We start from the raw sequence: 55873 nt of genomic DNA, 5'->3' as shown, positions 1-55873 counted from the left end.
CGCGTCCTGCACCGCGACACGATCTACCCGTTCTTTGCCGATGCCTTCACGGTCAATCTGCACGCCGGGCCGCACCAGGATTCGCTGGTCGCGCGGCGCGCGGCCTTCGAAGCCTTCGAGCCCCCGAGCAGCTGCGCGGAGCTGTGCCGGCTGGCGACGCCCACCCAGTTCGTCTTCCCCAACACCTTCCTGATCTGGCACCCGGACTACGTGAGCCTGATCGGCATGTTCTCGCCGGCCGTGGACCAGGTCCGCTGGGTGCACACCATGCTGATCCCGCCCGATCGCACCGGCGAGGACTGGACCCCGCACTGGGAGAAGACCTTCCGCCTGATCGAGCAGACGGTGTTCCAGCAGGAAGACATCGCCACGGCGGTGGCGATCCAGCGCGGCCTGTCCAGCGGCGCCAACGCCGGTCTGCACGCCGGCCGGCTCGAACACGAGCTGCTGCGCTTCCATCGCGGTATCGACGCGGCAGTTGAAGGCAGCTTGTCGCCGGCTGGGAACCCCACTCCTGCAAGGACCAAACGAACTTGTAAAGAAGGAAAAGCCATCGAGTCTCAAAAAAAGCTTTGACACCAGGCCAGGTCGCAGTACATTTAACACTGTTAATTTAACGGTGTTAATTTATGAGACCTGTTCTGACCGAAGACGAAGTGGCGGAGTTTCGTGCCGACATCTGCCGTGTTGCCGAGGTGTTGTTCGCCCGACATGGCGTCGATGGCGTGACCATGCGGCAGATTGCCGCAGAGCTCGGCTGCAGCTCCACCACCGCCTACCGCTATTTCAAAAGCCGGGAAGAAATCCTGGCCGCCGTTCGGGCCGCTGCGTTCAATCGCTTCTGCGAAGTGATCGAAAAATCGACGCGATCGAGCACAGACCCGCGCAAGAGCGCGCGCAACGTCGGTCAGGCCTACCTCGACTTCGCCTTGGACAACCCCGACGCCTATCGAATGATGTTCGATGTCAGTCAGGCCGACGTGACTGGCAACCCGGGCTTGACCGAGGCCTTGGCGCGGGCACGCCGCAGCATGGTGGCGTATGTGAAGCCACTGATCGACACCGGTGTCCTGCATGGCAACAAAGAGACCTTGGGACAGATGCTGTGGGCGTCCGCGCACGGCCTCGTGATGCTGCGGCTCTCCGGCATCGTGGTGGACGACACCGAACTGCGGCAACTCCACGAGAAAACGATGTCGGCCCTGGTGCGCGGTGCTCAGCAGCCGATGACCCCAAGCCAAGGCAAGACCGCGCTGAAGCGCACCGGCTCTGCCTCTGCCGGCAAAGGGAGGAAAGCACCATCCTGAACACGCCCGCCCTCTTCGCCATGCATCAACCCCTTGTCTTCCATTCACCAAAGACCATGTACACACCACCCAAAACCCATCGCACCGCCGCCGTCGCGGCAGCCCTCATCCTCAATGCCTCGGTCGCCCTGGCACAGGCGCCACAACCTCCTCCGCCCGAAGCGACGGATCCCGTGAAGCTGGAAATCATGAAAGGGTTTCCGCCTCCGCCCGACAAGATCGTGCGGCTCTCCTCCGTCCTCCGGTTCCCCAATGGCCGCTGGGCGTTTCATCACATGCGCGAACTCGGGCCGACGGCCCAGGTCTGGCGCGGAGACGAGAAGCCCTCCGTCCTGCGCGACATGCCGCAAGAGATGGACTCGCTCAAGTTCGAAGACGACAAAGGCGCCGGGATCTCCCTGGCCGACTGGCAGCGCACGACCTACACCGACGGTCTGCTGGTGCTGCACAAGGGTGCGGTCGTCCTGCAGAGGTACCACGCCGGCATGCGTGCCCAACAGCCGCACTCGCTGTGGTCCATGAGCAAATCGTTCACCGGCCTGCTCACGACCATGCTGATCAAGGACGGCCTCATCGACCCCAACGCCCTGGTCACCAAATACCTGCCCGAGCTCAAGGACAGCGCATGGGCGGACGCCACCGTGCAACAGACGCTCGACATGACCACCGGCGTTGCCTACGCGGAGAACTTCCGCGACCCCAGCTCCGGCATCTTCCAGTACCTGCACGCCGCCGGGCTGCTGCCTGCACCGCCCACCCACAGCGGCCCCCGGACCATCCCCGACCTGCTGGTGACCCTCAAGAAAGAGGGCGAACATGGCGCGGCATTCAAATACAAGTCGGTGGACACCGAGGTCCTGGGCTGGCTCCTGCAACGCGTCACCGGCAAGAGCTACTCGGCGTTGTTGTCTGAACGCCTCTGGGCACCGATGGGCGCACAGGACGACGCCTATGTGTGGGTCGATCCGATCGGCACGCAGATCAGCAGCGTGGGTTTCAGCGCGACCCTGCGAGACCTGGGCCGCCTGGGCGAGACGATGCGCATGGCGGGCCGATTCAACGGCCGCCAGATCATCGGAGAGAGCGTCATCGGGGAAATCCGCAAGGGCGCGGACATCGAGAAGTTCAAGTCCAGCGGCCAGACGATGCGCTATGGGTACTCGTATCACAACCAGTGGTGGATCCCGCACGACCGCGACGGCACCTTCGAAATGAAGGGCTTGAATGGACAACACATGCACATCAATCCGAAGGCCGAATTGGTGATCATCAAGCTCTCCTCCCATCCAGCGGGCGACACGAGCGTCACACACAACGTCGACCGCCGGGCGTTTGCCGCCATTGCAGCAGCGCTGAGCGCACGTTGAGGCGACCATCGTGGACAAGCTCAACACGTTTCAACCCGGCCTGCTGCGCAACAAGGCCGCGTTCATCACGGGTGGTGGCAGCGGCATCAACCGCCAGATCGCGCTCACGTACGCGCTGGCTGGCGCGGCGGTGACGATCGTCGGGCGCAGCCTGGAAAAGGCAAGCCATGCAGCGGCCGAGATCGAGGCGGCCGGTGGACACGCCATCGGACTGTCTGCCGATGTGCGCAACTACGAGGCGATGGGAAGTGCCGTCGAGCACGCCTACGCGGCGTTCGGCCCGATCGACATCGTGGTTGCGGGTGCCGCCGGCAACTTCGTCGCCCCGGCCACCGGGATGAGTTCCAACGGCTTTCGCGCCGTGATCGAAACCGACCTGGTCGGCACGTTCAACACGCTGCGCGCTGCGCACGACTTTCTGCGAAAGCCGTCCGCTCTCGTGCTGGCCATCTCGGCGGTCCAGTCCAGCATGCCCACCTACGCCCAGGCTCACGTGTGCGCTGCCAAAGCCGGCGTCGACATGTTGATTCGCTCGCTGGCGGTGGAATGGGCCGACGAGGGCATCCGGTGCGTGGGCATCGCACCGGGTCCGGTGACCGACACGGAGGGCATGGCCCGGCTCGCACCCGAAGGGCAAGAGAGCTGGGCCAGGTTGTTGCAGTCCATTCCGAGTGGCCGCGGCGCCTCCAGGCAGGAGATTGCAGACCTGGCGCTGTACCTGGCCAGCGATTCCGGGCGCTACATCAATGGCGTGGTGATCCCGATCGACGGCGGCTTCTCCGCGGTGGGCTCTCTGGAGTTCGGACGGATGTTGAAAGACTCCGTCACGCCGACCGCTCGCGCGGCCCGCTGAACCCTGTGCCAACGAGGAACCCACGATGAACAGCATCCCCGCCACCGCCTTGCCAACCATCGGCACCCCCGGCCCGGGGATGCATGTCGAAGAATGGATGCGCGCGACCCATGTGCTTGATGCCATCGAGCGCACGCAGGTTCGCTGCGGCAGCAAGACCGCCATCACCTTCCTGGGCACCGACCCACAAACCCCGCCACGCAAGCTCAGCTATGCCGAACTGGTGGAGGGAATCGCACGGACCGCCAACGCCTTGCGCTCGCTTGGCTTGAGGCGGGGCGACGTGGTGGCCTACATGCTGCCCTCGCTGGTCGAAACCCAGTTCGTGCTGTGGGGTGCGGCCACGGCCGCGGCGGCCCTGCCGCTCAATCCGCTGCTGAAGGCCGAGGACATTGCCAGCCTGTGCCGGGCGGCCGGTGCCAAGGCACTGGTGGCCCTGGGGCCCCTGCCCGGCACCGACATCTGGAACAAGGCGCAACAGGTCAAAGCACTGGTGCCCGGGATCGGCGTGTTGATCCAGGTCGGCGGCGAGAAAGCCGCAAAGGCAACTGACGTCCAACTGTTGTCTGAGCTGCTGCAGTCGAACCCGGCGCAACTGGCGTTTGCTGACCGCCCGGGTCTGGACGATGTGGCCGCGTACTTCCATACCGGTGGCACGACCGGTGCGCCCAAGCTGGTCATCCACACCCACCGCAACCAGCTGGCTGCGGCCTGTGGCGGGGCCTGGGCCGTGGGTGCCAGCCTCGACGACGTGATCGTCAACGGGCTGCCGATGTTCCACGTGGCATCGGCGATCTTCTGCAGTCTGGCCATGTTCGTGGCCGGCGCGGAAGTGGTGATCCTCTCGCCCGCTGGATTCCGGAATCCACAGATCGTCGCCCACTTCTGGTCCATCGTGGAGCGCACCGGAACCACCATCGTGGGCGGCGTGCCGACGGCGCTGTCGGCCGTGGCGAAGGTGGATGCCGAAGGCATCGATCTGAGCCGCGTGCGGATCAACATCTCCGGCGCGTCCCTGCTTCCTCGCAGTGTCGCCGAGCAGATCGAACACATCACGGGCAAACCCTTGCGAGAGGTCTATGGCATGACCGAATCCGGTGGCGTGATCTGCGTCGATCCGGTTTCACACGCGCGGGTCATGGGGTCCGCCGGATTGCCGATACCGTTCTGTCAGGTCGAGGCACGCGCGCTCGACGGAATCCGGGCATCGAGCCGCGCCTGCCCACCGGGCGAGCCGGGCGTGCTCGTGGTTCGCGGGCCCAACCTGACACCCGGCTACAAGGACCCCGTTCAATCCGCCACCCTGTTCACCGACGACGGATGGCTCGTCACCGGAGACGTAGGGTACGTCGATGTCTCCGGACGCGTGTTCATCACGGGACGGGCCAAGGACCTGATCATCCGCAGCGGCCACAACATCGACCCGGCCGTCATCGAAGAGTGCCTGATGCGGCACCCGACCGTGGCCGACGCGGGCGCCGTCGGCATGCCGGACGCTTACGCGGGCGAAGTGCCGGTGGCCTACGTCACGCTGCGGCCTGGCGCTCAAGCGACCGAGGAAGAATTGTTGGCTTTTGCCAAGCTCACCATTCACGAGCCCCCCGCGCTTCCCAGGCGGCTTTTCGTCCTCGATCAATTGCCCATGACCGCCGTGGGCAAGATCTTCAAGCCCGCCTTGCGGCAGGACTGCGCGCAGCGGCACTTGCGGGAGGTGCTGCTGGGTGAACCGATCGCGGCGCTGACCGTGCGCGAGGACCCCGGACGGGGCCAGGTGGTGTGCATCGAACTGGCATCTGCGGCAACGGAGGCCTCCCGCGCGACACGCCTGAGGATCGCCGCCAGCCTGGAGGGCTATCTGCTCACGCTCGACTGGGCAACACCCCGAGACGACCATGTCTGATCTCGGGCCGGTGAGCGCCTGGAACACCGCTTCGGCGGTCGGCCCGGTCGATCACGCTCCCATCCAGTTCTACTTCGACTTCATCTCACCCTTCGGCTATTTCGCCAGCCTTCGCATCGACGAGCTGGCCCGGCGCCATGGCCGCGAAGTGGAGTGGACCTCGATGCTGGTGGGCGTGAGTGTGCTCAAGGTGATGGGCATCCCACCCATCGTCGATCTCCCGCTGAAGGGGCCTTACGTCATCAACGATGCCCGGCGCTATGCCAGACAGCATGGGATTGCTTTCGAACGACTGGCGCCTTCTCCGAACTCACGACCTGTGGAGGCAGGACGTGCCTTCGCCTGGGCCAAGAGTGTCGACCCGGCTGCCGCCAAGCGCCTCGCCGGTCTGATCTTTTGCAGCTACTTTGTGCACTGCCTGGACATCGCGCAGGACGACGTGCTGAGCGCTTGCATGCGCGAGGCAGATCTGCCTTGGCACGCCTACGAGGTGGCTCGCGCGCAAGGCAAGCCGGCCTCTCGGTTGCGGCGCAACGTCGAGGAATCGATCCAGCGTGGCGTGTTCGGCTCGCCCTTCTTCATCGTGGACGGCGAACCCTTCTTCGGTGTGGAGAAGCTGCCGCTCGTCGAAGAGTGGCTGGCCACCGGGGGGTGGTAGCCATGGCTCCCGGCACAACACGGACCGAGCTGATGGCAACGGCCCTGGGCCTGAACCTCTCGTTGGCGGCCATGTTGACGGTGGTTGCATCCGCACTGGGGTGGCTGGGTCATCACACGATCTGGGGCTGCTGGCTGGCCCTCGCCGGCCTTCTGGCGATTCTCACCACGGGCCGCCTGTGCCGGGCCATGGCACCGTTGTTTTGGGTTTCCAGCGCGACGCTGTTCCGACGCCCTGTTTAAAGGGAAAACCATGAGTGGAGATGTGCACTTTAATTTGTATGATGACCATATAACCAGACACCTGAAGCCCGATACACCACCATGAGCGACGCCCTGCAAGCGCCCGAACGCCTCACCGACAAACTGGCCGGCCTGCTGCTGCAGCGCATCGAGTCCGGGGAGCTGGCACCCGACGAGCGCCTGCCCACGGAGCAGCGCCTGGCCGAGCAGTTCGGGGTGTCGCGCACCGTGGTGCGCGAAGCGGTCAGCCGGCTCAAGTCCATCGGCCTGCTCACCTCGCGCCAGGGCTCGGGGGTGTTCGTGGCGCCGCGCCACCAGGCGCGCGCCCTGGCCTTTGATCCCCTGGTGGTCACCTCCATGGAAAGCGTGCTGCAGGTGGTGGAGGTGCGCCGCGGGCTGGAGGCCGACGTGGCCGCCCTGGCCGCACAACGCATGACCCCCGAGAAGGCGCGCACGATCGCCCAGGCGCTGGAACACCTGGAAGCCTGCCCGCCCCAGGGCGCGGAAGGCGTGGAGGCCGACCTGGCCTTTCACCGCAGCATCGCCCGCGCCACCGAAAACCCGCACTACGAACGCCTGCTGGGCTTCCTCGAGCAGTACCAGCGCGAATCCATGTGCGTGACACGCACCAACGAAGCGTTGGACAGCGGCTACATGGTGGAAGTGCGCGAAGAACACCGTGCCATCGCCGAAGCAGTGATGCGCGGCGACGTGCTCGCGGCGCGGCAGGCCGCCATGCTGCACATGCACAACGCGGCGCGGCGTCTGAACAACGCCGCACCCCCCATCCGACGCGCCCTCGGCGCGATGCTGACCCCTTCCCCACCCGGTTTTTCCTCATGAGCAACGCTTCCTCACACACACTCGGCGTCATCGGCCTGGGCTCCATGGGCATGGGCGCCGCGCTCTCGGCGCTGCGCCAGGGCGTGCCCACCTGGGGCTGCGACCCGCGCGCCGAAGCCCGAGCAGCCTTCGAGCAGGCGGGCGGCCGCGCCACCGCCAGCGTCGCCGAACTCGCCAGCCACTGTGACGTGGTGTTGGTGCTGGTCGTCAACGCCGCGCAAACCGACGACGTGCTGTTCGGCGCGCAAGGCGTGGCGTCGTCATTGAAGCGCGGCGGTGTGGTGGTGTGCTCGGCCACGGTCGACCCCGCCCTGCCCCCGGTGTGGGAACAGCGCCTGCTTGAGACCGGCCACTGGTTGATCGATGGCCCGGTCTCGGGCGGTGCGAAGAAGGCCGCTGCGGGCCAGATGACGGTCATGGCCTCGGGCCAGCCCGAAGCCTTCGCCGCCGCCGGCAGCGTGCTCGAGGCCTTTGCCGGCAAGGTCTACCGCCTGGGCGACAAAGCGGGCGTCGGCTCCACCGTGAAGATGGTCAACCAACACCTGGCGGGCGTGCACATCGCCACCGCCTGCGAGGCCATGGCCCTGGGCATGCGCGCCGGTGCCGAGCCGCGCCAGCTCTATGAAGTGATCTGCAACTCCGCCGGCATGAGCTGGATGTTCGAGAACCGCGTGCCCCACATCCTGGACGGTGACTACACGCCGCTGTCGGCGGTGAACATCTTCGTGAAGGACCTGGGCATCGTGCTCGACGCGGCGCGCCAGCTCAAGTTTCCATTGCCGCTGGCGGCCGCCGCGCACCAGCTCTACCTCGCCACCGCGGCCATGGGCCTGGGCGGTGAAGACGACTCCGCGGTGGTGAAGTACTACGCACAGCTGGCCGGCATCGACCTGCCGCCAGCACAGAAGGCCGCCGCATGATTCTGGGCGTCATCGCGGACGACTTCACTGGCGCCACCGACGTGGCCAGCATGCTGGTGCGCGCCGGCATGCACACCGTGCAGGTGCTGGGCGTGCCCGGCGGTGAACTGCCCGCGGCCGACGCGGTGGTGATCGCGCTCAAGACCCGCACCATCGCGCCGGCCGACGCGGTCGCGCAAAGTCTAGCGGCGCTGGCCGCCTTGCGCGCCGCTGGCGCACGGCAGATCTATTTCAAGTACTGCTCCACCTTCGACTCCACGCCGCAGGGCAACATCGGCCCGGTCACCGACGCGCTCATGGCCGCACTGGGCGCGGACTTCACGATCGCCTGCCCCGCCTTCCCGGAAAACGGCCGCACCGTGTTCCGCGGCCACCTGTTTGTGGGCGATGCGCTGCTGAGCGATTCGGGCATGCGCCACCACCCGCTCACGCCCATGACGGATGCGAACCTCGTGCGCGTGCTGCAGGCGCAAACGGCCCAGACCGTGGGCCTGTTGCGCCACGACGTGATCGATGCCGGAGTGCCCACCGCTCAGGACCGCATCGCACAGCTTCGCGCTGAGGGCGTGAAGATCGCCGTGGCCGATGCGGTGAGCAATGCCCACCTGCTGACCCTGGCCGACGCCTGCGCCGAGCTGCCGCTGCTCACCGCCGGCTCGGGCGTGGCCCTGGGTTTGCCTCCCGCCTACGCCAGGCGCGGCTGGTTCGCACCCAACGCCAACGCCGCCGAATTGGAGCGCCTGCAAGGCCCCGCCGCCGTGGTCTCGGGTTCGTGTTCGGAAGCCACCAATGCACAGGTCGCACGGTGGATGGCCGCTGGTCGCGCCACGTTGAAGATCGACCCACTCGCGCTGCACGAAGGCCGACAGACCGCCGACGCCGTGCTGGCCCAGGCCACGCAAACGCTGGCACAGGGCCCAGTGCTGATCTATGCCACCGCCACACCCGAGAGCGTGCGCGCCGTGCAACAAGCGCTTGGCGTACAGGCTTCTGGTGACGCGGTCGAGCACGCGCTGGCCCACGTCGCACAAGGCCTGGTGCAAGCCGGCGTGCGCCGCCTGGTGGTGGCCGGCGGTGAAACGTCGGGCGCGGTGGTGCAGGCGCTGGGCGTGCGGCAACTGCGCATCGGCGCGGCCATCTGCCCGGGCGTGCCCTGGACACAATCGACGCTGCCGGGCAAGGGTGAGGCGGTGCAACTCGCGCTCAAGTCGGGCAACTTCGGCGGCGTCGATTTCTTCGCACAAGCCTTGCAGCAAGCGGGGGTGGCGCTGTGAGTCTGCTCTGGCCTGCCCCTCAGGACGCCGCGCGTGCCGACATCGCGCGCGTGGGTGCCAGCCTGTTTCAGCGCGGGCTGGTGCATTCCACCGCCGGCAACATCAGCGTGCGCCTCACCGCCGAGCAGGGTGGCGGTTTTCTCATCACGCCCACCGATGCCTGCCTGGGTTTCCTCGACCCCGTGCAACTGGCCTGGGTGGCCGAAGACGGCACCGCGCTGGCCGGTGCCCGCGCGAGCAAGACACTCATCCTGCACCGCCGGATCTACGCCGCGGCACCCGACGCGCATTGCGTGCTGCACACCCATTCCACGCACCTCGTGGCGCTCACGCTGCAAGGCGTCTGGCGCAACGACGACATCCTGCCGCCGCTGACGCCCTACCAGGTGATGAAGGTGGGTCATGTGCCACTGGTGCCCTACCGAGTTCCAGGCGATGCAGGCGTGGCCGACGACGTGGCTGCACTCATCGCCAAAGCCCGGCGGCCACTGCGTGCGGTGATGCTCGAACGCCTGGGCCCCACGGTGTGGCACGACAGCCCGGGCAGTGCCATGGCGCTGCTCGAAGAACTCGAAGAAACCGCGCGCCTGTGGCTGCTCACGGAACGCCGGCCCGAACCCCTGACCGACGTGCAGATCAGCGAACTTCAGACCCGATTCACCACCCTCTGGTAACCCGGAACCCCGAGCCCACCATGCCCCGCTTCGCCGCCAACCTGTCCATGATGTACCCCGAGGTGCCGTTCCTCGACCGCTTTGCCGCGGCCGCGCGCGACGGCTTCGATGCGGTGGAGTACCTGTTTCCCTACGAACACGCGCCGGCCGACATCGGCGCGCGCCTGAAGGACCACGGCCTCACGCAGGCCCTGTTCAACCTGCCCCCGGGTGACTGGGCCGCCGGTGAGCGTGGCATGGCCTGCCACCCCGGGCGCGAGGCCGAGTTCGCCGCCGCGTTGGAGCAGGCCCTGCCTTACATCGAAGCCACGGGTTGCCAGCGCGTGCACGCCATGGCGGGCCTGGTCCCCGCCGGCAGCGACGCCGCCGCGCGCCAAGCCACCTATGTGGCCAACCTGCGCCACGCCGCCGCGCGCCTGGCGCCCCTGGGTGTGACGCTGCTGATCGAACCCATCAACAGCCGCGACATGCCGGGCTACTTCCTCAGCCTGCAGCAGCAAGCGCACGACGTGCTGGCCGAAGCAGACGCGCCCAACCTGAAGGTGCAGATGGACCTCTACCACTGCCAGATCATGGAAGGCGACCTGAGCAAGCGCCTGCAAAAGCATTTCGCCGGCGTGGGCCACATCCAGATCGCCGGCGTACCCGACCGCCACGAACCCGACGGCGGTGAAGTGAACTTCCCTCACCTCTTCGACCTGCTCGACGCACTCTGCTTTGAGGGCTTCGTGGGTTGCGAATACCGCCCCCGGGCCGGCACGAGCGACGGCCTGGGCTGGCTGCGCCGGTACCAGTCCTCACAGAAAGCACTTGCATGAAGATCCTCATCACCGGCGGCGCCGGTTTCCTCGGCACGCGACTGGCCCACACCCTGCTGCAAGCCGGCACGCTGCGCGGTCAGGCCATCACGCAACTGATGTTGGCCGACCTGGTGGCCCCCCGCGATGCAACCCTGCTGGCCGACCCGCGCGTGCGGCACCACGCGGGCGACCTGCTGGCGAACATCCCCACCCTGATGGCCGAGCGCTGGGACGCGGTGTTCCACCTGGCCTCGGCCGTGTCGGGCGAATGCGAAGCCAACTTCGACCTGGGCCTGCACGCCAACCTGGACACCACACGCAGCCTGCTCGACGCCTGCCGCGCGCAAACCCTCGCCGCCCATGCGTCGCCGCCGGGCCGCCCCAAGGCGGCGCACGCCCCCTTGGGGGGCAGCGAACCTCGCGCAGCGGGGAGCGTGGGGGCTTTTGAACCGCCGTTGTTCTTCTTCTCCAGCTCGGTCGCGGTGTTCGGCAGCGACGCCGCCGTGCCCCTGCCCGCCGTGGTGCGCGACGACACCCTGCCCACGCCGCAGTCCAGCTACGGCATCCACAAGTTCGTGTGTGAACAACTGGTGGCCGACTACACCCGCAAGGGATTCATCGACGGCCGCGCGGCGCGCCTCATGACCGTGTCGGTGCGCCCGGGTCGGCCCAACGGCGCGGCCTCGGGTTTTCTCTCCGGCCTGTTCCGCGAACCGCTCGCGGGCCAGGCCAGTGCCTGCCCGGTGGATCTGGACACGCGCGTGGCGCTGTCCTCACCGGCCAACACGGTGGCCGGCATCGTGGCGGTGGCCGAAGCCAGCCGCGAAGCGTTTGGTGGGCGCACGGCCATCAACCTGCCGGCACTCACCGTGAGCGTGCGCGAGATGCTGAGCGCGCTCGAATCTCTGGCCGGGCCGGAGGTGATGGGCCTGATCACGCACACACCCGATGCGGCCGTGGCCGGCATTGTCTCGGCCTGGCCATCGCGCTTCGAGAGCGCACGCGCGCCGCGCCTGGGTCTGGTGGCCGACGCCAGCTTCACGGCCGTGCTCCAGCAGTACGTGCAGGACCACGCGCACGCCGTGAGCCACCCCGAGGCGCGCGCGCGGCTGGGCCTGCCGCCGCTGGCCTGATCGATTTTTTTGTTTGCGTTCCCCTGTTCCCTTCCCCAACCACAACGGAGACACCGTCCATGAAACAACTCATCAAACCCATCGCTCTCGCCGCCATCCTCGCTGCCTCTGGCGCCGTGCAGGCCCAGACCGTGTTGAAGATCGGATACGCCACCTCGGCCACCTCGCACTACGGCGTGGGCTCCACCGTGTTCTGCGAGGAGATGGAAAAGGGCACGCAAGGCCGCTACAAATGCCAGCAGTTCCCCGCGTCCGCGCTGGGCGGTGAACGCGAGCAGATCGAAGCCGTGCAACTGGGCACGCAGGACATCGTCAACACCTCCACGGGCCCGCTGGGCAACTTCGTGCCCGAGGTCAAGATCGTCGACATCCCCTTCCTGTTCCGCGACTACGACCACGCGCGCAAGGTGATGGACGGCCCCATCGGCCAGGACCTGCAGAAGAAGATGGAAGCCAAGGGCCTGATCAACCTGGCCTGGACCGAGAACGGCTTCCGCCACATGACCAACAGCAAGCGCGCCATCAACACGCCCGACGACGCCAAAGGTCTGAAGATGCGCACCATGGAGAACAAGGTGCACATGGACGGCTACAAGACCTTCGGCATCCTGCCCACGCCCATGGCCTTCCCGGAGCTGTTCGGCGCCCTGCAGCAAGGCACGGTCGATGGCCAGGAGAATCCGATCCCCGTGATCCTGGCGTCCAAGTTCTCGCAGGTGCAGAAGCACCTGTCGCTCACCGGTCACGTGTATTCGCCAGCCGCGCTGATCCTCTCCCCCGCGGTGTGGAACAAGCTGTCGGCCGCCGACAAAGCCGTGTTCACCGAAGCCGCCAAAAAGGGCGCCACCGCACAGCGCAAGAAGGTCAACGACGACGAGAACAGCGGCATTGCGCAACTGGAAAAAGAAGGCATGTCGGTGGTCAAGCAGGTCAACAGCGATGCCTTCCGCAAGGCCGTGGCACCGGCCTACGCCAACTTCGCCAAGGAATTCGGCGCCGACAAGATCGCCGCGATCCAGGCCATCAAATAAAACAACGCACAGACCGTTGGCCCGGCAGGGGCCGGCCACCGGTTGGAGTCTTGCATGAACACCTTTGAACGGTATTTCCTGGGCGCGAACCGCTGGGCACTGATCCTGCTGCTGGGATCGATGTCCGTGATCATCTTCGCCAATGTGGCGCTGCGCTACCTCACCAACGAGTCCATCGAGTGGGCCGAAGAGGTCGCGCGCCACATGATGATCTGGCTCACCTTCCTGGGTGCCGGTCCGGTGCTTCGTTATGGCGGACACATCGCCGTGGACAACCTGCAGGACGCGCTGCCGCGCCAGGCCGCGATGGCGCTGCGGGCCATCATCTGGCTGCTGATGCTGGGCTTCTTCGGCTTCATGATCTGGTATGGCCTGCTCTACCTGGAGCGCGCGCAATACCAGACCACCGCCGCCACACAGATCTCGTTCGCCTACATCTACGCCGCCATGCCGATCGGCGGCGTGTTGTTGATCATTCACTGGCTGCTCATCGCTCGCAGCTATGTCCTGGAGCGCCGTTTTGCAGAAGACGCGCACTTCGACGCCAACGCAAGTGCATCCCTATGAGCGCCAGCCTGATCCTGATCCTGAGCGCCTGCCTGTTCCTGGCGATGGGCGTGCCCGTTGCCTTCGCACTGGGCTTCTCCACCCTGGCCGCACTCACGCTGGGATCGAGCTTCCCGCTGATGGTGTTGCTCAAGGAGACCTTCACCGGCATCGACAGCTTCCCGCTGATGGCGGTGCCCTTCTTCATCCTCGCCGCCGAGCTCATGAGTGGCGGGTCGCTGACCGAGGTGTTGCTGCGCTTTGCCAGCCAGTTCGTCGGTCACAAACGGGGCGGCCTGGGATACACCAACGTGGTCGGTCTGACGTTCTTCTCGGGCATCTCCGGCTCGGCTCTGGCGGATGCGGCAGGGCCGGGCTCCATGATGATCCGGATGATGGACAAGGCCGGGTACGACAAGTCCTACGCGGCCGCACTGACGGCGGCCACCGCCATCGTCGGTCCGATCATCCCGCCCTCGATCATCATGATCATCTACGCCCTGCAGGACGAGAGCGTGTCGGTCGGCACACTCTTCGTGGCGGGCCTGCTGCCAGGGCTGCTGGTGGCGGTGGGCATGTGCATCGTCAACTGGCGCATCTCGACCCGGCGCAACTACCGCGGTGATGGCGAGCATCCGGGCTGGAGGGAAATCGTCGAAACCAGCATCCGCGCCCTGCCCGCGCTGCTGTTGCCGGTGCTGATTCTGGGCGGCATGCGCGCGGGCTGGTTCACCCCGACCGAAGCGTCCGTGGTGGCGGTGTTCTATGCCCTGGTGTGCGGCAAGTTCATCTATCGAACGCTCGAGTGGAAGGCCTTGCCCGACATCTTGGCGCGCTCGGCCCTGCTCACCGCCTCGGTGCTCATCATCATCGGCATGTCCGCCTCGTTCGCCTGGCTGCTCACCATCGAAGGCCTGCCCTCCCTGCTGGCCGGGTGGATGTCTGCCCAGGACTTCTCGCCCTGGACGTTCCTGATCATCGTGAACGTCTTCCTGCTGCTGTTCGGCATCTTCATCGAGCCGCTGCCCGGGGTCATGGTGCTCGTGCCGATCCTGGCGCCCGTGGCTGCCAAGCTCGGCATTGATCCGGTGCACTTCGCCATGGTGGTCATCTACAACCTCACCCTGGGCATGATCACGCCGCCCGTGGGTGGGCTGCTGTTCGTCACCTCCAACGTCTCCCGGGTTCCGCTGGGGGCACTGGTGACGGAGCTCAAACCCTTCCTGCTCGCACACGCGGTGATCCTGATGCTGCTCACCTTCGTGCCCGTCATCAGCACCTGGCTGCCCCATGCCCTGGGCTTCAAGTAGCCCCATTCCACCTCCACACCGACCATGGCCCTGAACCACATCGCCAACACCGCCGTGCGCTCGGCCTCGGGCCAGACGCTGCCGGTCATCGACCCGGCCGACGGCCAGCCCTACGCCACCATCGAGCGCAGCAATGCCGCCGACATCGACGCCGCCGTGCGCGCCGCGCGTGAATGTTTCGAGCGCACCTGGGCGCGCACCACCGCCGCCGAGCGCGGGCGCCTGCTCATGAAGCTGAGCCAGAAAGTGGCCGAACACGCCGACGAGCTCGCGGCCATCGAACAGCGCGACTGCGGCAAGCCGGTGGCGCAGGCCAAGGCCGACGCGCTGGCCCTGGTGCGCTACTTCGAGTTCTATGCCGGCGCGGGCGACAAGCTGCATGGCGACACCATTCCCTACCTCGACGGCTACAGCGTGCTCACCTGGCGCGAGCCGCACGGCGTGACCGGCCACGTCGTGCCCTGGAACTACCCGATGCAGATCTTCGGCCGCTGCGTGGGCGGCGCGCTGGCGGCCGGCAACGTGTGCGTGGTCAAACCGTCCGAAGACGCCTGCCTGTCGCTGCTGCGCGTGGCCGAGCTTGCGGTGGAGGCCGGCTTTCCGGCGGGTTGCATCAACATCGTCACCGGCTACGGCCACGAGGTGGGCGACGCGCTGGCGCGCCACCCGGGCATCGACCACATCAGCTTCACTGGCAGCCCGCGCGTGGGCACGCTGATCCAGCAGGCCGCGGCCGAACGCCACTGCCCGGTCACGCTGGAGCTGGGCGGCAAGGGACCGCAGATCGTTTTTGCCGACGCCGACATCGACGCCGCCCTGCCCTTCATCGTCAATGCCATCGTGCAGAACAGCGGCCAGACCTGCAGCGCCGGTTCGCGCCTGTTGGTCGAGCGCTCGCTTTATGAGTCTCTGCTGGAACGCCTGGGCCAGCGCTTCACGGCGCTGCGCGCCGGCCCACCGGCCATGAACCTGGACCTGGGTCCGCTGATCCGCCAGAGCCAGCAGGAGCGCGTGCGCGGCTTCCTGGAACAGGCGCGGGCCGACGGCATCGCCACCGTGGCGCAGGGTCGCGTGGTGGACGAGGCCGCCGCCACCGGCTTCTACGCCGCGCCCACTCTGCTGCGTGATGTGCCGGTGGACCACCGGCTGGCGCAGGAAGAAGTGTTTGGCCCGGTGCTGTCGTCCATGGTGTTCGACGACGAAGACCACGCCGTGCAGATCGCCAACGCCACGCCCTTCGGCCTGGTGGCCGGGGTGTGGACGCGCGACGGCGGGCGCCAGTTCCGCATGGCCAGACGCGTGCGCGCCGGCCAGGTGTTCGTCAACAACTATGGCGCGGGCGGCGGCGTGGAGCTGCCGTTTGGCGGCGTCAAGTCGTCGGGCCACGGGCGCGAAAAAGGCTTCGAGGCCCTGTACGGATTCACCACCCTCAAGACCGTGGCCATCCGCCACGGCTGAACCCCAAAGGACACCCACCCATGCGAGTGCACAACCTCTCCATCATCGTCACCGGCGCCGGCAGCGGCTTCGGTGAAGGCATTGCCCAGCGCCTGGCCGAAGAAGGCGCCCAGGTCATCGTGAACGACATCGACACGGCCAACGGCGAACGCGTGACCGCCGCCATCGTGGCCGCGGGCGGGCGCGCATCGTTCGTGGCCGGCGACGTGACGAAATCGGCCGACGTGAAAGCGCTGGTGGAGGCCACGCTCGAGCGCCACGGCAAGCTCGACGTGATGGTCAACAACGCCGGCTGGACGCACCGCAACCAGCCCGCGCTGGACGTGAGCGAGGACGATTTCGACCGCTGCTACGCGGTCAACGTCAAGAGCATCTACCTGGCCACCGTGCACGCCGTGCCCGCGCTCAAGCGCAACGGCGGGGGCAGTTTCATCAACATCGCGTCCACCGCTGGCGTGCGCCCACGTCCGGGGTTGACCTGGTACAACGGCTCGAAGGGTGCGGTCATCACCACCAGCAAGTCGCTCGCAGCCGAGCTGGGGCCGGACAACATCCGCGTGAACTGCATCAACCCGGTGATGAACCCGTTCACCACGCTCGGCCCGTCGTTCGCGGGCGGCGAGCTCACCGAGGAGCGCTTGAACAAGTTCCGCTCCACCATCCCGCTGGGCCGTTTCTCCACGTCGCTGGACGTGGCCAACGCGGTGCTGTACCTCGCCAGCAGCGAGGCTGCCTTCATCTCGGGCGTCTGCCTGGAAGTGGACGGCGCGCGCTGCGTCTGAGGTGTTTTCAGGGCCGACTGCGGGCCACGGCGTCACCAAGCTGCCATTCGATATCCTGAAGGGGGATGCTCTTCTTGGCAGCTGCTAGCGGGCCAGAAATTCGAGCGTGCTGCGCACGAAGTCGGCATGGAACTGGAAGGCACCACCGTGTCCGGCATCGGGATAGATGATCAGCTGGCTGTTCGGTAGCCGGCGTGCCAGGTCGTGCGAGTTGATCGTTGGGACCATGCGGTCATCGTCGCCGTTGACAACCAGCACAGGCTGTCTGATCACGGAAAGATCGGCCGGTGCTTTCTGACCCCACAAGCGCAGCGCCTGCAGTTGGGCAATGAATGCGCTCACCGAGATGTCCTTGTCGCGGTCTTCGGTGCGTTCCTTCAAGCGCTCCAGGAAGTCCTTTCCGGCCTCGATGCCACTGGGCGTCCGCGTGAAGAACAGGAACTGCTTTGCATCCTGGCCCGTGAAGAAACCCCGGAGCATGTCGTAAACGGTCACCCCCGCCACGGTGCTGATGCCTTCGCCACCCGCGGGGCCGGTACCCGCGAGCACCATCTTGCGAACGAGTTGCGGCTCCTTCAGCGCGATCTCCTGGGCGACCATCCCACCCAACGAAAACCCCAACAGGTCCACTTTCTGAAAGCCCATGGCCTGGATGAAGGTGATGGCATCGTCAGCCATCTGTTCCATGGAATTCGACGGCGAACCACTGGATGCCCCGATGCCGCGGTTGTCAAAGGCAATGACGTGGTGCCTGGCCGCGATGCCGTCCATGATCCGTGGGTCCCAGTTGTCCAGGACCGCGGCCAGATGGACGAGAAACACCACGGGCGTTCCACCGTTGTGCTTGCCCAGTTCCCGGTACGCGAAGTTCACGCCGCCAGCCGTGATGGTTTGGGTGGGGACATTCTTCCAGGTGACCTCGGACTTTTGTCCCATCGACAGCGGGTGTTGCGCCGCCCCAAAGGCGACAGGCTCTGCCGCAAACAAGGTTGACGTCTGGAGGGTCGTTGACAGGGCAAATCCCAGAACCGTCGTTTTGAGCAGGTGGTTCATCGTTGGCCTCCCATCAGGCGCCGAGCGCGGGATAGTCGGTGTAGCCCTTGGGACCTGGCGTGTAGAACGTCGCCATGTCCACGGGGTTCAACCTCGCTTTGCTCTGCATGCGCTCCACCAGATCGGGGTTGGCGATGAAGGGGCGGGCAAAGGCGATGAGATTCGCGTGACCCGCATTGAGTGCACTCTCCGCACTGGCCCTGTCGAAGCCACCGGCCAGAATGAACACGCCATGGAACGCCACGCGAAGGCGAAACTTCAACTCGGCGGGCACGGGCGGCGCGCCCAGGGCCGAGTGGTCCAGCAGGTGAACATACAGAATGCCCAGCTGCGCCAGTTCTTCGGTGAAGGCCAGGTACTGTGCCTCGACGTCGGGGTACGCCCCCGTGCCGTTGAAAACGCCGCAGGGCGACACCCTGATGCCCACCCGATTTGCTCCGATGGCGGCGACGGTGGCGCGAACCACCTCCAGCGCGAAGCGGTTGCGGCCCTTGATGCTGCCTCCATACGCATCGGTGCGTTGGTTCACATGGGCGTTCAGGAACTGTTCGATCAGATAGCCGTTCGCTGCGTGCAGCTCGACGCCGTCGAATCCCGCTTCGATGGCCAGTTGGGCCGACCTGGCGTACTCCGCCACGGCGTGGGCGATGTCGTCTTCCGTCATGGCGCGGGGTGCGCTGTGTGGCTGCATGCCCTGGGTGTCGGTGTGCATCTCGCCGGGGCACACCTCGGCCATCGGCGCCAGCACTTCCGCACCGGCTGGCAAGTTGGCCACGTGGCTCACGCGCCCCGTGTGCATCAGCTGGACGAAGATCTTGCCGCCTTTGGCGTGCACGGCGTCCGTCACCAGCTTCCATCCCTGCACATGCGCTTCGTTGAACAGGCCAGGAATGCGGGCGTAGCCCAAGCCGTTGGGTGACGGTGAGGTGCCCTCGGAAATGATCAGACCGGCCGTTGCGCGTTGGCCGTAGTACTCGGCCATCAGGGCGTTGGGCGTGTTTCCTTCCACCGCCCGGCTTCGCGTCATGGGCGCCATGACGATCCGGTTGCGGAGCTCCAAGGAGGGTGCAGCGAGTGTGTTGAAGAGCATGACTGTCTTTCTGTTGGAGTGGGTCGAGTGGTCTGGGCTCAAGAGCCCTGGGGAAAGTAGACCGGGCGCGGTGCTGTCAGGCCTTGCCTGACCTGCTGGGTGAGCACGTCGGCCAGCACCTCGTCGGCGCCCGCCTCCAGCCCGTCGAGCGCGCGCTGCACGATCTCTTCGGCGCTGCTTTTCTGGACCTCGAAGCCTCGCGTGAGGTCGGTATCGACATACGCCATGTGCAGGCCCAGCACCTGGGTCTTCTGCCCGGCCAGCTCGTGACGCAGTGCATTGGTCAACGACCACGCCGCCGACTTGCTCGCCGAATAGGCGGCCAGCTCGCCGCCATTGATCCACGACGCCACAGACAAAACGTTGAGCAGTGCGCCACCGCCATTGGCCTTGAGCACGGGCGCGAAGGCCTTGCTCACGTTCAGCACGCCAAAGAAATTGGTCTCGAAAATGCGGCGGGTCACGGCGTCGCTGTCCTGCGCCAGGAAACCGCCAGGCTGGGCAATGCCCGCGTTGTTGATCACCAGAGTCACGTCGGCTGCCATCTGTGCTGCAGCTGCGATTTCCTCGGGTTTGGTGACGTCGAGTCGCAAGGCATGGACACCCGGCAAGGTCACAGAAGCGGGATCGCGCGCGGCGGCGTAGACCTTGCGGGCACCGCGTGCGAGCAGTTCGCGCGCGAACGCCAGGCCGATACCACGGTTGGCGCCCGTGACGAGGACGACGGAATTTTCAATGTTCATGGGAGGCTCCAAAATTGATCAGGTGGTTCTATGACGATCGTCATAATTGAGGGCGTGCGATGTCGTTCAGGTGGAACGGTTCATCGGACCTTGATGACCACCTTGCCTTTGGCTCGGCCGCTTTCGACGTAGGCCAAGGCATCGTTGGTGGATTCGAAGGGGAAGACCTGGTCGACCACCGGGCGTATGGCACCCGATTCGATCAGCGGCGTGATCTGCCGCAACTGGCTTCCGCTGGCCTTCATGAACAGGAATGAGTAGCCGACCTTGAGCCGTCGGGCCTTCCTGCGGGTTCCGAAGCTGAGGGCGCGCAGGACCTGCTTCACCAACCACGGGGCCTTGATGTCTTCGGCAAACCGGGGATCGGGTGGCCCTGAGATGGAGATGAGGTTCCCGCCGGGTTTGAGCACGCCCAGGGACTTCGCCAGGGTCTTGCCGTCCTGGCTGTTGAGCACCACGTCGTACCCGCTCAGGTGTTCTTCAAAGTCGTCCTTCTTGTAATCGATGATCACATCCGCGCCCAGGCTCTTGACCAGGGCGGCGTTGCCAGCGCTGGTCGTGGTGGCCACCGTCGCACCCAGGTGTTTGGCCAACTGGATGGCAAACGTGCCCACGCCTCCGGAGCCCGCCTGGATGAACACCTTCTGCCCCTTTTTGAGTTTTGCTTTTTCAACCAGCGCCTGCCATGCCGTCAAGCCCACCAAAGGGATGGATGCGGCTTCCTCCATCGTGATGTTCCTCGGCTTGATCGCCACGGAGTCTTGCCGGACGGCAATCAATTCAGCGAACGTACCGATGCGGAAGTCATCGGGCCTGGCGTAGACCTCGTCGCCCGCTTTGAACTGGCGCACGCGCGGTCCGACACGAAGCACCACGCCGGCCACATCGTGCCCCAGGACGAAGGGGGGGTGGTACGGCAGGATGAGCTTGAATTCCCCGTTTCGAAGCTTGGAATCCAGGAGGTTCACCGCTGTCGCGTGCACCTGAATCAAGACCTCGTCCTCACGCACATCCGGCTCCGGCACATCGGCAGCCCGCAAACGCTCCTTTTTCCCGTAGCGATCCACGACGAAGGCTTTCATGGCTTTTCCTTTTTTAGAAAGTGCAAGGGACGAACTCAGCGGACTCGGGCGGAAGAGCATTTGACATGATGATCATCATACTTATGGGCAAAAAAAACCGGCCCATGGGTCACGCCCCGGAAGGAGCCAGGCGCTTCAGCGCAGCGCTGCACAGCGAGTCCGACAACGCAGAATCATCGACGGCACGGGCCAGCATCAAAGTGCCCACCATGGTGGCCACGGTCACCAATGCGCGCTCATGGGCGCCGGGCTGCCCCCAATCCGGCGACTGGCGGGCAACCAGATCGATCATCTCCTTGATGCGGCGCGTGGCGGCCCGGCGCACTACGGGCGACTGGCGGGGCATTTCGGAACCGAGTGCTGAAACAGGGCAGCCTGTCTCGATGCTCGCCACGTGCTCTTTGGAAAGATAGACCTGCATCATCGCCTGCAGAGACTGCTCGGGCGGTACGGCGGCAATGACGCTTGCCGCCACGGCGTTGGCCTCGGCACCCGCGCGGTCCGCCGCCTCGGCCAGCATGGCTTCGCGGGACTCAAAATGGGCGTAGAACGCACCATGCGTCAAACCCGCCTCTTTCATGATGTCGGCCACCCCCGTACCGTCGTAGCCGCTGCGCCGGATGGCGCGAGCAGCGGCCTGCACGATGCGCTCGTGTGAAGCCTCTTTGGCGGCGGTTCGGATGTTGGCAGGTGCTTTTCGCATGATGCGCATCATACAGAAGATTGGCCGGTCGTGCAATGGCAGCTTGAGGACGGCCGAATGGGGGGGGAAATGCGGCGTCAGCTTGTGGCGCTTGGGTTCATGAACTCGTTCATGATCGGTGTCCATGCGAAACGAATTCACTCTGGTAACGCCCGTGGCCATTCCCGTGCGGTCCAGCATCACCCGTGTTTATGAGTCGATGGACCTGGCAGACGCGTTTTCGATCCGGCTTCCTGCCGAAGCGTCTGCCGACCCGGTTCTTTTGGCCCGCTTCATCTTCTCGCAGCAGCCTCCCTGGGTTGGCGCCCTCATGACGGTTCGAGATGCGCTCGTTTGGGGCTTTGGCCTGAAGACCGGCAAGCACCTCGCATCAATGGGTGGTGACAGCAGTTCGACGCGGCTTGGTATTTTCAGGATCTACAGCACGAGCGAAACCGAGATCGTTCTGGGAGAGGACGACAAGCATCTGGATTTCCGGGCGTCGGTGTTGTGCTCAGATGAACCAACGTCGGGAGGCGCCCGTCACCTCACCTTGTCGACGGTCGTGCGTTGCCACAATCGACTCGGGCGTACCTATATTCTTCTGATCGCCCCGTTCCATCGCCTGGTTGTTCAGTCGAGTCTGCGCCGTGCGGCGCGGATGGGTTGGCCTCAGGCCCCACGAGCGCGCGTGTAGGGCTGCTCTGCCATGAATCTGCCACACAGGCTCACTAGCATGGCCTGAGCGTTCGCACGTGGGGCGCTCACCTTCCTTCATCCACCCAAAGGGAAACCATGCGACGTTTCATTCTCGGCTGCGTTCTGCTGGGCCTGTCCAGCACCATCCTTGCCGCTTCGCCACGGCACAACAAGCCCATCCACGAGGTTGAGCACGCCACCCATGTCCAGCTGGGTCAGCGCCCCTTCTTTCTGGTGGACGACATGACGGACAGCCCGTTGAAGCGGGAGTTGCAGCAGTGCGCCCGCAGAGGCCATTTCACGGCACGGGACTTCTCCATCGGTCACCGCGGGGCGGCCATGCAGTTCCCGGAACACACGATGGAGTCGTACGTGGCGGCCGCCCGCATGGGTGCCGGCATCGTCGAATGCGACGTGACGTTCACCAAGGACAAGGAACTGGTCTGCCGCCACGCACAGAACGACCTCCACACCACCACCAACATCCTCGCCACGCCGCTGGCCAGCAAATGCACGCGGCCGTTCGTGCCCGCCACACTGGACGCCAGCGGCAACCTGCTGACGCCCGCCGCCGCCGAATGCCGCACCAGCGACATCACGCTGGCCGAGTTCAAGACCCTGCGCGGCAAGATGGATGCGTTCAATCCCCGCGCACGCACAGTCGATGAATACCTGGGCGGGACCGCCAACTGGCGCACGGACCTGTATTCAGGCCCGACCAGCGGCACGCTGATGACACACCAGGAAAGCATCGAGCTGTTCAAGCAGTTGGGTGTGAAGATGACGCCCGAGCTCAAGAGCGCCAGCGTGACCATGCCTTTCGAGGGATTCACGCAAGAGGCCTACGCGCAGAAGATGATCGACGAGTACAAGCGCGCAGGCGTGCACCCCAACCGTGTGTGGGCGCAGTCGTTCGACGTGCGCGACGTGCTGTACTGGGTGCGCAACGAGCGCGCCTTCGGACGCCAGGCGGTGTATCTCGACGACGCCAACACCGTGGCCGATCTTCCCAGCCAGGCCGACCTGGTCAACTACAAGAGCCAGGGCATCAACATCGTGGCGCCTCCGATCTTCGCCTTGCTGAGCACCGACGCATCGGGTCGCATCGTTCCTTCGCAGTACGCGCGCAACGCCCGCTCGGCCGGCCTGGACATCATCACCTGGACCCTGGAGCGCTCCGGCCTGCTGGCCGATGGCAACAACGGCTTTTATTACCAGACGTTCGACTCGGCCATCAAGACCGAGGGCGACATGCTGCGTGTGCTGGACGTCCTCGCGCGTGATGTGGGGGTCATCGGCGTGTTCTCGGACTGGCCGGCCACGACCACGTTCTACGCCAACTGCGCCAACGAGCGGTAGGCAGCCATCGGGGCGGCTACCGTGCCGGCGTCGCCCCGTCCAGGCTGCGCTGCAAGTGCTGAAAAGCGGGCGATTCGCGCAGCGCCGCGCGCCCGGCGGCGCGGAGCTCGCGCACCTGTCCCGGCAGGATCGTCAGGGCGGTTGGCACGCGCAGCACCGCATGTCGGAGGCCAGGGTCCTGCAGGTCTTGCAGACGCAGGTTGATGACGTGGATCTCGGCGTCGGGCGCGAACGGTCCACCGGGCTGGTTGCGGGCAACCTGCAACTCCTCGGACAGGCGCCGTGTAACGTCGCCCATCATCATGGTGGTCTCGGTCGTCACCCGGGCGCCGGCGCCGAACACCAGCGAGTCCAGCACCTGCGAGGTGCTCGGTACACGGTCACTCATGTCAATGCGGTCGGTCGTGTCGCGCTCGGAATTCACGCTGACGAGCACGATCCTGCGCACCGAGCCCGGCGGCAGACCGCCGAAGGTGGCGCTCAACGAACCAGCGGCGACAGTGCGGTCCAGCAGGCTGCGCACGCCCAGGTTGTCGACGAGACCGCCATCGACGAGATGGATGTACGGCCGTTCCTCCGCGTTGCTGTAGCTGCCGGCGATGAGTTGCAGCACACGGGCCGAGAGGTTCGCATCGGCCTGTTGTCCTGCGTTCAAGGGCGCGGGCGGCGGGCAACTGCCGGCGTAGTTCTTGACCGTCATCGGGCTCAGCAACAGCGGCACCGATGACGACGCTGCGACCGCGAAGGACAGCGGCACGCTGTCGAGGTCGGAGCAGATCAGCGCGAACTGCTCGGGCGTGAACTCGAACGGCGCACCGGTGGTCAGGTCGGTGGCTGTGACGAGCAGGCGCCGCCGCGAGGATTGTGCCCGCAGATCACCAAAGGTCTTGCCTTGGAAAACGGTGTCGAGCTGCCGCGCCAGGACGTTGCTGCGGCCGTACCAGGGCGAGGAAAGCTCGTAGGCGGTGCGCGGTGTCAGAAGCAGGTCATGAATCAGGTTGGACTGAAAGTTCATGAGCAGGAAATCGCGCTCGAAGCTCGTGAAGACGTCGTCGCCGAAGGCCGCGTAGTACCCCGCGAGGATGCTGCCGCCCGACACGCCGCTGACCAGCCCCACCTCGTCGAGCATCGTCGTCGGCCGCCCGTCCAGCTTGAATTGCGTGGCCTTCAGTTCTTCGAGCACACCCAGACCGAAGGCGGCGGCGCGCGCACCGCCGCCTGACAGCGTGACCGCAGCGACGATCGTGGGCGCTGGCTCATGGGCGTCGACGACCGGAACCACGATCGGCGTGGAGGTTGGGACGGGCGACGCCGCCGCGATGGGCTGATTGATCCAGGGACGCGCCGTCGAGCAGGCGCTCAGCAGCAGGACCACCGCGCACACGAGCAGCGCGCGCGTCCGTTGCCGGAACTTGAGTGGTTTCATCGTTCGCTCACATCAGGGTGCATGGGACAAAAAGACGTTCAGTTGCGAAAGGGCACGAGGCTGAAGCCGTCCACGCCCTCGGTGCGGGCCAGGTCCTCGGCCAGCGCCGCGGGCGAGGTGGCCCGCGCGCGGTCCGGCGCCACCACGCAGAAGCGCCACACCGGCTGGCTGTTGGCGAAGGTGATGCGCAGGCTGTCGTGCAGCACGCGGTAGCCGCGGTCCTCTGCCGCCTGCGCCAGCGCCTGGAAGCTTGGCGGACCGGCGCCGCGAAAGGTGAGGCACACCTCCAGCGTCGTGCGGCCCGGCAACCAGGACTCCAGCCGCTGCAGCGCCGACATCGACAACATGCACAGCAGCGCCATCAGCAACGCGGCCGCATAAAAGCCCACACCGAGCAGCACGCCGATGGCGGCGGCGGCCCAGAGGGACGCTGCGGTGGTGAGCCCGCTGATGCTGAGTCCGTCCTTGAAGATGACGCCTGCACACAGGAAGCCGACGCCGGTGACCACCCCCTGCACCACACGGGTGGGGTCGACCTGCAGCGCGGCGCCCGCACCGCCGTACCACCACGCGGGAAGGCCGACGAAGACCGTGAGCGCAGTCGAGGCCATGCAGACCAGGCCGTAGGTGCGCATGCCGGCCGCGCGCCCGTTGTACGAGCGCTCGTAACCCACCAGCATGCCCAGCAGCAGGGCGCCCAGCAGGTTGAGCGCGATGAACGCGTTGGCCGCCAGGAAGCTGCCGCTCCAGTAGTCTGAAAGATTGGCCAGCATGACACCCTCTCGCCCTGTCGCTCAGGCAGCCGGCACCAGTTGGCCCGGAGCCGGGTCGGTGCCATCAGCCGGTTGATGGCGGCGCAGCTTGAACCAGGCAGCGTAGAGCGCCGGCACGAAGAAGATCGTGAGCAGGGTCGCGACGGTCAGGCCGCCCATGATGGCGATCGCCATGGGCCCCCAGAACACGCTGCTCGTCAGCGGGATCATCGCGAGCACCGCGGCTGCGGCCGCCAGCACCACCGGGCGGGTGCGGTGGATCGCGGCGTCGAGCACTGCGTTCCACGGATCGCGGCCCTCGTTGATCTCGATCTGGATCTGGTCGATCAGGATCACCGAGTTGCGCATGATCATGCCGCCGAGCGCGATGATGCCGAGGATCGCAACGAAGCCCAGCGGCGCCTGAAACGCCAGCAGCGCTGGCACCACACCGATCAGGCCGAGCGGCGCCGTCAGCAGCACCATCCACATGCGGGAGAAGTCCTGCAGTTGCAGCATCAGCAGCAACATGATGGTGCCGAGCATCAGAGGGACCACGGCCAGCAACGCGTCGTTGGCCTTGGCGCTCTCTTCCACCGCGCCGCCCACGTCGATGCGGTAGCCCGACGGCAGCTTCGCCTGGATGTCCTTCAACATCGGTCGGATCTCCTGCGTCGCGGTCACGCCCTGCTCGCCGTCTTTCACGTCGGCGCGCACGGTGATGGCCATGTCGCGGTTGCGGCGCCACAGCACCGGCTCTTCCAGTTCGTGCTGGACCGTCGCCACCTGCGACAGCGGCACGACCGTGCCCTGGCGGGTGTAGAGGTTGATGTCCTTCAGCGTGTCCAGGCTCAGGCGCTCTTGCGGCACGGCACGGGCCACGATGTCGATCAGGTCTTCGCGCTCACGCAGTTGCGACAGGGTGGCGCCGTTCATCACGGTCTGGGTCACCATCGAGACGTCGGTCGGCGTGAGACCGAGCGCTCGCGCCTTGTCCTGGTCGATCTGCACCTTCATGGCGCGCACCGGGTCGTTCCAGTCGAGCTGCACGTCACGCACCTTCGGGCTGGCCGCCACCACCGCCTCCACCTCGCGGGCTATTTTGCGCACCACCTGTGTGTCGGGGCCGACCACGCGGAACTGCACCGGGAAACCGACCGGTGGGCCAAGCTCCAGGCGGGTCACGCGCACCCAGGCCTGCGGGAACAGCTGGTTCGCTGAGTCCATCAGCCGCGAGCGCACACGTTCACGCGCTTCCAGGTCCTGCGTCATCACGATCAACTGGGCATAACCCGTGTTCGGCAGCTCGGGGTTGAGCGCCAGGTAGAAGCGGGGCGCGCCGGCACCGGTGTAGGCGGTGAAGAACTTGACGTCCTCGTCCTTGGACAGCACCGCTTCCATCTTCTTCACCTGCTCGGTCGTCGCCGCGAAGGAAGAGCCTTCCTTCAGACGCAGGTCGATGACCAGCTCGGGCCGCGAGCTGTTGGGGAAGAACTGCTCCGGCACGAGCTTGGTTGCCACCAGCGCGAGGGCCAAGGCGGCGACCGTCGTGCCGATCACCAGCCAGCGGCGCTGGATCGCGCCGTCGATCAGCCCGCGCAGCTTGCGATAGAACTTGGTGTCGTACGGGTCGCTGCCCTGGTGGTGGTGGCCCATTTCCTTGGGCAGGATCTTCATCGCGAGGTAAGGCGTGAAGATGCCCGAGCAGAGCCAGGACAGCAGCACCGCGGCACCGACGATCCAGAAGATGCCGCCCGCGTACTCGCCGGTGGTTGACTGCGACATGCCGATCGGCAGGAAGCCGGCGGCGGTGATCAGTGCGCCGGTCAGGCGCGGCATCGCGGTGGCCTGGTAGGAGAACACGGCCGCCTTGTGCTGGTCCCAACCGGCCTCCATCTTCACCACCATCATCTCGATGGCGATGATCGCGTCGTCCACCAGCAGGCCCAACGCGATGATGAGCGAGCCCAGCGAGATGCGCTCGAGGTTCCAGCCCATCGCCAGCATCAGCAGCGCCACGCCGCCCAGCACCAGCGGCACCGAGGTCGCGACGACCAGGCCGGAGCGCCAGCCCAGGCTGGCCAGGCTCACCGCGATCACGATGATCAGTGCTTCCGCCAGCGAGCGTTCGAAGTCCCAGATCGCGTCTTTCACGGTGGTCGGCTGATCGGCCACGCGCTCGAGCTCCACGCCGTGCGGCAGCTCGGACTGGATCTTCTCGACCGCGCTGTGCATGGCCGTGCCGAGCTCTACGATGTTGCCGTCGTCGGTCATCGAGATGCCGACCATCAGCACCGGCTCACCGTTGTGGCGCACGGTGTAGCTCGGTGGGTCCTCAAAGCCGCGCTGCACGGTCGCGATGTCGCCGAGCTTGATCGTGCGACCACCGGCCGTGATCGGCACGTTGCGGATGTCGTCGTCGCTCTTGAACTGGCCGCTCACGCGCACCATCACGCGGTCGCCTTCGGTGTCGATCTGGCCCGCGGGCAGCATCGCGTTCTGGCTCTTCAGGCTCTCAGCGATCGCCAGCGGCGTGATGCCCAGCGCGGCCAGTCGCTCGTGAGAGAACTCCACAAACACGCGCTTGGTCTGCTTGCCGATCACGTCGACCTTCTTGACCATCGGCACCTTGAGCATGCTGCGCTTGATGCCCTCGGCCGCATCCGACAAGTCGGCGTGGTTCACACCATCGCCATTGACCGCGTACATCAATCCGTAGACATCGCCGTATTCGTCGTTGACGATCGGGCCGATCACGCCTTCGGGCAACTCCAGACTCAGGTCATTGAGTTTCTTGCGCGCCTGGTACCAGGCTTCGGCCTGATCTGCCTTCGACGTGCCGCCCTTCACGGTGAGCGTCATGCCGCCGTAGCCTTGCCGGGCAAAGGTGACCACCTTGTCGAAGTTGTCGATCTGCTCGAGCTTCTTCTCCATGCGGTTGAGCACTTCGTCCTGCATCTGCTGGGCGGTCGCGCCCGGCCAGACGACGCCGGCGGTCATCGACGGCACCGAGAAGTTCGGATCTTCGAGCTGGCCCAGCTTGGTGAAGCTGAACGCGCCGGCCACCGCGACGACGATGAGCAGGAACAGGACAACGGCGCGGTGGCCGAGGGCCCATTCGGTGAGGTTGAAGGATTTCATTTGGTGGCCACCTGTGCGTTGGCTTCGGCTGCGGTCGGCATTGCAACTCGCAGGCCGGGCGACATCTTCTGCACACCGGCCGTCACCACGAGCGTGCCCGTCGGCAGCCCGGAGACGAACACCTGCTCGTTGGCGAATCCGTTGACCTTGACGCCTGCGAGTTCCACGGTCGCCGAGGCTTCTTCCTTCGTGCTGCGCACGACCCACACCGCCGGCTGGCCGTTGTTTTGCGTGATCGCCGTCGCCGGAATGGCCGCAACTTGCGATTGCGCAACTGGGCGCTTGGCGAGCAGCGTGGCCGTAGCGCCCAGCGGCAGCATGCGGGCCGAGGCAGGCTTCAGGCGCGCCCGGTACGTGCGTGTCTGGGCAGCCGCTTGCGGCGCAAGCTCACGCAGCACCACGTCAAACGCTTCGTCCGGCGCGCTCGCGAGCGTCGCCTTGAACTGCGCCTTGCGGAACGTGGTCACCTGGTCTTCCGGCACGTCCACCACGATCTCGGGCTCGCTGTCTCCCGCGATCGAAAGGACCGGCACCCCTTCGGCGACCACCTGGCCGACCTGGAAGCTCACATCGGTGACAACACCGTTGCGCGAGGCGCGCAGCACGGTGTACTTCAGCCGGTTACGCGCGATGTCGAGCTTCTTCATTTCCGCTTCGGCGTTGGCCTGCGCGGTCAACGCGGCGGTGCGTGCCCGTTCGCCGTCGGATTCGCTGACCGAGCCGTCGACCTTCAGCGCCTCGAGGCGTTTGTGATCCGATTCGGCCTGGCGTGCCTGCGATGCGGCTGCGGCTGCAGCTTGCTGAGCAGCGTCCGCGGCCAGCTTGTAGTCGATGTCTTCGATGACGGCGAGCACGTCGCCTTCACGGACGACCTGGCCCACCTCGACCTTGCGTTGCGCGATCTTGCCGCCAACGCGGAACGCTTCGTTCACCTCGTGGCGTGCACGCACGGTGGCCGCAAAGCGATTCGCCTGTTGGGCGGCATCAAAGCGAAGTTCGACGGTGCGAACGGGTCGAAGCACCTCGGCAGGCGGGGCTTTCGGGCTGCAGGCGGCCAGCAAGGCTGCCATGGGGATGGCCATCAAGGCCGCGGCGTGAGTGGTTTTCAAGGTCAGCTCCTGAGGACGATCAGTGGGTTTTGGAAGGGGATTCGAAGGCTTGCCAGCCGCCGCCGAGTGCCTTGAACAGGCGCACGCTGGCGAGTTGCAACTGGGTCTGGCTCTCGTTCGCACCAAGGCGAACAGACAGGCGCGCGCGCTGCGCGTCGAGCAGCGGCAGCAGGTCGACCTGGCCGCGCTCAAACAGCGATTGCGCACGGCCCAGGGCTGCGTCCGCCGACGTGGCCGCAGCACCGAGCGATTCGGACCGCGTGCGTTCTTCACGCAGCCCGACCAGGGAGTTCTCGACATCCTCGAGCGCGCGCACGATGCCGTCCTCATAGCGCGCGAGCGCTTCGGCCTGGCCGCTTTCGGCGATGTCGTTGATCGCCTGGGTGCGCCCGGCATTGAAGAGCGGCATGGCCAGCAGGGCCGACGCATTGGTGAAGCGCGAGGAACCGACGTCGATGCTGTTGAGCTGCAGACTGTCGCGGCCAAACATGGCGCCAACAAACAGGCGAGGAAACCATTCGGCTGCGGCCTGCTGGCGGCGGAAGTTCGCCGCTGTCAGTTGCGCCTTCATCGCGAGCAGATCCGGCCGGCGCTCAAGCAGGGAGGCGGGTTGGCCTGTGCGGGTGGTGGGCACAACGACCGCGCCGTTGAACGGCACGATGGCCGACGCCTGCCCCGCCTGGCCGCCGGTGAGCACGGCGATCCGATGCCTTGACACCGCAGCCAGCGTTTCGAGCGGCGGGATCGCCGCGCGCGCCTGCAAGGCCGCGGTCTGCGCACGCTCGACATCGAATGCCGTCGCCAGACCCACGCGCTGGCGGGCCGTGACGAGCCGCAGCGTCTCGTCCTGCGCGGTGGAGATCGCACGCACGGTATCGAGTTGGCGTTGTGCGCCCACCAGCGTGAAATAGTTCGTCGCCACGTCGCTCACGACGAGCAGGCGCACGCCCCGCTCGCCGTATTGGGCAGCCATGGCATCAGCCTCGGCGGCGGAGGCGCCGGCCCGCACACGACCGGTGATGTCCAGCTCCCACGAGACATCCAGGCCCACGGCCTGGCGGCTTGCGTCCGGGCTTTGCGCCTTGTAGGCCGCGCTGCGACCCGTGTCGCTGTACGAACCTTCTGCGGACAGGCCCACACTCGGCAACAGCGCGGATCGGCTGATCGTCTCTCCGGCACGGGCCGCCCGCACCCGCTGGGCGGCCATCTTGATGTCGCGGTTCTCGCTCGCTGCGCGGCGCACGAGCTGCGTGAGCACGGGATCGCCGAAGCTCTCCCACCAGGCGAGGTCGGGCTCGTCTTCGATGGAGGTGGCCGCCGCGAATGTCGCGGGGACATCGACGGCATGTTGTGCGACCGGCGTGGCGCAGCCGGCCAGTGTCAGGGCAACCAGCGTTGCGGCGGCCAGTGCGAGGCGCGTTGGGAGCGGCTTCTTCATTCGTTCTCCTTGGGACAGGGGTGGTTGGAGGCGCGGCGCTCGAGCCACGCCAGCAGCTCTTCGCTGCTGGCGAAATCGCAGCTGTCGCCGCTCGTCACGTGCTCGATACGCCCCACCAGGCCGCCGCCTTGCGGCCGCGCATCGCGATGCAGTCGCAGCACGTAACGACCGGCGGAGGGGTAGATGGGATGAGTGTTCAGGACCATGGCCGGTAGTCTCGGCGCGGCACCCTCAGAAGTCGTCCAGCGGCGGTCACGGTTCGGTCCCGATTCGGTATCGGAGCCTAGAATTCACACTTTGTGGCTCGGTATCGACGACTTGGTGGCGTCAAGGAAGTGGCGAAATTGACGGAATTGACGGACAGCGAACCGCTTCGCACCCACTTCGGACCGTTCCGGCTCGACGAAGCCGAAGCCCTGCTTGAGCGTGACGGGCAACCCGTGGAGGTACCGCCCCGCGCGTTTCAGGTGCTGTGTGAACTGGCCCGGCGCCCGGGCCAGCTGGTTGCGAAGGACGCGCTGATCGACGCGGTCTGGGGGCACCACCACCTCAACGAATCGGCACTCAAGAACATCGTGAGCCAGTTGCGCCAGGCGCTGGGGGACGACGCGCGGGAACCGCGGATCATCCAGACCGCCTCGCGCCGTGGCTATCGCTTCATCGCGACACTCGCGCAAGACGTGGCCGCACGGGCCAACGCCGCAACGAACTCCGCAACGCCTCCCGTGACGGCTGGCGCGCTGCCTGCGCCGGATCCGACGCTTGTCGGGCGTGAGCGGGCCCTGGCGAAAATGAGCGCAGCCTGGGCTGCAGCACAGCGCCAGCAGCGCCAACTGGTGTTCGTGCTGGGCGAAGCGGGCACGGGCAAGAGCACGCTGGTCGAGCATTTCGTCGCCGCATCGGGCGCCCTCGTCGCCTTTGGCCAGTGCATCGAACACTACGGCAGCGGCGAACCGTACATGCCGATTCTCGAAGCGCTGAACACACTGTGTCGCCTGCCGGACGGCAACCACCTCATCCGGTCCATGCGCGAAGTCGCGCCCACCTGGCTGCTCCAGATGCCCTGGTTCGTGAGCGACGAGGACCGACGCCAACTGCAGCGCGAGGCGGCGGGCGCGACCCAGGACCGCATGTTGCGCGAGTTCGGTGAACTGGTGGATCGCATGCCGCGCGAGGCGTCGGTGTTGCTCGTGCTCGAAGACCTGCACTGGTGCGACCACGCTACCGTGCAACTGCTCGGTTACCTGGCGCACCGCCGCGGGCCGGCGGGCCTGATGGTTCTGGGCACCTTGCGCCCGACCGAGCTGGTGCTGGAAGAACACCCGCTCGGGAGCTTGCGGCAGCAGCTTCGAGCGCGCCGCCTGAGCGTGGAGATCGATCTTGAATCGCTGTCCGAGGCGGACATCGGTGCATTGCTCGCCGCGCGCTTCGACGACGAAGCTCCCGAGGCGTTCGTGCGATCGCTGCACGCGCACACCTCGGGGCTGCCCTTGTTCGTTGTGAACGTGGTCGACGAACTGGTGAGCGACGGCACGCTGGTGCGCCAGGAGGGGCGTTGGCGTTTTCCCGACGCGGCCGCACTGCCGGTGCCGCGCGATGTGCATGCGCTGATCGAGACCCAGATTGCGCGGCTGCCGGCCGAACACCAGCGGGCTCTGGCTGCAGCCAGTGTGAGCGGCGTCGAATTTCTGGACGGGCCACTCGGGGAAGTGCTGGGCATGCCGGCCGACCGCCTGCAGGTTCTGCTGGAGGACGCGACACGGCGCGTCAGCTGGCTCCACTCCGCGGGCGTGCGATCGCTGGAGGGCGGCCGCATCTGCACGCGATACGCGTTCGCCCACACGATGTACCGCCATGTTCTGTACCAGAGACACGCACAGGCACAGAGACTTCAATGGCACCGGCAGTGGGCGGCCGCGCTCGGCGTGGCCTATGGGTCCTCGGCCGGCGAGATGGCGTCGGAACTGGCATTGCATTTCGAACGCGGGCAGCTTCCCGTGGCCGCGGCAGAGCAGCTCTCGATTGTCGCGACGCGTGCGCTTGAGCGTGGTGCCGCGGTCGAGGCGCGTGCCGCCGCACAGCACGGGCTGTTGCTCGGAACCGGGCAGCTGACCAAGGCGCTTGAACTCGAATTGCGCGTGCTCGAAGGCGTCGCCTTGACTCGGCTGCATGTCCTCGCCCATCCGCAAGTTGCGAAGGCGTTCTCACAGGCTCTGGCGCTACAGGCCGAAAGCGCGCCCGCGTGGCCACGTGCGCTGCAAGGCGCCTGGTGGGTGCACTACGCGAGAGGCGAACTGGACGAGGCACGCTCGCTCGCCAGCCAGATGCTGGCGTTGGCCGACACCGGCGACACCGCGCTGAGACTGGCCGCACACAACGCGTTGGGCATAGTGAACCTGCTCAGCGGCGACATCTCGCGTGCTCGCGACGAGCTCGAATCTGCCTTTGAACTCCACGCGCGCGAGGGCATGCATCTTCCGCCCACGCACTACGTGCAGGACCCCGGCGTCGAAGTCGCGTGTGGGTTGGCCCTGGCCTGCTGGTTCGCTGGCGAACCGCAACGCGCCCGCAATCTGGCACGGCAAGCGGCGCAGCGAGCGGCCACCAGCCACCATGCGCTGAGCGAGCTGACGGCGCTTTCGGCGCAGGCCATCCTGCACGCCCTGGCGCGAGAGTTCGATACCGTGCACCAGCTCACCGAACGCCTGTACACCTTGATCCGCGACCACGGACTGCCGCCCGAACGCAGCGACTTTGCGTGGCTGCACGGGCACTCACTCGTCGCACGCGGACAGGTCGCAGAGGGGCTGCAGGAAATGCGCGAGGCAGCGAACAGTGCAGAAGAATTCGGCATGCGTTCCGGCCTGTGCGGCTTTCACCACCACCATGCACAAGCTTGCCTCGAGGCAGGCCAGACCGCGCGGGCCCGCGCGTCGATCGAGGAAGGTATCGCGCTGGGCGAACGACTCGGCGGTCACACCGTGCTGCCCGGGCTGCTGGCGCAGCGCGCGGAGATGCTTGCCGTAGCAGGCGAGCAGGACGCCGCAACCGCCGCGTTCCACAAGGCTATCGCCTGCGCACGTCAGCGGGGGTCGGCATTCTTCGAGCTGCTGGCGCTCGCAGCGGCGCAGCGCCTGCGCAACCCGGCTGGTGACCCCGCACGGCTGCGCGAGCTGCTGGCGTTGTATGACGGGGATCCGTCGCCGGGGATCGCGGCGATACGGGATGCCACCGGGCAGGCATAGCCAGCGCGCGCCTCAACCAGGCTTTTGACGAGCCACCAGGCGCCGGCTCGATTTCGCCAGGTCTGGCTCCGGCACTTCCAGCGTCCGGCCCCACAAATTGGCTCGAACACATGCTGTCATGAAATCTTCATAAATGCTACTTTGTTTATAGCGTGAGATCAAGTATTGACAGTGTCTGTGGCCGATCAGTCAAGAATCAGAAGACTCAAGTTCCTGGGGCCTGAGCCGAAAACCATGGCAATCAATGAATTGTTCAACCTTCAGGCACTGAAGCTACCTCACCATGAACTGGATCTCCCATATCTCCACGCGAGCCAAGCTGATTTTGCTGGTCGGTGTTTGTGCGCTGGGCATTGCTGTCGTTGCGGGCACCGCTCTTCGCGGTCTGCAGCAAGCTGTCGGTGCAGGCGAGCAACTTGCACAGCAAGAGGTCTCGACCATTCAGGCTCTTGGAGAACTGCGCTCAAACGTCGGGAACATGCGTCGCCACGAAAAGGACATGTTCCTCAACCTCGCCGATGAGGACATGCTCAACCGTGACCACCGGTTGTGGCGCGATCAAGTGGCGGCTGGCAGTCAACGCATTGCTGAACTGCGTCCCCTGCTGAACCCCGACGAACAACAGTTCACGGATCGGCTGATGGAGGCATTGGCGAGCTACGAAAAAGTGGTTGAAGGCATACATGTCGGCATCACCCGCGGAGAAATCAACGACCCCTGGCGAGCCAGCCAGGCTCTCGAACCCGCATTGGTACAAGTGCGTGCCGCTGATGAGGCGTTGGACGCCATCGGCAGCAAGGTGGCCGCGCGTGTGAAGCTGACGGTTGAGCGGCTGTCCACCATTCAGCAAAGGGCCGTTCAACACACACTGCTGGCGTCACTCTGTTCGCTCATCATGGCTCTGGGCCTTGGCTACACCACGGGCCAACGCATCATCCGGCCCCTCAGATCCGCTGCCGCTGCCATTGAACGTGTGGCCGAGGGAGATCTCAGCTTCACCTTGACTCCCAGCGGATCCGACGAGATTGGCCGCGTTCTGGGCGGCATCCAGCGCATGCAGGACAGCCTGGGCTTGCTGGTAGCGGACATTCGCGAGGGTGTTGAAAGCATCAACACAGCATCGGTAGAGATCGCGTCAGGCAACCAGGACCTGAGCGCGCGCACCGAACAGGCCGCCAGCAACCTGGAAGAGACCGCAGCCTCCATGGAGCAGCTCACCAGCACCGTGCGCCAGAGCGCCGATGCAGCGCGCCAGGCCAACCAGCTGGCCGCCAGCGCGGCCGAGATCGCCGTGCGCGGTGGTCAGGTGGTGGGCCAGGTGGTCACGACCATGGACGAGATCAACCACAGCAGCAAGAAGATCAGCGACATCATCGGTGTCATCGACGGCATCGCCTTCCAGACCAACATCCTGGCCCTGAACGCGGCGGTGGAAGCCGCGCGGGCCGGAGAACAGGGCCGGGGCTTCGCGGTGGTGGCGGGCGAGGTGCGCAACCTGGCGCAGCGCAGTGCCGAGGCGGCCAAGGAAATCAAGAACCTGATCGGCGCCAGCGTGGACCGGGTGGAGGCGGGCTCAAGATTGGTGGCCGATGCGGGCCAGACCATGAGCGAGATCGTGGGCTCGGTGCAGCGCGTGAGCGACATCATGGGCGAGATCACAGTCTCAGCGGGCGAGCAAAGCGACGGCATCGGGCAAGTGAACACCGCAGTGAGCCAGCTGGACCAGATCACGCAACAGAACGCGGCTTTGGTGCAAGAGAGCGCGGCGGCCGCGCAGAGCCTGAAGGATCAAGCCACCCGACTTTCTGGAACGATGGATCGTTTCAGTCTCGCGGCGACCTGACCACACGGCGCATTTCACTTCAATCCGGCCACACCTTCAAGACCGGGACGGTTCACCACCGCGCGCGGCGCACCCTTGCTGGTAGGCCTCATTGATCTCCTTGGCCTTGACCTCGGCGATCGCCGTGAACTCAGGTCCCAGACCCGCAACCTTGTCGGGGTGGTAGAGCCCGATCTTTCGCTTGTAGGCCTGCTTGATCTCCTCCAACGAAGCCCCGGCACCCACTTCAAGCACCTGGTGCCAGTCAAGCGCTTCGGCTGAGCCCGGGCTCCCGGTCTGGTTGCCCGGCAACTTGTCCACGAAGTGCTTGACCACCAGGTACCCAAAGAACGCGGCGATGCCCAGGAACCACCACTCGCTGACCTTCAGATCGTCAAACATGCCCTGGCCTCCATGATCCATTGCTGCGTGGCGCTGAGGTGATTCAACTCTGCCGCCCCCGCTGAACCGAGATCGCCCGCCCGTGTGTCCTGGGGATCCGAGGTCCTTGAATCGTCCTCCGCAACCTCGTATCCCTGTGCCATCTCCAGCATGTCCAGTCGATTCTTCATCTGCAGGGTGAGTCCGGCTCGATCGTCCTCATCCTGCGTGCGCTTGAGCTCGCGCAGCCCGAGCCCAAGCGCCGAGACGGCCACCCGCTTCTTGTAGACGAGGCGTTTGCCCAGGTTCATCAGGTAGGCGGGCACGAACAGGGCTTCGACCGAAGAGACAAAAGCCTCGTACCCGGTGAGCTGCAGCCGCGCGCGCCGCAGCACCAGCGCGACCGTGGCGATGGACCAAACGAGCAGGTGCAGGCCTATGAAGGCAATCAGTGCCGGTGTGAATCCGATCTGAAAGGACAAGGCTGCCAGGAAGACGACGACGACCAGGTAGGCGTAACCCAGTGAGCAAAAGCCATTGAGCGTGGGCAAGGCGGAGCCCACCAAGGAGCAGCTCCGACGCCAATGGCGAGGGTCGACGTCGCCGAAGCACCGGGTGGTCACCAAGCCCCGGTCGAAAAGATTCAAGGGGTTCAGCAGCACCATCTCCTTGCCGGCTGCCGTCAAACGCCCGGCGGCGTCGTACCGCAGTTGTCCCTTTCGCCCGAACCTCAGCAGATCACAACCATGGGGGACGATGATCAGGTTGTCAAAAAAGAGGAAAGCCGCCACCACCAGCCAGAACAGGGCTGCTTCACTGGGCATGGAGGACCTTCATTGGGGCGTCTTCTTGCGGCTGACGAATCGTTTGACAACGCCCCACAAGGCCGCAACGCCGGCCAGGATGGCTATGCCGATGGCCTTGAAGCCGCCTTTGCTGGTGGCCACGGCGGCAGCGCCGCCCAACACCAGGGCGCCCAACCCGTAGGCGGCCACCTTGTCGCCTTGCTTCCAGTCGCTGTACTTCTCGCCGCTGACGTAGCTGAAGTTGGCCATGGCAAGTTTGAAGTCAGCGAGATCCTTCTCGACGGTTTGTGGAGAGTTGGAGACCAAGGTGACGTTGGTGAATCCACTTCGACCCAGAATCTTCGTGCTCACATTGGCCAGCATGGACTGATCGGTTTCATCGCGGAGCAGTGTGGCCCATTCCAGGCGATTGGTGGTGGTGTCGTATCGAGGAGGGATGGCCCAACCCACAACGGAGAGGGCGTTGTAGCCGGCCTTGCGCCTGTTTTCACCTTCGGCCGCGCTGGACTCCTTCAGTGAGGTGAGAAGTGCTTCCGCGTCGATTTTCTCGTCGTCCTTGATATACCCCTCCGGAGAGAAGCTCAGGACGGCAAACCAATCGGACTCCGTGGGGGCCACCGTGTACGCCGAACCTCGGGGCGGGTTGCCGTTGATGATCAGGAATCTGTCGGTGTCGGCGGAGTTCAGGAAGGTGTGCTTCTGCGTCGCGACAAACGTGGCCTTGCCGGCAATATCGCCCGTCTGACCGGTCTTGTACCAACCCAGTGCCTGGATCTGGCGGGTCATCTCTTGCTGCTCCGCCGTGTCCTGGGCGAATGCCAGGGACGGGGTGGTGACGACAGCACCCAGTGCGCAGCAAAGCAGCGCTGCGCCCACGATGGATTTGAACTTGTTCTTCATAGTTTTCCCCTCCTGATGGTTTGTTGATCACACCCGCGCGGAAAGTGTGTCGGAATGTTTGTCGAACCGGAAGCTTCGTTTATCTGAGCCCTGCCTCGCCGCGTCAAGGGAAATCAAGGACATGCCGATGCACTGCGCCGGTCGGCGACCCATTGCCCCAAAGGCGCTTGCTTCTGCCATCGTCACCCGGTTAAGCTCGTCGCCTGATGTCATCACTTCGCCACAATATTGCGCTAGGACTCGCTGGAGCAGACGCGAACGTGCGGTCATGGTGGCGGGCAATGTGCGCGCTCGCCGCGTTGAACGTTTGCCTGTGGCTGGCCGTGTGGCACTTCGGGCCCGTCAGCGGGATCCACGGGGGTTTGCAGCTCGCGTTGTCTGGCGTCTACGTGCTGGTGTGCGCCTACCGCTCGGTGCTTCCCCGGGTGGACCTCGAGCGCCTCGTGGTGGTGGACACGCGCCTGTCCAGCATCTTCCTGGGCCGCGCCGCAGCCACGGTCGCCGAGATCTGTTTCGCGGTGCAACTGGGGCTGCTGGTCAACCAGCTGGGCGTGCACGCCGACATGCCGTGGGTGCAGCAGGCCGCCTGGGTGGTCCCGATGTTCATGGTGGTGGCGCAGGGTTTCTGCTGGCACAGCGTGCTGACGCTGAATCACATCACCCAGGCCGTCGAGTCCATGCTGTGGGCGGCTGGCTTTTCCTGGATGGCGGCCCTGCTGGCCAGCATCGCCCTCGACAGCAGTGGCTGGGTCAACTCGTTGGCGATCTTCGGGATTCTGTGCTCGCTGGCCTTCGTGGCTTATGTCCTCGGCGTGGACGCGCCGATGTACTGGCGCCGTTACCGCCACGGCCGCGCCAATGGGCAGGCTTACATGCGCTTCGACCAGGGCGCGCGTGACGCCTGGGACCGCCGCGTGTGCAGCGGCAGTTGGGCCGCGTGGAAGGCCGATGCGCTCTGGCTGACGCCCTACTTCAGCTTCGGTGTCTGGGTCAGCATCGCGATGGTGTGCGTTCCCGGCGCCTGAAGCAGCTCGACAACTCAGACACCGCTCTTCTGCTGCACGTCACCGGACGACTCCTTCAAGACGCTGATCCCGCCATCGGCCTCCAGAAACGCGTATTTCAGATCCTTCAGGTCGCAGTCGGCCTCGCGCAGCGCGCGCTCGACGTCGATCCGGGGCACATGATTCCTTTTCAGTGCGTCTGCATACAGCCGCCCGTCCCGCCCGATGAGCACGGGAGCGCCTTCCATCAGCGTCTGCAAACGGGTGCTGCGAGCGGTCGCCACGGCCACCAGCCAGTTGAACGCAACCAGGGTGACCGCTGCCACCAGTGCGCCGGTGACCGAGTGGTCCTCACCGACCATCCCGGCGGAGACCGCTTCGCTCAACAACAGGACCACCAGCAGGTCGAAGGGGGTGAACTGGCCCACGGTGCGCTTGCCGGACAGGCGAACCAGCACCAGCAGTGAGGCGTAAACAATCGCCACCCGCAGAGAAAGCGCCCACCACGGCACTGAGAGTTCGAACATGTGCACCTCCATTCATTCGCGCCAGTGTCTCTTCAAGGGCCCCATCCCGTTCACAGGGCAATTGGCATTCCTGCGGCCGCAGACCGCGGAGCTGAGGCAACCGAAGAAAGTCCGTCGAACTGCATCGCTCCCCTCGACCACAGAGCGTGCTCCCACCGCAGGGCCCATGCCGCCTGCGTTGCAGTACAGTCCTTGCCACTTGTCTCATTCCGGAGTGGAACTTCATGTCGACCCTCGATCGCGCGGATTTGACAGACTCGGAGCGCCTGAGGCTACTGGATGCCGTGCGCGATTACGCCATCTACATGCTCGACCCGCAGGGTCATGTCCAGAGCTGGAACCGGGGTGCCGAGTTGATCAAGGGCTACTCCGCCCCAGAGGTGATCGGCAAGCACTACAGCATGTTCTTTCGCCAGCAGGACCGCGCGGAGGGACTCCCAGCCTGGCAACTGCAAAGGGCTCTCCTCCACGGCAGAACGGAGGAGGAAGGGTGGCGCGTACGGAAAAATGGAACGACGTTCTGGGCGAACATCGTACTCACACCCATCCATACCGACGAGGGAGAACTGGCAGGCTTTGCCAAGGTGACTCGCGACATGAGCGAACGCCACACGATGCACGAGTTGGAGGCCTCCTTGCGTCGCACGAACGAGTTTCTGGCGATGCTGGGCCATGAACTTCGCAATCCCCTGGCGCCCATGCGAAACGCTGTGACGCTCATGCAGCGGGAGACATCGCTGAGCTCATCGCTGTTGATCGCCCGCGACGTCCTGGACCGTCAACTTTCCCATCTCAACCGGTTGCTGGGCGACCTGTTGGACGCCGGACGGCTCACGAGCGGCAAGATTCAGATCAGGCCTGAACGGATCACGTTCAACAGCGTCGTGACACAGGCCGTCGAAGCAGTCTGGCCATCGTTGAACGCTCGATCACAGGTGCTCAACGTCGACCTGCCAGAGGGTGACATCTTCTTGAATGCCGACGAGATTCGCCTCATCCAGGTGGTGCAGAACCTGCTGTCCAACGCGGTGAAGTTTTCACCGGACGGCGAAATCATCACGTTGCAAGCCCGCGTGGTCAACGACTGGCTGCGGGTGAGCGTTTCAGACAATGGTGTGGGGATGGAGCCAGCGACCATCGATCAGCTTTTTGTCTTGTTTGCCCAAGGTGAAGAGGTGATGGAAAGCAGCCGGGGGGGCCTGGGAATCGGGCTCGCGTTGGCGCGCTCCATTGTTGAGATGCATGCCGGAAACATTTCAGGGTGGAGTGGTGGTGTCGGCACAGGCAGCATCTTCACTTTCGAGTTGCCTGGCGCCGCGCTGGAAGAGAACTCCACCCCTTCCCGCAACTTGTGAGCGCTTGAAGGCCTGTTTCAGGTGCCATTGGTGCGGTCGAAGACACCGTCGAGAAAAAGCAAGTCAACCCTGTTGCCAACGGGATGCAAGTCCTTGGACAGGCTGGCCCAAGGAGTTTCCATGCCGCAACGCCCCGACTCCGATCACTCTCCAAAAAAGCCGCCTCGCCCATCCAGACGTCGACTGCTGCGGATCGCCGCAGCCATGCCCATCTTCGCCGGACACTGGCTCACGGGACTTTTCTCAAAGTCTGCCATTGCGGCCCCCGTGACCGGTGCGCGCGTTCGGCCGGGCGATCCGTCATGGCCAACCGAATCACGCTGGAGGCAACTTGGCGAACAAGTTGGAGGCGCATTGATCAGAGTTCGATCTCCTCTGGTGGAGTGTCTCAATGCAGCTTCCGGGGCGGCGTGCACGCAGCTGTTCAAAGCGGTCAAGAACCCCTACTTCATCGGTGAAGAGGTCGCACTGACCCAGACGCTGGGATGGGTAGACGCCTGGACTACCGCACCCAGCGTCTATGCGGTGGCAGCACGCAGCACGGCGCACGTGGTTGCCGCCGTCAACTTTGCCCGCGAACACAATCTGCGCCTCGTCGTGAAGGGCGGAGGCCACAGCTACCAGGGCACATCGAATGCACCCGATTCCTTGCTCATCTGGACGCGCAAGATGAACGACATCATGCTTCACGACTCGTTTGTCGCTGCAGGGTGCGAGGCCACCGCGAAGCCGATGCAAGCCGTCACGATTGGAGCCGGCGCGCTCTGGGGCCACGTCTATGACGCCGTGACCACGCGAGCGGGCGGGTATGTTCAAGGCGGGGGGTGCATGACAGTCGGTGTGGCCGGGCTCGTTCAGAGCGGCGGGTTCGGGAGTTTCTCCAAAGCCTACGGGCTCGCCGCCAGCAGTCTGCTTCAGGCCGAAGTCGTCACGGCCGATGGCGTCATCCGAGTGGTGAACGCGTGCACCCATCCGGACCTGTTCTGGGCCCTCAAGGGCGGGGGTGGTGGCAGTTTCGGCGTCGTCACTTCACTCACGTTGCGGGTTCACAGACTGCCGTTGAACTTTGGAGCGGTGAACATGACGATCCAGGCCACATCGCCAGCCGCGTATCGTCAACTGATAGGTCATGTCCTTGACTTCTACAGCGAGAAGCTGATGAACCCGAACTGGGGCGAGCAGATCCGCTTTCGGCCCAACAACATCCTGTCGATCTCGATGGTCTTTCAAGGACTCGATCGAAGTCAGGCGCAGGCGATCTGGAGGCCATTCATGGATCTCGTCGAAAGCGCGCCGGATGACTTCAAGGTAGAGCTTCCATTTCTTCCGATTGTGGCAACCTCCGCCCGGGATTTCTGGGCTCCCACGCTGATCAAGAGGATGCTCGGCTTCATCAGCACCGATGATCGGCCCGGCGCTCCGGCGAGCAACGTCTTCTGGCCAGGCGATCAGCGCCAGTCAGGCCAAGTCCTGCATGGCTATCAGTCAGCCTGGCTCCCGGCGGCGTTGTTGCAGGATGGACAACGCAAGGCGCTGTGCGACGCCCTGCACTCCGCAACCCGGCATTGGGGCGTGTCCTTGCACGTGAACAAAGGGCTTGCAGGTGCCTCGGCTGATGCGGTGGCTGCCGCAAAGGACACGGCAATGAATCCGGCCGTGCTGGATGCTTTCGCGCTCGCCATCAGCGGCGCGGAGGAGCAGCCAGCCTTCCCCGGTGTCCCGGGCCACGAGCCCAACACCACGTTGGCTCGCACGCGTGCACAAGCGGTCGGGCGCGCCATGGACGAAGTTCGAAAGCTGGTTCCGAACGCCGGGTCCTACGTGGCGGAGAGCGATTACTTCAACACCGGGTGGCAGCAGTCTTTCTGGGGGTTGAACTATCCGAGGTTGGCCAGCGTGAAGGCGAAATACGACCCCACAGGACTCTTCTTCGTGCACCACGGCGTGGGTAGCGAAAGCTGGGGTCGCGATGGGTTCACGAAACAAGCATGACGCGCTGATTTCGGACCTCCACACGCACCAACCCGGTGTCTCTGTTCGGTGATCGAAGCATTCCACCTGACCACGGCAAGAACCCGGAACCGTGACTGCATCGCGGTAAACTGCGCGCATCATGCGTCGCTGGGTCATCGTCATTCTTGCATTGCAGTTCTTCTGCAGCATGAGCGCGCTTGCCTATGGACAAGGCAGGATCGGGGTCTCTTTCGCCGAGTCGGACATCAGCGTGATCAGCGTGATCAGCGTGACGGATGAGGAGTCCAAAGCTGTTCAGCACGAGCATCTGTCAGTGCTGAATGCTGAACACGATCTCCATGACGCCAAGCCCGACCTGCCCGAGTGCCTGGATCTGACGTGGAATCACCTCTTGCAAGCAGATTCCCGGGACATGCCACTCGCACTGGCATCACCCGACTGGACGCCCCCAACACTCGCCGGGCTGCAGCGCCCGCCTCAGACATAAGCACCGCTTCCTGAGCGTTGCCGCGTCCTGCTCGGACGAGGCAACAACCGACGGGCCCCACCGTCTCCCTTGTCCTTGCGGGCAACCCAACCTGGCACTCTCCATCATGGAACTCCTTTCGGATCCCAACATCTGGATCGCCTTCGCGATGCTCACAGCCCTCGAGATCGTTCTGGGCATCGACAACATCATTTTCATTTCCATCCTGGTGGGCCGCCTGCCGCCGCATTTGCGCGACAAGGCCCGTCGCGTGGGGTTGGGTTTCGCCATGGTCTCGCGGCTCATGCTGCTGTTCACACTGACATGGGTAATGGGTCTGACGGCAGACATCTTCAGCGTGCTGGGCCAGGGCATCAGCGGACGCGACCTGGTCTTGCTGTTCGGCGGCCTGTTTCTGCTCTACAAGGCTTCGCATGAAATCTTCGTGGAGGTGGAGGCTCGCGAGCAGCATGCACCGCCGGCCACCGATACCGTGGCCATGAAAGCTGCGGGCTCGAAGCTGTTCTGGGGAATCATCGGCCAGATCGCCATCATCGACATCGTGTTCTCACTCGACTCGGTGATCACCGCCGTGGGCATGGTTGACCAGATCAGCGTGATGGTTGCTGCGGTGGTGGTCTCCGTGGGTGTGATGCTGGTGGCCGCCAAGCCCATTGGCGAATTTGTGGATCGCCATCCCTCGGTCAAGGTGCTGGCGTTGGCCTTCCTGGTGATGGTGGGTATGGCGCTCACGGCCGAAGCATTCGACCAAGAGGTCCCCAAGGGCTACATCTACGCTGCGATGGCCTTTTCGCTGCTCGTCGAGAGCCTCAACATCCGATCGCGCGCCAAGCGGCAGGCGCTCGCCAGCGCATCAAGCAAAGACTGACGCTCAGCGCGATCAGCGATCTGCCTGTCATTCGGGTCGCCGCTGAACCATCAGGTCATGCACCGCCTGCGCGGCGACCGACAGACTGCGGTCTCTGCGCCGCACCAGGTAGATCTGCCGAGTCAAGCCGGGTATCGACAGAGGGCGGGTAACGATCCCGGGTTGATCAAAATGGAACAAGGTCAACGTGGGCACCACGCTGATGCCGAGTCCCGCACGAACAAAGCCCATCACGGTGGCCAGTTGTTCCACTTCGACGAGGGTCCTCATCACCTGCGGTCGCAGCGCGGCTTCCAGGTACTGGCGCACGCTGCTGGTGCGGGCCAGATGAACAAATGGCCAGGCCGCCAGATCCTTGATGGCGATGGACCTGCGCCGGGCCAGCGGGTGATCGCTGCGACACACGAGGTGGAAGCTGTCGGTGCAAAACGGCTGCGCCTGGAGTTCGGGCGTGTCCGCATGAGACGCTGCCAGCGCGAAGTCGGCCGTCTTGTTCGCCACGCGTTCAATGCACGGCGCCGAGAGCACATCCGCAATGTCGAATTCGATACCGGGGCAAGTGGCTTTGAACTCGGCCAGCACGCCCGGCAGCCACCCTGCGGCAAGCGATGGAAGCAGGGCAATCGAAACGCGTCCTCGCTGTAGCGTCGCGGCGTCGCGCACCCCGTCCAGTGCACGGTCGATCTCAGCGCGGATCCGAAGTGCCGATTCGAGGAAGTTGCTTCCTTCCAGCGTCAGATCCACGTGTCGGGTGCTTCTGTCGAACAACCGCAATCCCAGATCTTCCTCAAGAGTCCGGATGACGGCGCTGAAGGCAGACTGCGAGAGATGGCAATGCGCAGCTGCACGCGTGAAGTGTCGATGGGCGGCCAGTGCGATGAATGCATCCAGCTGTCGGCTTGAAATATTCATCTGCGTCTTCGATAGGTTGAGCTGAACATTCGATTTCACAGCACATGGTAAACCCCCTAGAGTGACCCCAGGAGACACGAATGGCAAAGAAAATCCCCAACCTGCTGATCGGATGCGCAGCAGGCTTTTCGGGCGACCGAACCGATGCGGCCCTGCCCGTGGTGCGCGAGTTGATTGCGCGTCAACAGCCCGCCGTGCTGATTTTCGAAACGCTGGCCGAGCGCACCCTGGCGCTGGCCCAACTGGCTCGCCGCGCCCATCCCGAGGCCGGGTACGAACCGCTGCTGGACGATCTTCTCCGCCCGGTGTTGGGCTTGTGCCTGGAGCACGGCATCCGCATCGTCAGCAACTTCGGCGCCGCCCATCCCATGGGGGCCGCCCGCCGCATCCGTGCGCTGGCCATGGAACTCGGCGTTCGACCACCGCGCATTGCCGTGGTGCACGGCGACGACGTGTCGGACGCTGAACACCTCGACCTGCTGAAGAACGCCCTGGGTGCAGCCATGCCCAGCGAGCCCATCGTGAGCGCCAACGCCTACATCGGTGCCGAGCCCATTGCCGATGCCCTGCGCGCAGGCGCAGACATCGTGGTCTGTGGCCGCGTGGCCGATCCCTCCCTGGTGCTTGGTCCGGCGCTCGCCCACTTCGGCTGGCGCATGGACGACTGGAATCGACTGGCCCGCGCCACCATGGCGGGGCACCTGCTCGAATGCGGCGCTCAGGTCTCGGGCGGCTATTTCGCGGACCCCGGCTACAAGGATGTGCCCGGCCTGGCGTCGCTGGGCTATCCGATCGCCGAGATCGAAGACAGCGGTGACTGCACCATCACAAAACCCGCAGGCACGGGCGGACGCATCGACGAGCGCACGGTCAAGGAGCAACTGCTCTACGAACTGCACGACCCGGCTGCCTACCTGACGCCGGACGTGGTGGCCGACATCACCACCGCGCGCGTGCGGCAGGACGGCCCTGACCGTGTGCGGCTTGAAGGCGTGAGTGGTCACGAGCGTCCGCCCTGCCTCAAGGTGAACGCCTGTTTTGAGGCCGGGTGGTTTGCCGAGGGTGAGATTTCCTATGCCGGCGCACGAGCCGAGGCGCGTGCGCGCCTGGCGGCTCAGGTGTTGCGCGAGCGACTGGCCGACACAGCGCCGTTGCGCATTGACCTGATTGGTGTGACGAGCGTGCTGGGCGACGACGCCAGCCACTGGTTGGATGGGCAAGCCACGGGCGAGGCGCGCGACGTTCGCCTGCGCGTGGCACTGCAGCACCGCGAGCGCCATCAGGCCGAGCGCCTGGTGCGCGAGGTGACCGCCCTGTATTGCTGCGGACCCGCAGGCGGCGGCGGGGTGCGAACGGCTGTTCGCCCGCGCCTGGGCATGGTGTCTTGCCTGGTGCCTCGGGAGGCTGTGGCGGTGGGGCACACCATGATCGACCTGCGCTCCATGGAGGTGTCGGAATGACCAACCACCCAAGCTTGACGGTGCCGCTGTACAGGGTGGCCCACAGCCGCACCGGGGACAAGGGAAACCGCTCCAACATCAGCGTGATCGCCTGGAGCCCCGAGCTGTGGGACGTGCTCGTCGACCAGGTGACCGAGGACGCCGTGGCGCGGCAGTTCACACCGAGGCGACCCCGCGCGGTCACGCGTTACCTGTTGCCCCACCTGCACGCCATGAACTTCGTGATCGAGGACGTGCTGGATGGCGGCGTGAACGATTCGCTCAACCTCGACAGCCACGGCAAGGCGCTGTCGTTTTTGCTGCTGGATCTGCCTGTCGAGGTGCCCCAACCGCTCCACGTTCACCTCGCAGGTCCACCCTGAAGGTGCCCCGCGCTTTCTCCTTTTCTTTTTCCCCGCTGACCATTCCAACCAGGAGACAACACCATGAACATCAACCTCAAGAAGCGCCGCCACCTGCTGGCCACCTCGGCCATCGCCTTCCTCGGATGGGCCCCCGCTCAGGCCATGGCCCAGGCGCAGCCTTTCCCGTCGCGCCCCATCACCTTCGTGGTGCCGTTTGCGGCCGGCAGCGCCACCGACCAGCTGGCTCGCGCACTGGGCCAGTCTCTGACCAACGACACGGGGCAGCCTGTCGTGGTCGAAAACAAGGCAGGCGCCAGCGGCATGATCGCCGCCGCCGCGGTGGCCAAGGCACCTGCAGACGGTTACACGGTGCTCATCACGACCAACACCACGCATGCGGCCAACGAACACCTGTACAAAAAACTGAGCTACGACCCGGTGAAGGATTTCGCGCCGGTCACCGCACTCGGCAAGGGCGGCCAGGTCATGGTGGTCAACCCCGCGTCGGGCTACAAGACCGTGGCCGACGTGATCGCCGAGGCCAAAAAATCACCGGGCAAGCTGAACTTCGGCAGCGGCAGCTCTTCCAGCCGCATTGCGGGTGAACTGTTTCAGCAGATGGCCGGTGTGCAGATCCTGCATGTGCCGTACAAGAGCAACCCCAACGCCATCACCGATCTCCTGGGCGGGCAGATCACCATGATGTTTGCCGACATGTCCACTGGCGTTCCGCAGATCAAGTCGGAGAAGCTGCGCGCCCTGGGCGTGACGGCTTCCAAACGTTCGCCCATGCTGCCCAATGTGCCCACCATTGCCGAGGCCGGTGTGCCCGGCTATGAAATGGGCTACTGGTTCGCGGCGTACACACCCACCGGCACACCTCCCGCGGCCATCCAGCGTCTCAACGAGTTGCTGGTCCGTGCCACCGCCAGCGCGCAGTCGAAAAGCTTTTTCGACAACAGCGGTTCGGAGGCCTTCACGAGCACCCCCGACGGGCTGGCGAAGTTCCAGGCGGCAGAAACGCGCAAGTGGGGCGACATCATCAAGGCTGCGGGCATCCAGGCCGAGTAAGCGAGGCTCAGGTGAATCAACCTGACTGACCGAGCTCAGCGAAACACGATGCCATAACCGCGACCATGGAGGGGCGAACCGGTGTGCGCCTCGAAGCTGGCGCCGTGGATTTCCGCGACCTTGGCCACCACGCGGTGTCCCAGCCCCAGGCCAAGCGCCGGCCCCTCTGCACGCTCGCTGACAGCGGCCTGCGCAGGCCATCGATCCCGCACGTGCACGCAGCGTTCCAACGACTTGACGCACACCTCCACATGGGTCCCCGGCGGCGTGTGGCTGAGGGAGTTTTCCACCAGGTTGCGCAGGGCGAGTTCGAGCAGGGTCCTGTGACCTGAAACCCGGAGCGGGGCATCTGCCGCCAACGACAACTCACGGCCGCCAGCATGGGCCTGCGGCGCATAGTCACCCACCACATGGCGTGCCAGTTCGGTCACATCGACCGGCTCGGCGGTCTCGTCCAATTCGGCCCGCCCCGCGCGCGCCAGGGCAAGCAACTGGGTCAGCACTTCGCCGGCCCGCAAGGCCTGTTGCTCGATGTGCGCGATAGCCGCGACGCGCGAGGCACCCTCGTGCAGGTCGCGCGCACCGCGTGCCTGCAGCGCCAGCGCGGTGAGTGGCGTGCGCAATTCGTGCGCGAACTCGCTCGCCAGGTCCCGCTCGCGGGTCAATGCGGCGTGATAGCGCTGCACCAGCCGGTTGACCGCGTCCACCACGGCGGCGAGCTCCTCATGACGCGGCAAGGGGAGCGCCTCGGCCTGGTGGATATCGAGGTCATGCACATTGCCCGACATCTCGTACAGCGGGCGCAGCCCCCGACGGATCGCCAGTCCCAGCGCAAGGGCCACGGCCGGCAGCAGCCACAGCCCCGGTTCGATGATCTGTTGCGCAATGTCGCGCGCCAGCGCATCGTGCTCGGGCACTGACAACAACACCATGACCTTGCGGCTGCGGTCGGCGTTCCACCGCGCGAAACCACGCCAATCGACCGCCGGCTGCCCCAGGGCCAACGTGCTGAAGCCTTCCTCCGCGACTGCGAAATCGGGCACGGGCGCATCGCCACTGCGCGCGACCACGCTGCCCTGGGCGTCCCATATCACCACGCTCAGCGAGCGTTGATAGTCGTGCGCCTGCAGCGGCAGCGTCCCCGCCGGCGCGGCAACCTGCTGGCCCGCCAACGGCTGGCCATGGGCCCAAGCCGCCAGCAAGGTGCTGGTGCTCGCCAGGTGCCCATCGGTCAGCTCGTCGGCCTCGCGCTGACCTGCCTGATAGGCGAAGGCGATGAAGCAGGCCCAGACCAGGAACAAGGCGCCCAGCGTCCAGGTGAGCAAATGCCCGGTCAAGCTGGCAGACGTCTTCACTGCGCATCCTCCGCCGGCACGTAGTAACCAACGCCCCGCACGGTGCGGATCAAGGTGTCACCCAGCTTGCGCCGCAAGTGGTGCACATGCACCTCGATCGCATTGCTTTCCAGCACTTGCTCGAAGCTGTAGAGGCGCTGCTCGATCTGTGCACGCGAGAGCACGCGCGGCCGGCATTCGAGCAACACCAGCAACACCGCGAACTCGCGGGCCGAGAGCTCGACCGCGCGCCCGGCACGCACCACCGTGCGCCCGGCAGGGTCGATCTCCAGTTCGCCACAACGCAGCGTGGACTGCGCACGGCCGGCGGCGCGCCGCTGCAGCGCGCGCATGCGCGCCGTGAGTTCGTCGGGATCGAACGGTTTGGTGACGTAGTCGTCGGCACCCAGATCCAGGCCGGCGATGCGTGAAGACACCTGGTCGCGCGCTGTCATGATCAACACGGGCGTGGCCGAGTCCGGCAAGCGCCCCTGAGGTGTCTGCCGCAAGCGCCGCAACAACTCCGTTCCGTCGCCGTCGGCCAGACCGAGATCCAGCAACACCATGTCGAAACGCTCGACCGTCAGGGCAGCCCAGGCTGGCGAAACGCCCACTGCGCCGTCCACCGCCCAGCCCTGGCCCTGCAAATGCGAGCGCAGCGCTCCCGCGATTGCCTCGTCGTCTTCCACCATCAGACACGCATCGCGTCATTCTCCCGCATCGCTCAAGGATGCCTTGCCGAGGTCGGCAGCCGTCTCTTAAGGTTGGCTTCAGATGGGCTGCGTCCAATGCCCAACGTCTGCAACTCATCCACAGCGTCCAACCATGAAACTTTCCCGCTCTCTTGCTTCCTGTTCCTTCGTGCTGTCCGCTTTGTGCGTGACCGGGTCCTTCGCCGCCCAGGGCGCCGCGCCCCACTGGGAGTACCGCGGGCAACACGGCACCACGCACTGGGCCGAGATCGACCCGGCTTACGAATCGTGTGCCCATGGCCGTGCGCAGTCGCCCATCGATATCCGCAACGCTCAGGCGGCGCAATTGCCCACGCTGGAGTTCGCATACGGCCGGGTGACGCCGTCCATCGTCAACAACGGCCACACCATCCAGGTCAACATTCCCCGGGGGCAGTTCCTTCGCATCGGCGACCACTCCTATGAACTCGTGCAGTTCCACTTCCACACGCCCAGCGAGGAACACGTGCAGGGCAAACCCAGCGCGATGGTCGCCCATTTCGTCCATCGTGATGCCGAGGGAAAACTGGCGGTGGTGGCAGCGCTGATCCAGCCTGGCAAGGCGGCTACCGGGTTTGAGACCGTGCTGTCGCACTTGCCGCAGCACGCCGGCGAAACGCTCACCGTCGACGGCCTCGAACTCGACCTGGCAGGCCTGTTGCCCGCCGAGCGGCGCTACTGGGAATTCGAGGGTTCACTCACCACGCCGCCGTGCTCCGAGGGCGTGCGCTGGATGGTGTTGACACAGCCTGTCAAGGTGTCGGCCGAAGCGATCCGCAGCATGCGCCGGCTCTATCCGGCCAATGCCCGACCGGTGCAGCCGCTCAATGGCCGCGTGGTACGGATCTCGCAATAGGGCGAAAGACGGATGTGCCCCTGCGGGGCGTCAGGATTCAGACCTTTCCACCGCGGACTCGATCGATGGCGTCATCGGCGAACTTTCTGGGGGTGACAACACCTGAAGGTGACAACTCGGCCGACGCAGAGAGTCTGCGCCAGATGTCATCGTAGGAGTCCAGCGTGATCAGCTTCTTGGCGCAGCGAACCACATGTTCACCCGTGTCATTTTCAATTGTTTCGTCATGAGGCTCGTGCAGCGTGACGACGCATTCCCCATGCGGATTGCTGACCATGTCCTCAACGGTGGCGATGTGTGACACATCGACAAGTATTCGGCGTGGGGAATCGGCAAACACGATGTCGCTTTCATTGATGGTGAGCTCGATGAAGGTTCGCTTTTCCATGGTAGTCAACCCAGGGTGTCCTCATAGATGGGTGTCGGCACGGCGCCCATCATGACCGACTTCGATCCCAAAGTCATCACTCCGCAATGTGACTTCAACGCAGGCGCTCAGGTGCCGCGCAGCAACGCGAGCTCGGTATCGGCAACGTCCATGCGCACCATGCCCTTGGCCACCAGCACTTGGGCCAGGCGGTCGATCTCCTCACCCACGGCACCCGCCATCATGGCGATGTTCTGCGCGTGCAGGGCCATGTGACCCTTCTGAATACCGGTGGTCGCCAGCGCCTTGAGCGCGGAGAAGTTCTGCGCCAGGCCCACGGCCGCGATGATGCGGGCCAGTTCCTCGGCGGTGCTCACGCCCAGGATCTTCAGGCCCAGCCGCGCGGTGGGGTGCACCTTGGTCGCTCCGCCCACGAGACCGACGGCCATGGGCAGTTCGATCGTGCCGGCCAGGTCGCCGGTGGCGGTGGCTTCCCAGGCGGTGAGGCTGGCGTAGCGTCCGCTGCGCGCGGCGTAGGCGTGGGCGCCGGCCTCCACGGCGCGCGTGTCGTTGCCGGTGGCCAGCACCACGGCGCTCACGCCGTTCATGATGCCCTTGTTGTGCGTGGCGGCGCGGTAGGGGTCGGCGTCGGCGAAGTGGTAGGCCGAGAGCATGGCATCGCGCACCTCGGCGCCGCCGATGGCGTCGAGCGGCCACACGCAACGCGCGCGCGCCAGGCGGCGGTCGGCCAGGTTGGAGAGGATGCGCAGGTTGGTCGTGCCCGAGGTCCACTGCGCGATGTGCGGCGCGAGCTTCTCCGCCATGGTGTTGACCGCGTTCGCGCCCATGGCGTCGCGTGTGTCCACGATGAGATGGGTGATCACCATGGTGCCGCCGCGCGTGTCGAGCACACGCACTTCCAGGTCGCGAAAGCCACCACCGAGCTTCACCAGCACGGGGTCGCAGGCATCGCACATGGCGCGGATGTCCTCCAGGCGCTCCAGGATGCGGATGCGCGCGTGCTGCGGATCGCTCACACCCGTGAGCTGGATCTGCGCAATCATCTGCGTGCCCGACATCGAGGTGACGAAGCCCCCCGCGTCGTAGCTCTGGCGCGCAGCATTGCACACCGCCGCCACCACGGAAGACTCTTCCGTGGCCATGGGCACCAGGCGGTCGCGGCCGTCGATGCGCAGGTTGGTCGCCACGCCCATGGGAATGTTCATCGTGCCGACAAAGTTCTCGATCATGTGGTCGGCGGTTTCGGCCGGCAGGTTGCCGGTTTGGGCCAGCAGGGCCTGATCGTCGGCGCTCAGGTTGGCGAACTGCGCCACGCGCTCGATGCGCTGGGCCACGGCCAGCTTGTGAAAGCCGACGATGCGGCTGGAGGGTGTAGGGGCGTCCATGGTGTGAACCTCGAAGGATGTGAACGGATTCAGCGCGAAGCCATGAGCTTCGGCAGCCAGGTGATGAGGTCGGGGAAGGCGGCGCAGATCAGCAGGCCAAGGAACTGCAGGAAGAAGAAGGGAATGATTCCCCGGTAGACCGCGCCCATGCCGATGTGCTTGGGCAAGGTTCCCTTGATGTAGAACAGCGTGTAGCCGAACGGCGGACTGATGTAGCCCATCTGGATGGTGATGGCATAAAGCACGCCGAACCAGATCTCGTCGAAGCCGAGCAAGCGCACGATCGGCAGGAACACCGGCACCGTGAGCAGGATGATGCCGAGCTCGTCGAGCACGGTGCCCAGGAAGATCAGCAGCAGCATCATGGCCGCCAGAATCCACCAGCGATTGACCTCCATGCCCTTGATGAATTCGAGCAGGGTGTCCGCGCCGCCCAGGCCGGTGAAGATCGCCACGTAGGCCTTGGCGCCCAGCGTGATCCACAGAATCATCGACGTGGCTTTGAGCGTATCCACGCCCGCCTGGCTCAGCATGGGCAGGTTCAGCCTGCGCTTGAACGCGGCCGGGATGATGGCCCCCGCCACGCCCACCGCCGCCGACTCGGTGGGCGTGGCGATGCCGAAGAAGATGGAGCCCAGGATGAGCGTGATCAGCATGCTCGGAAACACCAGCGCCTTGAGCGCCACCAGCTTGTCGCGCAGCGGTGCTTGCCGCGTGCTCGGGTCCAGCGGCACCCACTCGGGCTTGAGCCAGCCGACCACGACGATGTAGGCGATGTAGAGCACGGCGAGGATGAGGCCGGGCACGAGGCCGGCAATCAGCATCTGACCAATGGAGACCTGCGCCGTCACGGCATAGACGATGGTCAGCACCGAAGGCGGAATGAGAATGCCCAGCGTGCCCGATGCGCAGATGGTGCCCAGCGCAAGCTCGGGCTTGTAGCCGCGACGCAGCATCTCTGGCAGTGCCAGGATGCCCATGGCGGTGACGGCCGCGCCGACCACGCCTGTCATCGCCGCCATCACCACGCAGATGATCACCGTGCCGATCGCCAGGCCGCCGCGCAGGCGCCCGAACCACAACTCCATCGCCTTGTAGAGATCCTCAATCACGCCGGAGCGTTGAAGGATGCAGGCCATGAGGATGAACAACGGGATGGCCAGCAGCGCTTCCGACTTCATGGTGTCGTAGATCTGCAGCACCAGCACGATGACCGCACTGGGTTCCCACAAGGTGACGATGAACAGCAGCGAGAGGCCACCCAGCACGAAGGCGATCGGCAGACCGCTGAGCATGAACAGCGTGAGGCTGCCGAACATCAGCAGCAATATCGTATTGGGGCTCATGCTTGCGGCACCTCGTTCGTGACCGGTTCCGAATCGGTGCGGTAGATCACGCGGCACAGCTCAACGAGAGCCTGCAGCAGCATGAGCACCAGGGAGAGCGGCACCACCGCCTTGGCCGGCCAGATCGGTGGGTTCCAGGCCGAGAAGCTGGTCTCGCGGTACTGCCACGCGCTCCATGCCGAAGGCCAGCTGAAATAGATGAGGATGGCGCAGAACAGGATGATCACGGGGAAGTTGACCAGGTCCATGCGTCGTTGCCAGACCGCGTTCAGCCGCTGGCGCACGAGATCCAGCGAGACATGTCCCCGCAGGTGCAGCAGATAGGGGCCGCCGAGCAGGAAGTACGGGCCGAACAGCAGCACCGCGAGCTCCATGGCCCAGACGGTGGGGTCGTTGAACAGATAGCGCAGCACGACCTCGTACAACATCACGGGCACGACGATGGCCATGAGCCAGACCGTGAGATGGAAGATCGCGCGGTTCAGGCGCGTGACGGCCGAGGTGGCCGCCGACAACCAGGTGGGCATACCGAATTCCTTGAAGGGCGAACGGGAGCCCCACACGCCACCCGAAGGCAGCGCGGGGCGCGTGCGATCAGGCCAGCAGGCCGAGTTCCTTCATGAAGGCGATCTGGCTGTCGAGGATCTTGCTGGCCAGGGCATCGCCCTTGGTGGCAGCGCGCCAGGCTTCAATGGCCTTGGGCCGCGCGGCGGCCACGTCGGCCGCGCTGAAGCGGATGATCTCGCAGCCCTTGGCCTGGTACTTGGCGAGCACCGAAGCGTCGTTCACCAGAATGCGCTGGCGCAGCGCGCCCGACACCTCGCGTGCAGCCATCACCAACGCCGCCTTGAACTCGGCGGGCAGTCTGTCGTGCGCGGCGCGGTTGGCCACATAGGCGGTGGCGGTGGTGGGCTGGTGGAAACCCGGCACGATGATGAACTTGGCCACCTCGGCCAGGCCGGCCTCGAAGTTGGCGGTGAGGTCGCCACGGTCGGCCATGTCGAT

Annotated in this window: 55 protein-coding genes (2 of these 55 running past the window's edge); 31 read left to right on the top strand and 24 right to left on the bottom strand. The window is 65.3% G+C overall.

Annotated features, from left to right (window positions below; translation table 11 throughout):
• From IV113_RS16575 to IV113_RS16490, 18 genes are all read left to right on the top strand, one after another.
• Positions 1-576, top strand: the 3' end of a protein-coding gene (locus IV113_RS16575) for an aromatic ring-hydroxylating dioxygenase subunit alpha (protein WP_291087108.1). Its footprint begins 690 nt before the window's first position; 576 of the gene's 1266 nt are visible here — the last part of the coding sequence; its start codon lies beyond the left edge, outside the window; it ends in the stop codon at positions 574-576.
• A 53-nt stretch (positions 577-629) separates the two neighbouring features.
• The gene (locus tag IV113_RS16570; protein ID WP_291087106.1) at positions 630-1307 is read left to right on the top strand and encodes a TetR/AcrR family transcriptional regulator; all 678 of its coding nucleotides are present in this window, start codon (positions 630-632) and stop codon (positions 1305-1307) included.
• A gap of 56 nt (positions 1308-1363) precedes the next feature.
• Entirely contained in the window at positions 1364-2674 is a 1311-nt protein-coding gene (locus IV113_RS16565; protein ID WP_291087104.1) for a serine hydrolase, read from the top strand.
• Between the two features lie 10 nt (positions 2675-2684).
• Positions 2685-3527 (top strand): SDR family oxidoreductase, encoded by an 843-nt coding sequence (locus tag IV113_RS16560; RefSeq protein ID WP_291087102.1) that lies wholly within the window; start codon positions 2685-2687, stop codon positions 3525-3527.
• A gap of 25 nt (positions 3528-3552) precedes the next feature.
• Positions 3553-5427: an AMP-binding protein gene (locus tag IV113_RS16555; protein ID WP_291087100.1), complete on the top strand. Its 1875-nt coding sequence runs from the start codon at positions 3553-3555 to the stop codon at positions 5425-5427.
• The gene (locus IV113_RS16550; protein ID WP_291087098.1) at positions 5420-6085 is read left to right on the top strand and encodes a 2-hydroxychromene-2-carboxylate isomerase; all 666 of its coding nucleotides are present in this window, start codon (positions 5420-5422) and stop codon (positions 6083-6085) included. The genes IV113_RS16555 and IV113_RS16550 overlap by 8 nt, the downstream gene beginning before the upstream one ends.
• Positions 6086-6117: 32 nt before the next feature.
• On the top strand, positions 6118-6327 hold the full coding sequence (locus IV113_RS16545) for a hypothetical protein (protein WP_291087096.1): 210 nt from the start codon (positions 6118-6120) through the stop codon (positions 6325-6327).
• A gap of 81 nt (positions 6328-6408) precedes the next feature.
• Positions 6409-7170 carry a FadR/GntR family transcriptional regulator gene (locus IV113_RS16540; protein WP_291087094.1) on the top strand — a complete coding sequence of 254 codons (762 nt, stop codon included), beginning with the start codon at positions 6409-6411 and terminating at the stop codon, positions 7168-7170.
• Complete coding sequence (gene ltnD / locus IV113_RS16535; RefSeq protein WP_291087093.1) at positions 7167-8090, top strand: L-threonate dehydrogenase; 924 nt, start codon at positions 7167-7169, stop codon at positions 8088-8090. Before IV113_RS16540 ends, ltnD begins: the two co-directional genes overlap by 4 nt.
• A complete protein-coding gene (gene otnK, locus IV113_RS16530; protein WP_291087091.1) occupies positions 8087-9364 on the top strand; it encodes a 3-oxo-tetronate kinase in 1278 nt (425 codons plus the stop codon). Before ltnD ends, otnK begins: the two co-directional genes overlap by 4 nt.
• A complete protein-coding gene (locus tag IV113_RS16525) occupies positions 9361-10038 on the top strand; it encodes an aldolase (RefSeq protein ID WP_291087089.1) in 678 nt (225 codons plus the stop codon). The genes otnK and IV113_RS16525 overlap by 4 nt, the downstream gene beginning before the upstream one ends.
• A gap of 20 nt (positions 10039-10058) precedes the next feature.
• Positions 10059-10856: a 2-oxo-tetronate isomerase gene (gene otnI, locus IV113_RS16520; protein ID WP_291087087.1), complete on the top strand. Its 798-nt coding sequence runs from the start codon at positions 10059-10061 to the stop codon at positions 10854-10856.
• On the top strand, positions 10853-11971 hold the full coding sequence (locus IV113_RS16515; RefSeq protein WP_291087085.1) for an NAD-dependent epimerase/dehydratase family protein: 1119 nt from the start codon (positions 10853-10855) through the stop codon (positions 11969-11971). Before otnI ends, IV113_RS16515 begins: the two co-directional genes overlap by 4 nt.
• A gap of 59 nt (positions 11972-12030) precedes the next feature.
• Complete coding sequence (locus IV113_RS16510) at positions 12031-13002, top strand: TRAP transporter substrate-binding protein (RefSeq protein WP_291087084.1); 972 nt, start codon at positions 12031-12033, stop codon at positions 13000-13002.
• Positions 13003-13056: 54 nt separating this feature from the next.
• Complete coding sequence (locus IV113_RS16505) at positions 13057-13569, top strand: TRAP transporter small permease (RefSeq protein ID WP_291087083.1); 513 nt, start codon at positions 13057-13059, stop codon at positions 13567-13569.
• Complete coding sequence (locus tag IV113_RS16500) at positions 13566-14858, top strand: TRAP transporter large permease (protein ID WP_291087082.1); 1293 nt, start codon at positions 13566-13568, stop codon at positions 14856-14858. Before IV113_RS16505 ends, IV113_RS16500 begins: the two co-directional genes overlap by 4 nt.
• Positions 14859-14882: 24 nt before the next feature.
• Entirely contained in the window at positions 14883-16316 is a 1434-nt protein-coding gene (locus tag IV113_RS16495; protein ID WP_291087081.1) for an aldehyde dehydrogenase family protein, read from the top strand.
• A 20-nt stretch (positions 16317-16336) separates the two neighbouring features.
• A complete protein-coding gene (locus IV113_RS16490) occupies positions 16337-17098 on the top strand; it encodes an SDR family oxidoreductase (protein ID WP_291087079.1) in 762 nt (253 codons plus the stop codon).
• A gap of 84 nt (positions 17099-17182) precedes the next feature.
• On the opposite strand, the gene IV113_RS16485 is transcribed toward IV113_RS16490, so the two are convergent.
• From IV113_RS16485 to IV113_RS16465, 5 genes are all read right to left on the bottom strand, one after another.
• Positions 17183-18151 carry an alpha/beta hydrolase gene (locus tag IV113_RS16485; RefSeq protein WP_291087077.1) on the bottom strand — a complete coding sequence of 323 codons (969 nt, stop codon included), beginning with the start codon at positions 18149-18151 and terminating at the stop codon, positions 17183-17185.
• A 13-nt stretch (positions 18152-18164) separates the two neighbouring features.
• Entirely contained in the window at positions 18165-19241 is a 1077-nt protein-coding gene (locus tag IV113_RS16480) for an alkene reductase (protein ID WP_291087075.1), read from the bottom strand.
• Between the two features lie 38 nt (positions 19242-19279).
• A complete protein-coding gene (locus tag IV113_RS16475; protein ID WP_291087073.1) occupies positions 19280-19984 on the bottom strand; it encodes an SDR family oxidoreductase in 705 nt (234 codons plus the stop codon).
• 80 nt (positions 19985-20064) lie between these two features.
• On the bottom strand, positions 20065-21066 hold the full coding sequence (locus IV113_RS16470; RefSeq protein ID WP_291087071.1) for an NADP-dependent oxidoreductase: 1002 nt from the start codon (positions 21064-21066) through the stop codon (positions 20065-20067).
• 109 nt (positions 21067-21175) lie between these two features.
• Positions 21176-21781: a TetR/AcrR family transcriptional regulator gene (locus IV113_RS16465; protein ID WP_291087171.1), complete on the bottom strand. Its 606-nt coding sequence runs from the start codon at positions 21779-21781 to the stop codon at positions 21176-21178.
• A 142-nt stretch (positions 21782-21923) separates the two neighbouring features.
• Between IV113_RS16465 and IV113_RS16460 the strand changes: the two genes are divergently transcribed.
• Together IV113_RS16460 and IV113_RS16455 are read left to right on the top strand one after the other, a co-directional pair.
• On the top strand, positions 21924-22445 hold the full coding sequence (locus tag IV113_RS16460; RefSeq protein ID WP_291087069.1) for a DUF2867 domain-containing protein: 522 nt from the start codon (positions 21924-21926) through the stop codon (positions 22443-22445).
• A 98-nt stretch (positions 22446-22543) separates the two neighbouring features.
• Complete coding sequence (locus tag IV113_RS16455) at positions 22544-23806, top strand: glycerophosphodiester phosphodiesterase family protein (RefSeq protein WP_291087067.1); 1263 nt, start codon at positions 22544-22546, stop codon at positions 23804-23806.
• 16 nt (positions 23807-23822) lie between these two features.
• Here IV113_RS16455 and IV113_RS16450 read toward each other — a convergent pair whose 3' ends face one another.
• From IV113_RS16450 to IV113_RS16425, 6 genes are read right to left on the bottom strand one after another with little or no spacing between them, the layout of a single operon-like run.
• Positions 23823-25232 carry a patatin-like phospholipase family protein gene (locus tag IV113_RS16450; RefSeq protein WP_291087065.1) on the bottom strand — a complete coding sequence of 470 codons (1410 nt, stop codon included), beginning with the start codon at positions 25230-25232 and terminating at the stop codon, positions 23823-23825.
• A gap of 38 nt (positions 25233-25270) precedes the next feature.
• Positions 25271-26005 carry an MgtC/SapB family protein gene (locus IV113_RS16445; protein ID WP_291087063.1) on the bottom strand — a complete coding sequence of 245 codons (735 nt, stop codon included), beginning with the start codon at positions 26003-26005 and terminating at the stop codon, positions 25271-25273.
• Positions 26006-26026: 21 nt separating this feature from the next.
• Positions 26027-29125: an efflux RND transporter permease subunit gene (locus IV113_RS16440; RefSeq protein ID WP_291087061.1), complete on the bottom strand. Its 3099-nt coding sequence runs from the start codon at positions 29123-29125 to the stop codon at positions 26027-26029.
• Positions 29122-30195 carry an efflux RND transporter periplasmic adaptor subunit gene (locus IV113_RS16435; RefSeq protein ID WP_291087059.1) on the bottom strand — a complete coding sequence of 358 codons (1074 nt, stop codon included), beginning with the start codon at positions 30193-30195 and terminating at the stop codon, positions 29122-29124. The genes IV113_RS16440 and IV113_RS16435 overlap by 4 nt, the downstream gene beginning before the upstream one ends.
• 58 nt (positions 30196-30253) lie before the next feature.
• Positions 30254-31672 (bottom strand): TolC family protein, encoded by a 1419-nt coding sequence (locus IV113_RS16430; protein ID WP_291087058.1) that lies wholly within the window; start codon positions 31670-31672, stop codon positions 30254-30256.
• Entirely contained in the window at positions 31669-31878 is a 210-nt protein-coding gene (locus IV113_RS16425) for a hypothetical protein (RefSeq protein ID WP_291087056.1), read from the bottom strand. Before IV113_RS16425 ends, IV113_RS16430 begins: the two co-directional genes overlap by 4 nt.
• A gap of 138 nt (positions 31879-32016) precedes the next feature.
• Here IV113_RS16425 and IV113_RS16420 point away from each other — a divergent pair, with 138 nt between their 5' ends.
• Together IV113_RS16420 and IV113_RS16415 are read left to right on the top strand one after the other, a co-directional pair.
• Complete coding sequence (locus IV113_RS16420; RefSeq protein ID WP_291087054.1) at positions 32017-34917, top strand: AAA family ATPase; 2901 nt, start codon at positions 32017-32019, stop codon at positions 34915-34917.
• A 283-nt stretch (positions 34918-35200) separates the two neighbouring features.
• The gene (locus tag IV113_RS16415) at positions 35201-36760 is read left to right on the top strand and encodes a methyl-accepting chemotaxis protein (protein ID WP_291087052.1); all 1560 of its coding nucleotides are present in this window, start codon (positions 35201-35203) and stop codon (positions 36758-36760) included.
• A 36-nt stretch (positions 36761-36796) separates the two neighbouring features.
• Here the strand turns inward: IV113_RS16415 and IV113_RS16410 are convergent, their stop codons facing one another.
• Genes IV113_RS16410 through IV113_RS16395 form a run of 4 tightly spaced genes read right to left on the bottom strand, consistent with a single transcriptional unit; the run spans position 36797 to position 39096 of the window.
• Positions 36797-37141 carry a J domain-containing protein gene (locus IV113_RS16410; RefSeq protein WP_291087050.1) on the bottom strand — a complete coding sequence of 115 codons (345 nt, stop codon included), beginning with the start codon at positions 37139-37141 and terminating at the stop codon, positions 36797-36799.
• Entirely contained in the window at positions 37126-37944 is an 819-nt protein-coding gene (locus IV113_RS16405) for a hypothetical protein (protein WP_291087048.1), read from the bottom strand. The genes IV113_RS16410 and IV113_RS16405 overlap by 16 nt, the downstream gene beginning before the upstream one ends.
• A 9-nt stretch (positions 37945-37953) precedes the next feature.
• The gene (locus IV113_RS16400; RefSeq protein ID WP_291087046.1) at positions 37954-38826 is read right to left on the bottom strand and encodes a DUF2167 domain-containing protein; all 873 of its coding nucleotides are present in this window, start codon (positions 38824-38826) and stop codon (positions 37954-37956) included.
• Between the two features lie 27 nt (positions 38827-38853).
• Complete coding sequence (locus IV113_RS16395) at positions 38854-39096, bottom strand: hypothetical protein (protein ID WP_291087044.1); 243 nt, start codon at positions 39094-39096, stop codon at positions 38854-38856.
• Positions 39097-39107: 11 nt separating this feature from the next.
• On the opposite strand from IV113_RS16395, the gene IV113_RS16390 reads away from it, so the two are divergent.
• Positions 39108-39851 carry a hypothetical protein gene (locus IV113_RS16390; RefSeq protein ID WP_291087042.1) on the top strand — a complete coding sequence of 248 codons (744 nt, stop codon included), beginning with the start codon at positions 39108-39110 and terminating at the stop codon, positions 39849-39851.
• Between the two features lie 14 nt (positions 39852-39865).
• Here the strand turns inward: IV113_RS16390 and IV113_RS16385 are convergent, their stop codons facing one another.
• Positions 39866-40369 (bottom strand): YetF domain-containing protein, encoded by a 504-nt coding sequence (locus IV113_RS16385; RefSeq protein WP_291087040.1) that lies wholly within the window; start codon positions 40367-40369, stop codon positions 39866-39868.
• A gap of 212 nt (positions 40370-40581) precedes the next feature.
• Between IV113_RS16385 and IV113_RS16380 the strand changes: the two genes are divergently transcribed.
• The 4 genes from IV113_RS16380 to IV113_RS16365 all read left to right on the top strand — a co-directional run bounded on the left by IV113_RS16380 (position 40582) and on the right by IV113_RS16365 (position 45041).
• Positions 40582-41712, top strand: a complete 1131-nt coding sequence (locus tag IV113_RS16380) for a PAS domain-containing sensor histidine kinase (RefSeq protein WP_291087039.1) — start codon at positions 40582-40584, stop codon at positions 41710-41712.
• A 120-nt stretch (positions 41713-41832) separates the two neighbouring features.
• Positions 41833-43704 carry an FAD-dependent oxidoreductase gene (locus IV113_RS16375; RefSeq protein WP_291087037.1) on the top strand — a complete coding sequence of 624 codons (1872 nt, stop codon included), beginning with the start codon at positions 41833-41835 and terminating at the stop codon, positions 43702-43704.
• Positions 43705-43825: 121 nt separating this feature from the next.
• Positions 43826-44173: a hypothetical protein gene (locus tag IV113_RS16370; RefSeq protein WP_291087035.1), complete on the top strand. Its 348-nt coding sequence runs from the start codon at positions 43826-43828 to the stop codon at positions 44171-44173.
• A gap of 106 nt (positions 44174-44279) precedes the next feature.
• Positions 44280-45041 (top strand): TerC family protein, encoded by a 762-nt coding sequence (locus IV113_RS16365; RefSeq protein ID WP_291087033.1) that lies wholly within the window; start codon positions 44280-44282, stop codon positions 45039-45041.
• A gap of 27 nt (positions 45042-45068) precedes the next feature.
• Here the strand turns inward: IV113_RS16365 and IV113_RS16360 are convergent, their stop codons facing one another.
• The gene (locus tag IV113_RS16360; RefSeq protein ID WP_291087169.1) at positions 45069-45953 is read right to left on the bottom strand and encodes a LysR family transcriptional regulator; all 885 of its coding nucleotides are present in this window, start codon (positions 45951-45953) and stop codon (positions 45069-45071) included.
• Between the two features lie 80 nt (positions 45954-46033).
• Between IV113_RS16360 and IV113_RS16355 the strand changes: the two genes are divergently transcribed.
• The 3 genes from IV113_RS16355 to IV113_RS16345 all read left to right on the top strand — a co-directional run bounded on the left by IV113_RS16355 (position 46034) and on the right by IV113_RS16345 (position 48828).
• Positions 46034-47413 (top strand): acyclic terpene utilization AtuA family protein, encoded by a 1380-nt coding sequence (locus tag IV113_RS16355; RefSeq protein WP_291087031.1) that lies wholly within the window; start codon positions 46034-46036, stop codon positions 47411-47413.
• Positions 47410-47775, top strand: coding sequence for a hypothetical protein (locus tag IV113_RS16350; RefSeq protein WP_291087029.1), 366 nt, complete (start codon positions 47410-47412; stop codon positions 47773-47775). The genes IV113_RS16355 and IV113_RS16350 overlap by 4 nt, the downstream gene beginning before the upstream one ends.
• A 63-nt stretch (positions 47776-47838) precedes the next feature.
• Positions 47839-48828 carry a tripartite tricarboxylate transporter substrate binding protein gene (locus tag IV113_RS16345; RefSeq protein WP_291087026.1) on the top strand — a complete coding sequence of 330 codons (990 nt, stop codon included), beginning with the start codon at positions 47839-47841 and terminating at the stop codon, positions 48826-48828.
• Positions 48829-48863: 35 nt separating this feature from the next.
• On the opposite strand, the gene IV113_RS16340 is transcribed toward IV113_RS16345, so the two are convergent.
• Together IV113_RS16340 and IV113_RS16335 are read right to left on the bottom strand one after the other, a co-directional pair.
• Positions 48864-50183: a histidine kinase dimerization/phospho-acceptor domain-containing protein gene (locus IV113_RS16340; protein ID WP_291087025.1), complete on the bottom strand. Its 1320-nt coding sequence runs from the start codon at positions 50181-50183 to the stop codon at positions 48864-48866.
• Positions 50180-50854: a response regulator transcription factor gene (locus IV113_RS16335; RefSeq protein ID WP_291087023.1), complete on the bottom strand. Its 675-nt coding sequence runs from the start codon at positions 50852-50854 to the stop codon at positions 50180-50182. The genes IV113_RS16340 and IV113_RS16335 overlap by 4 nt, the downstream gene beginning before the upstream one ends.
• Positions 50855-50987: 133 nt before the next feature.
• Between IV113_RS16335 and IV113_RS16330 the strand changes: the two genes are divergently transcribed.
• Positions 50988-51749, top strand: coding sequence for a carbonic anhydrase family protein (locus tag IV113_RS16330; protein ID WP_291087021.1), 762 nt, complete (start codon positions 50988-50990; stop codon positions 51747-51749).
• Between the two features lie 37 nt (positions 51750-51786).
• On the opposite strand, the gene IV113_RS16325 is transcribed toward IV113_RS16330, so the two are convergent.
• The 5 genes from IV113_RS16325 to dctP all read right to left on the bottom strand — a co-directional run.
• Complete coding sequence (locus tag IV113_RS16325) at positions 51787-52137, bottom strand: hypothetical protein (RefSeq protein ID WP_291087019.1); 351 nt, start codon at positions 52135-52137, stop codon at positions 51787-51789.
• A 107-nt stretch (positions 52138-52244) separates the two neighbouring features.
• Positions 52245-53522, bottom strand: coding sequence for a hydroxymethylglutaryl-CoA reductase, degradative (locus IV113_RS16320; RefSeq protein ID WP_291087016.1), 1278 nt, complete (start codon positions 53520-53522; stop codon positions 52245-52247).
• A 29-nt stretch (positions 53523-53551) separates the two neighbouring features.
• Complete coding sequence (locus tag IV113_RS16315; protein WP_291087014.1) at positions 53552-54868, bottom strand: TRAP transporter large permease subunit; 1317 nt, start codon at positions 54866-54868, stop codon at positions 53552-53554.
• On the bottom strand, positions 54865-55395 hold the full coding sequence (locus IV113_RS16310; protein ID WP_291087012.1) for a TRAP transporter small permease subunit: 531 nt from the start codon (positions 55393-55395) through the stop codon (positions 54865-54867). The genes IV113_RS16315 and IV113_RS16310 overlap by 4 nt, the downstream gene beginning before the upstream one ends.
• 67 nt (positions 55396-55462) lie before the next feature.
• Positions 55463-55873 carry the 3' end of a TRAP transporter substrate-binding protein DctP gene (gene dctP, locus IV113_RS16305; RefSeq protein ID WP_291087010.1) on the bottom strand. 636 nt of this gene lie beyond the right edge of the window, so only the last 411 of its 1047 coding nucleotides appear in the window; its start codon lies beyond the right edge, outside the window; the stop codon is at positions 55463-55465.

This window comes from Hydrogenophaga sp. (genome assembly GCF_018780385.1).
In the GTDB taxonomy this organism is placed as follows: Bacteria; Pseudomonadota; Gammaproteobacteria; order Burkholderiales; family Burkholderiaceae_C; genus Hydrogenophaga.
The sequence above is the reverse complement of the archived record's forward strand: the minus strand, read 5'-3'. Positions and strand labels throughout refer to the sequence as shown.

What these genes read in the sequence shown, in the direction of transcription:
- IV113_RS16410 (WP_291087050.1), bottom strand. Translation starts at nt 37,141, where the DNA reads ATGTTTGACGATCTGAAGGTCAGCGAGTGGTGGTTCCTGGGCATCGCC.
- IV113_RS16360 (WP_291087169.1), bottom strand. Translation starts at nt 45,953, where the DNA reads ATGAATATTTCAAGCCGACAGCTGGATGCATTCATCGCACTGGCCGCC.
- IV113_RS16395 (WP_291087044.1), bottom strand. Translation starts at nt 39,096, where the DNA reads ATGACCGCACGTTCGCGTCTGCTCCAGCGAGTCCTAGCGCAATATTGT.
- IV113_RS16400 (WP_291087046.1), bottom strand. Translation starts at nt 38,826, where the DNA reads ATGAAGAACAAGTTCAAATCCATCGTGGGCGCAGCGCTGCTTTGCTGC.
- IV113_RS16470 (WP_291087071.1), bottom strand. Translation starts at nt 21,066, where the DNA reads ATGAAAGCCTTCGTCGTGGATCGCTACGGGAAAAAGGAGCGTTTGCGG.
- IV113_RS16480 (WP_291087075.1), bottom strand. Translation starts at nt 19,241, where the DNA reads ATGCTCTTCAACACACTCGCTGCACCCTCCTTGGAGCTCCGCAACCGG.
- IV113_RS16510 (WP_291087084.1), top strand. Translation starts at nt 12,031, where the DNA reads ATGAAACAACTCATCAAACCCATCGCTCTCGCCGCCATCCTCGCTGCC.
- IV113_RS16330 (WP_291087021.1), top strand. Translation starts at nt 50,988, where the DNA reads ATGAAACTTTCCCGCTCTCTTGCTTCCTGTTCCTTCGTGCTGTCCGCT.
- IV113_RS16350 (WP_291087029.1), top strand. Translation starts at nt 47,410, where the DNA reads ATGACCAACCACCCAAGCTTGACGGTGCCGCTGTACAGGGTGGCCCAC.
- IV113_RS16555 (WP_291087100.1), top strand. Translation starts at nt 3,553, where the DNA reads ATGAACAGCATCCCCGCCACCGCCTTGCCAACCATCGGCACCCCCGGC.
- IV113_RS16475 (WP_291087073.1), bottom strand. Translation starts at nt 19,984, where the DNA reads ATGAACATTGAAAATTCCGTCGTCCTCGTCACGGGCGCCAACCGTGGT.
- IV113_RS16345 (WP_291087026.1), top strand. Translation starts at nt 47,839, where the DNA reads ATGAACATCAACCTCAAGAAGCGCCGCCACCTGCTGGCCACCTCGGCC.
- IV113_RS16335 (WP_291087023.1), bottom strand. Translation starts at nt 50,854, where the DNA reads ATGGTGGAAGACGACGAGGCAATCGCGGGAGCGCTGCGCTCGCATTTG.
- IV113_RS16455 (WP_291087067.1), top strand. Translation starts at nt 22,544, where the DNA reads ATGCGACGTTTCATTCTCGGCTGCGTTCTGCTGGGCCTGTCCAGCACC.
- IV113_RS16430 (WP_291087058.1), bottom strand. Translation starts at nt 31,672, where the DNA reads ATGAAGAAGCCGCTCCCAACGCGCCTCGCACTGGCCGCCGCAACGCTG.
- IV113_RS16325 (WP_291087019.1), bottom strand. Translation starts at nt 52,137, where the DNA reads ATGGAAAAGCGAACCTTCATCGAGCTCACCATCAATGAAAGCGACATC.
- IV113_RS16570 (WP_291087106.1), top strand. Translation starts at nt 630, where the DNA reads ATGAGACCTGTTCTGACCGAAGACGAAGTGGCGGAGTTTCGTGCCGAC.
- otnK (WP_291087091.1), top strand. Translation starts at nt 8,087, where the DNA reads ATGATTCTGGGCGTCATCGCGGACGACTTCACTGGCGCCACCGACGTG.
- IV113_RS16390 (WP_291087042.1), top strand. Translation starts at nt 39,108, where the DNA reads ATGTGCGCGCTCGCCGCGTTGAACGTTTGCCTGTGGCTGGCCGTGTGG.
- IV113_RS16465 (WP_291087171.1), bottom strand. Translation starts at nt 21,781, where the DNA reads ATGATGCGCATCATGCGAAAAGCACCTGCCAACATCCGAACCGCCGCC.
- IV113_RS16310 (WP_291087012.1), bottom strand. Translation starts at nt 55,395, where the DNA reads ATGCCCACCTGGTTGTCGGCGGCCACCTCGGCCGTCACGCGCCTGAAC.
- IV113_RS16380 (WP_291087039.1), top strand. Translation starts at nt 40,582, where the DNA reads ATGTCGACCCTCGATCGCGCGGATTTGACAGACTCGGAGCGCCTGAGG.
- IV113_RS16500 (WP_291087082.1), top strand. Translation starts at nt 13,566, where the DNA reads ATGAGCGCCAGCCTGATCCTGATCCTGAGCGCCTGCCTGTTCCTGGCG.
- IV113_RS16315 (WP_291087014.1), bottom strand. Translation starts at nt 54,868, where the DNA reads ATGAGCCCCAATACGATATTGCTGCTGATGTTCGGCAGCCTCACGCTG.
- IV113_RS16545 (WP_291087096.1), top strand. Translation starts at nt 6,118, where the DNA reads ATGGCAACGGCCCTGGGCCTGAACCTCTCGTTGGCGGCCATGTTGACG.
- IV113_RS16435 (WP_291087059.1), bottom strand. Translation starts at nt 30,195, where the DNA reads ATGGCAGCCTTGCTGGCCGCCTGCAGCCCGAAAGCCCCGCCTGCCGAG.
- IV113_RS16490 (WP_291087079.1), top strand. Translation starts at nt 16,337, where the DNA reads ATGCGAGTGCACAACCTCTCCATCATCGTCACCGGCGCCGGCAGCGGC.
- IV113_RS16370 (WP_291087035.1), top strand. Translation starts at nt 43,826, where the DNA reads ATGCGTCGCTGGGTCATCGTCATTCTTGCATTGCAGTTCTTCTGCAGC.
- IV113_RS16365 (WP_291087033.1), top strand. Translation starts at nt 44,280, where the DNA reads ATGGAACTCCTTTCGGATCCCAACATCTGGATCGCCTTCGCGATGCTC.
- otnI (WP_291087087.1), top strand. Translation starts at nt 10,059, where the DNA reads ATGCCCCGCTTCGCCGCCAACCTGTCCATGATGTACCCCGAGGTGCCG.
- IV113_RS16450 (WP_291087065.1), bottom strand. Translation starts at nt 25,232, where the DNA reads ATGAAACCACTCAAGTTCCGGCAACGGACGCGCGCGCTGCTCGTGTGC.
- IV113_RS16505 (WP_291087083.1), top strand. Translation starts at nt 13,057, where the DNA reads ATGAACACCTTTGAACGGTATTTCCTGGGCGCGAACCGCTGGGCACTG.
- IV113_RS16415 (WP_291087052.1), top strand. Translation starts at nt 35,201, where the DNA reads ATGAACTGGATCTCCCATATCTCCACGCGAGCCAAGCTGATTTTGCTG.
- IV113_RS16440 (WP_291087061.1), bottom strand. Translation starts at nt 29,125, where the DNA reads ATGAAATCCTTCAACCTCACCGAATGGGCCCTCGGCCACCGCGCCGTT.
- IV113_RS16375 (WP_291087037.1), top strand. Translation starts at nt 41,833, where the DNA reads ATGCCGCAACGCCCCGACTCCGATCACTCTCCAAAAAAGCCGCCTCGC.
- IV113_RS16550 (WP_291087098.1), top strand. Translation starts at nt 5,420, where the DNA reads ATGTCTGATCTCGGGCCGGTGAGCGCCTGGAACACCGCTTCGGCGGTC.
- IV113_RS16385 (WP_291087040.1), bottom strand. Translation starts at nt 40,369, where the DNA reads ATGGAGGTGCACATGTTCGAACTCTCAGTGCCGTGGTGGGCGCTTTCT.
- IV113_RS16425 (WP_291087056.1), bottom strand. Translation starts at nt 31,878, where the DNA reads ATGGTCCTGAACACTCATCCCATCTACCCCTCCGCCGGTCGTTACGTG.
- IV113_RS16355 (WP_291087031.1), top strand. Translation starts at nt 46,034, where the DNA reads ATGGCAAAGAAAATCCCCAACCTGCTGATCGGATGCGCAGCAGGCTTT.
- IV113_RS16495 (WP_291087081.1), top strand. Translation starts at nt 14,883, where the DNA reads ATGGCCCTGAACCACATCGCCAACACCGCCGTGCGCTCGGCCTCGGGC.
- IV113_RS16565 (WP_291087104.1), top strand. Translation starts at nt 1,364, where the DNA reads ATGTACACACCACCCAAAACCCATCGCACCGCCGCCGTCGCGGCAGCC.
- IV113_RS16515 (WP_291087085.1), top strand. Translation starts at nt 10,853, where the DNA reads ATGAAGATCCTCATCACCGGCGGCGCCGGTTTCCTCGGCACGCGACTG.
- ltnD (WP_291087093.1), top strand. Translation starts at nt 7,167, where the DNA reads ATGAGCAACGCTTCCTCACACACACTCGGCGTCATCGGCCTGGGCTCC.
- IV113_RS16405 (WP_291087048.1), bottom strand. Translation starts at nt 37,944, where the DNA reads ATGCCCAGTGAAGCAGCCCTGTTCTGGCTGGTGGTGGCGGCTTTCCTC.
- IV113_RS16445 (WP_291087063.1), bottom strand. Translation starts at nt 26,005, where the DNA reads ATGCTGGCCAATCTTTCAGACTACTGGAGCGGCAGCTTCCTGGCGGCC.
- IV113_RS16540 (WP_291087094.1), top strand. Translation starts at nt 6,409, where the DNA reads ATGAGCGACGCCCTGCAAGCGCCCGAACGCCTCACCGACAAACTGGCC.
- IV113_RS16320 (WP_291087016.1), bottom strand. Translation starts at nt 53,522, where the DNA reads ATGGACGCCCCTACACCCTCCAGCCGCATCGTCGGCTTTCACAAGCTG.
- IV113_RS16485 (WP_291087077.1), bottom strand. Translation starts at nt 18,151, where the DNA reads ATGAACCACCTGCTCAAAACGACGGTTCTGGGATTTGCCCTGTCAACG.